General features: G+C 59.6%; 52 protein-coding genes, 1 tRNA gene and 4 pseudogenes (1 of these 57 only partly in view). 30 read left to right on the forward strand and 27 right to left on the reverse strand.

Annotated features, from left to right (window positions below; translation table 11 throughout):
• Nucleotides 1-184, forward strand: a 184-nt coding sequence (locus BS629_RS39470; RefSeq protein WP_205928008.1) for a hypothetical protein, incomplete at its 5' end; no start/stop codon positions are given.
• Nucleotides 185-464: 280 nt separating this feature from the next.
• Here the strand turns inward: BS629_RS39470 and BS629_RS02920 are convergent.
• Nucleotides 465-2,516, reverse strand: a complete 2,052-nt coding sequence (locus BS629_RS02920; protein ID WP_018244913.1) for a DCC1-like thiol-disulfide oxidoreductase family protein — start codon at nucleotides 2,514-2,516, stop codon at nucleotides 465-467.
• A gap of 123 nt (nucleotides 2,517-2,639) precedes the next feature.
• Between BS629_RS02920 and BS629_RS02925 the strand changes: the two genes are divergently transcribed.
• Entirely contained in the window at nucleotides 2,640-2,885 is a 246-nt protein-coding gene (locus BS629_RS02925; protein ID WP_018244914.1) for a hypothetical protein, read from the forward strand.
• A 227-nt stretch (nucleotides 2,886-3,112) separates the two neighbouring features.
• Here the strand turns inward: BS629_RS02925 and BS629_RS02930 are convergent, their stop codons facing one another.
• The 6 genes from BS629_RS02930 to BS629_RS02955 form a co-directional block, all read right to left on the reverse strand.
• A complete protein-coding gene (locus BS629_RS02930) occupies nucleotides 3,113-4,255 on the reverse strand; it encodes a class I SAM-dependent methyltransferase (RefSeq protein WP_245268246.1) in 1,143 nt (380 codons plus the stop codon).
• Between the two features lie 67 nt (nucleotides 4,256-4,322).
• Complete coding sequence (locus BS629_RS02935; RefSeq protein WP_018244916.1) at nucleotides 4,323-5,015, reverse strand: class I SAM-dependent methyltransferase; 693 nt, start codon at nucleotides 5,013-5,015, stop codon at nucleotides 4,323-4,325.
• A gap of 3 nt (nucleotides 5,016-5,018) precedes the next feature.
• On the reverse strand, nucleotides 5,019-6,338 hold the full coding sequence (locus BS629_RS02940) for an ABC transporter ATP-binding protein (protein WP_018244917.1): 1,320 nt from the start codon (nucleotides 6,336-6,338) through the stop codon (nucleotides 5,019-5,021).
• Nucleotides 6,328-7,134, reverse strand: a complete 807-nt coding sequence (locus BS629_RS02945) for an ABC transporter permease (protein WP_018244918.1) — start codon at nucleotides 7,132-7,134, stop codon at nucleotides 6,328-6,330. The genes BS629_RS02940 and BS629_RS02945 overlap by 11 nt, the downstream gene beginning before the upstream one ends.
• A gap of 217 nt (nucleotides 7,135-7,351) precedes the next feature.
• On the reverse strand, nucleotides 7,352-8,494 hold the full coding sequence (locus BS629_RS02950; RefSeq protein ID WP_018244919.1) for a glycosyltransferase: 1,143 nt from the start codon (nucleotides 8,492-8,494) through the stop codon (nucleotides 7,352-7,354).
• 251 nt (nucleotides 8,495-8,745) lie between these two features.
• Nucleotides 8,746-10,317, reverse strand: a complete 1,572-nt coding sequence (locus tag BS629_RS02955) for an ArnT family glycosyltransferase (protein ID WP_245268247.1) — start codon at nucleotides 10,315-10,317, stop codon at nucleotides 8,746-8,748.
• A 395-nt stretch (nucleotides 10,318-10,712) separates the two neighbouring features.
• On the opposite strand from BS629_RS02955, the pseudogene BS629_RS02960 reads away from it, so the two are divergent.
• Nucleotides 10,713-11,215: pseudogene (locus BS629_RS02960) on the forward strand (transposase); the annotation flags it as partial.
• On the opposite strand, the pseudogene BS629_RS02965 reads toward BS629_RS02960, so the two are convergent.
• A pseudogene (locus tag BS629_RS02965) lies at nucleotides 11,212-11,728 on the reverse strand (transposase); the annotation flags it as partial. The pseudogenes BS629_RS02960 and BS629_RS02965 sit on opposite strands and share 4 nt — an antisense overlap.
• A gap of 120 nt (nucleotides 11,729-11,848) precedes the next feature.
• On the opposite strand from BS629_RS02965, the gene BS629_RS02970 reads away from it, so the two are divergent.
• The 3 genes from BS629_RS02970 to BS629_RS39095 all read left to right on the forward strand — a co-directional run bounded on the left by BS629_RS02970 (nucleotide 11,849) and on the right by BS629_RS39095 (nucleotide 13,365).
• Nucleotides 11,849-12,607 (forward strand): hypothetical protein, encoded by a 759-nt coding sequence (locus BS629_RS02970; RefSeq protein ID WP_018244924.1) that lies wholly within the window; start codon nucleotides 11,849-11,851, stop codon nucleotides 12,605-12,607.
• 112 nt (nucleotides 12,608-12,719) lie between these two features.
• Nucleotides 12,720-12,986, forward strand: a complete 267-nt coding sequence (locus tag BS629_RS02975; protein ID WP_018244925.1) for a helix-turn-helix domain-containing protein — start codon at nucleotides 12,720-12,722, stop codon at nucleotides 12,984-12,986.
• Between the two features lie 109 nt (nucleotides 12,987-13,095).
• Nucleotides 13,096-13,365 (forward strand): hypothetical protein, encoded by a 270-nt coding sequence (locus BS629_RS39095; RefSeq protein ID WP_163925800.1) that lies wholly within the window; start codon nucleotides 13,096-13,098, stop codon nucleotides 13,363-13,365.
• Here BS629_RS39095 and BS629_RS02985 read toward each other — a convergent pair.
• Nucleotides 13,333-13,406: transfer RNA gene (locus BS629_RS02985), tRNA-Gln, on the reverse strand. The genes BS629_RS39095 and BS629_RS02985 overlap by 33 nt on opposite strands.
• A 243-nt stretch (nucleotides 13,407-13,649) precedes the next feature.
• Between BS629_RS02985 and BS629_RS02990 the strand changes: the two genes are divergently transcribed.
• The 4 genes and pseudogenes from BS629_RS02990 (at nucleotide 13,650) to BS629_RS03005 (ending at nucleotide 18,084) form a co-directional block, all read left to right on the forward strand.
• Nucleotides 13,650-15,215 (forward strand): Ppx/GppA phosphatase family protein, encoded by a 1,566-nt coding sequence (locus BS629_RS02990; RefSeq protein ID WP_018244927.1) that lies wholly within the window; start codon nucleotides 13,650-13,652, stop codon nucleotides 15,213-15,215.
• A gap of 9 nt (nucleotides 15,216-15,224) precedes the next feature.
• Complete coding sequence (locus BS629_RS02995; RefSeq protein WP_018244928.1) at nucleotides 15,225-15,932, forward strand: RlmE family RNA methyltransferase; 708 nt, start codon at nucleotides 15,225-15,227, stop codon at nucleotides 15,930-15,932.
• Nucleotides 15,933-16,341: 409 nt separating this feature from the next.
• Nucleotides 16,342-17,573 (forward strand): annotated as a pseudogene (locus BS629_RS03000) (O-antigen ligase family protein).
• Nucleotides 17,574-17,700: 127 nt separating this feature from the next.
• Nucleotides 17,701-18,084: a VOC family protein gene (locus tag BS629_RS03005; protein WP_018244930.1), complete on the forward strand. Its 384-nt coding sequence runs from the start codon at nucleotides 17,701-17,703 to the stop codon at nucleotides 18,082-18,084.
• 110 nt (nucleotides 18,085-18,194) lie between these two features.
• On the opposite strand, the gene BS629_RS03010 is transcribed toward BS629_RS03005, so the two are convergent.
• Nucleotides 18,195-19,619: an MFS transporter gene (locus BS629_RS03010; RefSeq protein WP_018244931.1), complete on the reverse strand. Its 1,425-nt coding sequence runs from the start codon at nucleotides 19,617-19,619 to the stop codon at nucleotides 18,195-18,197.
• 250 nt (nucleotides 19,620-19,869) lie between these two features.
• Between BS629_RS03010 and BS629_RS03015 the strand changes: the two genes are divergently transcribed.
• The 3 genes from BS629_RS03015 to BS629_RS03025 all read left to right on the forward strand — a co-directional run bounded on the left by BS629_RS03015 (nucleotide 19,870) and on the right by BS629_RS03025 (nucleotide 23,183).
• Nucleotides 19,870-20,862 carry an MBL fold metallo-hydrolase gene (locus BS629_RS03015; RefSeq protein ID WP_018244932.1) on the forward strand — a complete coding sequence of 331 codons (993 nt, stop codon included), beginning with the start codon at nucleotides 19,870-19,872 and terminating at the stop codon, nucleotides 20,860-20,862.
• A 279-nt stretch (nucleotides 20,863-21,141) separates the two neighbouring features.
• Nucleotides 21,142-22,626 carry an IMP dehydrogenase gene (gene guaB / locus BS629_RS03020; RefSeq protein ID WP_018244933.1) on the forward strand — a complete coding sequence of 495 codons (1,485 nt, stop codon included), beginning with the start codon at nucleotides 21,142-21,144 and terminating at the stop codon, nucleotides 22,624-22,626.
• A 2-nt stretch (nucleotides 22,627-22,628) separates the two neighbouring features.
• On the forward strand, nucleotides 22,629-23,183 hold the full coding sequence (locus BS629_RS03025) for a hypothetical protein (protein ID WP_018244934.1): 555 nt from the start codon (nucleotides 22,629-22,631) through the stop codon (nucleotides 23,181-23,183).
• 7 nt (nucleotides 23,184-23,190) lie between these two features.
• Here the strand turns inward: BS629_RS03025 and BS629_RS03030 are convergent, their stop codons facing one another.
• Nucleotides 23,191-24,108, reverse strand: a complete 918-nt coding sequence (locus tag BS629_RS03030) for a LysR family transcriptional regulator (protein ID WP_018244935.1) — start codon at nucleotides 24,106-24,108, stop codon at nucleotides 23,191-23,193.
• Nucleotides 24,109-24,200: 92 nt separating this feature from the next.
• Here BS629_RS03030 and BS629_RS03035 point away from each other — a divergent pair, with 92 nt between their 5' ends.
• From BS629_RS03035 to BS629_RS03045, 3 genes are all read left to right on the forward strand, one after another.
• Complete coding sequence (locus BS629_RS03035) at nucleotides 24,201-24,956, forward strand: SDR family oxidoreductase (RefSeq protein WP_018244936.1); 756 nt, start codon at nucleotides 24,201-24,203, stop codon at nucleotides 24,954-24,956.
• 113 nt (nucleotides 24,957-25,069) lie between these two features.
• Nucleotides 25,070-25,486: an MAPEG family protein gene (locus tag BS629_RS03040; RefSeq protein WP_018244937.1), complete on the forward strand. Its 417-nt coding sequence runs from the start codon at nucleotides 25,070-25,072 to the stop codon at nucleotides 25,484-25,486.
• 224 nt (nucleotides 25,487-25,710) lie between these two features.
• A complete protein-coding gene (locus tag BS629_RS03045; RefSeq protein ID WP_032981582.1) occupies nucleotides 25,711-26,352 on the forward strand; it encodes a TetR/AcrR family transcriptional regulator in 642 nt (213 codons plus the stop codon).
• 6 nt (nucleotides 26,353-26,358) lie between these two features.
• Here BS629_RS03045 and BS629_RS03050 read toward each other — a convergent pair whose 3' ends face one another.
• Nucleotides 26,359-27,315, reverse strand: a complete 957-nt coding sequence (locus tag BS629_RS03050; protein WP_032981583.1) for a LysR substrate-binding domain-containing protein — start codon at nucleotides 27,313-27,315, stop codon at nucleotides 26,359-26,361.
• A 214-nt stretch (nucleotides 27,316-27,529) separates the two neighbouring features.
• Here BS629_RS03050 and BS629_RS03055 point away from each other — a divergent pair, with 214 nt between their 5' ends.
• Complete coding sequence (locus tag BS629_RS03055) at nucleotides 27,530-27,829, forward strand: YjiS-like domain-containing protein (RefSeq protein ID WP_018244940.1); 300 nt, start codon at nucleotides 27,530-27,532, stop codon at nucleotides 27,827-27,829.
• A gap of 195 nt (nucleotides 27,830-28,024) precedes the next feature.
• Here BS629_RS03055 and BS629_RS03060 read toward each other — a convergent pair whose 3' ends face one another.
• The 5 genes from BS629_RS03060 to BS629_RS03080 all read right to left on the reverse strand — a co-directional run bounded on the left by BS629_RS03060 (nucleotide 28,025) and on the right by BS629_RS03080 (nucleotide 33,480).
• Nucleotides 28,025-28,891, reverse strand: a complete 867-nt coding sequence (locus BS629_RS03060; protein WP_077987937.1) for a DUF937 domain-containing protein — start codon at nucleotides 28,889-28,891, stop codon at nucleotides 28,025-28,027.
• Between the two features lie 242 nt (nucleotides 28,892-29,133).
• The gene (locus BS629_RS03065; RefSeq protein WP_018244942.1) at nucleotides 29,134-30,507 is read right to left on the reverse strand and encodes a glutamate--cysteine ligase; all 1,374 of its coding nucleotides are present in this window, start codon (nucleotides 30,505-30,507) and stop codon (nucleotides 29,134-29,136) included.
• Between the two features lie 147 nt (nucleotides 30,508-30,654).
• Nucleotides 30,655-31,392: a 16S rRNA (uracil(1498)-N(3))-methyltransferase gene (locus BS629_RS03070; protein ID WP_018244943.1), complete on the reverse strand. Its 738-nt coding sequence runs from the start codon at nucleotides 31,390-31,392 to the stop codon at nucleotides 30,655-30,657.
• A gap of 16 nt (nucleotides 31,393-31,408) precedes the next feature.
• Nucleotides 31,409-32,905: an inorganic phosphate transporter gene (locus tag BS629_RS03075; RefSeq protein WP_018244944.1), complete on the reverse strand. Its 1,497-nt coding sequence runs from the start codon at nucleotides 32,903-32,905 to the stop codon at nucleotides 31,409-31,411.
• Between the two features lie 62 nt (nucleotides 32,906-32,967).
• Nucleotides 32,968-33,480: an NUDIX hydrolase gene (locus BS629_RS03080; RefSeq protein ID WP_018244945.1), complete on the reverse strand. Its 513-nt coding sequence runs from the start codon at nucleotides 33,478-33,480 to the stop codon at nucleotides 32,968-32,970.
• A gap of 234 nt (nucleotides 33,481-33,714) precedes the next feature.
• Between BS629_RS03080 and BS629_RS03085 the strand changes: the two genes are divergently transcribed.
• Together BS629_RS03085 and BS629_RS03090 are read left to right on the forward strand one after the other, a co-directional pair.
• Entirely contained in the window at nucleotides 33,715-34,626 is a 912-nt protein-coding gene (locus BS629_RS03085) for a LysR substrate-binding domain-containing protein (protein ID WP_018244946.1), read from the forward strand.
• A 155-nt stretch (nucleotides 34,627-34,781) separates the two neighbouring features.
• Complete coding sequence (locus BS629_RS03090; RefSeq protein WP_026188631.1) at nucleotides 34,782-35,939, forward strand: adenosylhomocysteinase; 1,158 nt, start codon at nucleotides 34,782-34,784, stop codon at nucleotides 35,937-35,939.
• Between the two features lie 19 nt (nucleotides 35,940-35,958).
• On the opposite strand, the gene BS629_RS03095 is transcribed toward BS629_RS03090, so the two are convergent.
• The gene (locus tag BS629_RS03095) at nucleotides 35,959-36,954 is read right to left on the reverse strand and encodes a zinc-dependent alcohol dehydrogenase family protein (RefSeq protein ID WP_018244948.1); all 996 of its coding nucleotides are present in this window, start codon (nucleotides 36,952-36,954) and stop codon (nucleotides 35,959-35,961) included.
• Nucleotides 36,955-37,092: 138 nt separating this feature from the next.
• On the opposite strand from BS629_RS03095, the pseudogene BS629_RS03100 reads away from it, so the two are divergent.
• Nucleotides 37,093-37,942, forward strand: a pseudogene (locus BS629_RS03100) (LysR family transcriptional regulator).
• Between the two features lie 13 nt (nucleotides 37,943-37,955).
• Here the strand turns inward: BS629_RS03100 and BS629_RS03105 are convergent.
• The gene (locus BS629_RS03105; protein ID WP_018244949.1) at nucleotides 37,956-38,852 is read right to left on the reverse strand and encodes a LysR family transcriptional regulator; all 897 of its coding nucleotides are present in this window, start codon (nucleotides 38,850-38,852) and stop codon (nucleotides 37,956-37,958) included.
• 161 nt (nucleotides 38,853-39,013) lie between these two features.
• Here BS629_RS03105 and BS629_RS03110 point away from each other — a divergent pair, with 161 nt between their 5' ends.
• The 4 genes from BS629_RS03110 (at nucleotide 39,014) to BS629_RS03125 (ending at nucleotide 43,511) form a co-directional block, all read left to right on the forward strand.
• Complete coding sequence (locus BS629_RS03110) at nucleotides 39,014-40,453, forward strand: FAD-linked oxidase C-terminal domain-containing protein (RefSeq protein ID WP_018244950.1); 1,440 nt, start codon at nucleotides 39,014-39,016, stop codon at nucleotides 40,451-40,453.
• Nucleotides 40,450-41,649 (forward strand): glycolate oxidase subunit GlcE, encoded by a 1,200-nt coding sequence (glcE, locus tag BS629_RS03115; protein ID WP_018244951.1) that lies wholly within the window; start codon nucleotides 40,450-40,452, stop codon nucleotides 41,647-41,649. Before BS629_RS03110 ends, glcE begins: the two co-directional genes overlap by 4 nt.
• A 68-nt stretch (nucleotides 41,650-41,717) precedes the next feature.
• Nucleotides 41,718-43,028: a glycolate oxidase subunit GlcF gene (gene glcF / locus BS629_RS03120; protein WP_018244952.1), complete on the forward strand. Its 1,311-nt coding sequence runs from the start codon at nucleotides 41,718-41,720 to the stop codon at nucleotides 43,026-43,028.
• A gap of 42 nt (nucleotides 43,029-43,070) precedes the next feature.
• On the forward strand, nucleotides 43,071-43,511 hold the full coding sequence (locus tag BS629_RS03125; RefSeq protein ID WP_018244953.1) for a hypothetical protein: 441 nt from the start codon (nucleotides 43,071-43,073) through the stop codon (nucleotides 43,509-43,511).
• Nucleotides 43,512-43,530: 19 nt separating this feature from the next.
• Here the strand turns inward: BS629_RS03125 and BS629_RS03130 are convergent, their stop codons facing one another.
• The 3 genes from BS629_RS03130 to BS629_RS03140 form a co-directional block, all read right to left on the reverse strand.
• Nucleotides 43,531-44,205 carry an outer membrane protein gene (locus BS629_RS03130; RefSeq protein WP_018244954.1) on the reverse strand — a complete coding sequence of 225 codons (675 nt, stop codon included), beginning with the start codon at nucleotides 44,203-44,205 and terminating at the stop codon, nucleotides 43,531-43,533.
• Between the two features lie 123 nt (nucleotides 44,206-44,328).
• Complete coding sequence (locus BS629_RS03135; RefSeq protein ID WP_018244955.1) at nucleotides 44,329-45,021, reverse strand: L,D-transpeptidase; 693 nt, start codon at nucleotides 45,019-45,021, stop codon at nucleotides 44,329-44,331.
• Between the two features lie 240 nt (nucleotides 45,022-45,261).
• On the reverse strand, nucleotides 45,262-46,011 hold the full coding sequence (locus BS629_RS03140) for a L,D-transpeptidase (protein ID WP_018244956.1): 750 nt from the start codon (nucleotides 46,009-46,011) through the stop codon (nucleotides 45,262-45,264).
• A 249-nt stretch (nucleotides 46,012-46,260) separates the two neighbouring features.
• Between BS629_RS03140 and BS629_RS03145 the strand changes: the two genes are divergently transcribed.
• Nucleotides 46,261-46,890, forward strand: coding sequence for a DNA-3-methyladenine glycosylase I (locus BS629_RS03145; RefSeq protein ID WP_018244957.1), 630 nt, complete (start codon nucleotides 46,261-46,263; stop codon nucleotides 46,888-46,890).
• Nucleotides 46,887-47,390, forward strand: coding sequence for a hypothetical protein (locus BS629_RS03150; RefSeq protein WP_018244958.1), 504 nt, complete (start codon nucleotides 46,887-46,889; stop codon nucleotides 47,388-47,390). Before BS629_RS03145 ends, BS629_RS03150 begins: the two co-directional genes overlap by 4 nt.
• 29 nt (nucleotides 47,391-47,419) lie before the next feature.
• Here the strand turns inward: BS629_RS03150 and BS629_RS03155 are convergent, their stop codons facing one another.
• Nucleotides 47,420-48,124 (reverse strand): HAD family hydrolase, encoded by a 705-nt coding sequence (locus tag BS629_RS03155; protein WP_018244959.1) that lies wholly within the window; start codon nucleotides 48,122-48,124, stop codon nucleotides 47,420-47,422.
• A gap of 351 nt (nucleotides 48,125-48,475) precedes the next feature.
• On the opposite strand from BS629_RS03155, the gene BS629_RS03160 reads away from it, so the two are divergent.
• Nucleotides 48,476-49,525, forward strand: a complete 1,050-nt coding sequence (locus BS629_RS03160) for an aldo/keto reductase (protein ID WP_018244960.1) — start codon at nucleotides 48,476-48,478, stop codon at nucleotides 49,523-49,525.
• A gap of 65 nt (nucleotides 49,526-49,590) precedes the next feature.
• Here the strand turns inward: BS629_RS03160 and copM are convergent, their stop codons facing one another.
• From copM to BS629_RS03175, 3 genes are all read right to left on the reverse strand, one after another.
• Nucleotides 49,591-49,950 carry a CopM family metallochaperone gene (gene copM / locus BS629_RS03165; protein ID WP_018244961.1) on the reverse strand — a complete coding sequence of 120 codons (360 nt, stop codon included), beginning with the start codon at nucleotides 49,948-49,950 and terminating at the stop codon, nucleotides 49,591-49,593.
• A gap of 75 nt (nucleotides 49,951-50,025) precedes the next feature.
• On the reverse strand, nucleotides 50,026-50,394 hold the full coding sequence (locus BS629_RS03170; protein ID WP_018244962.1) for a hypothetical protein: 369 nt from the start codon (nucleotides 50,392-50,394) through the stop codon (nucleotides 50,026-50,028).
• A gap of 167 nt (nucleotides 50,395-50,561) precedes the next feature.
• Nucleotides 50,562-51,320: a hypothetical protein gene (locus BS629_RS03175; RefSeq protein WP_026188632.1), complete on the reverse strand. Its 759-nt coding sequence runs from the start codon at nucleotides 51,318-51,320 to the stop codon at nucleotides 50,562-50,564.
• Between the two features lie 130 nt (nucleotides 51,321-51,450).
• Here BS629_RS03175 and hisS point away from each other — a divergent pair, with 130 nt between their 5' ends.
• Genes hisS through hisG form a run of 3 tightly spaced genes read left to right on the forward strand, consistent with a single transcriptional unit; the run spans nucleotide 51,451 to nucleotide 54,830 of the window.
• Complete coding sequence (gene hisS / locus BS629_RS03180; protein WP_018244964.1) at nucleotides 51,451-52,974, forward strand: histidine--tRNA ligase; 1,524 nt, start codon at nucleotides 51,451-51,453, stop codon at nucleotides 52,972-52,974.
• Between the two features lie 42 nt (nucleotides 52,975-53,016).
• Entirely contained in the window at nucleotides 53,017-54,138 is a 1,122-nt protein-coding gene (locus BS629_RS03185) for an ATP phosphoribosyltransferase regulatory subunit (RefSeq protein ID WP_018244965.1), read from the forward strand.
• A complete protein-coding gene (hisG, locus tag BS629_RS03190; protein ID WP_018244966.1) occupies nucleotides 54,135-54,830 on the forward strand; it encodes an ATP phosphoribosyltransferase in 696 nt (231 codons plus the stop codon). Before BS629_RS03185 ends, hisG begins: the two co-directional genes overlap by 4 nt.
• An 82-nt stretch (nucleotides 54,831-54,912) precedes the next feature.
• Here the strand turns inward: hisG and BS629_RS03195 are convergent, their stop codons facing one another.
• A protein-coding gene (locus BS629_RS03195; RefSeq protein WP_018244967.1) for a DoxX family protein crosses the window boundary here: on the reverse strand, nucleotides 54,913-55,293 show its 3' portion. Its footprint extends 33 nt past the window's final position; the window shows 381 of its 414 coding nt (coding positions 34-414); the start codon falls outside the window, past its right edge; its stop codon occupies nucleotides 54,913-54,915.

Below are 55,293 nucleotides of genomic sequence, written 5' to 3' on the forward strand. Positions count from 1 at the left end.
AGCAACTGCTTCCATGGAACTGGACACCGCCGACCATCGACGCTCAAGCGGCGTGACCAGCGGCCTTCACCGTATGCTTACTTTGTATTTGGCTGGCGTCGTGATGCTAGTCACGGACAACGATCCTCCTCGCAAGATCGGGCTGGTCTGGCAGGGACCAGGACGATTGGCACACGTGCGATGATCGAGTTCGTCATCGGCGACGTCGTTATCCGGGCCGACAGTTTGTGAATCGTCTGTCCGCAATACAGCGGCCAACGCTACCGACGCCAGATGGGGTCAGCTTGTCGCTTACGAAGTACGCTAAGCTCGACGCGTTTATCGACGCGATCGAGAAGGAAACGCCTACCAGCAATGACGCTCGTCACACAGGTCATGCCGAAGGACACCGTCTATGTGCGGACTGGGGGGACGGGGCTAGCTCCGCTTTTGGTTGGCAGCTGGGCAGGGGGCCTCAGGCGGCCTCACTTGAGAGCGAAATTGATGTCGCAAACCACGCTGATAGGCTGTACTTCGTATATTCCGCTAATTAGCTTTGAAGCGTCAGGCAGGGTCTGGTGGTACTGCCTGTAGATATAGTTACCGCGATGTCCCCCCGCACTTTCGGCCAAGTAGTTGATAATTTCAGCATGGCTGTCGTACTGGCAGCCCGTTGTGTCTATCACGGACCTTCTAAAAGTAAGGGTACCGCCGAAATAGTTTCGATCAGAACGATGCGCGGCGAGCCTTTTTCCGTGCTCGTCGAGGACTGGGAGGAGAGAGGCCTTACCATCCGAATCAATCTTACTTAGCGTGAACCAATTCTCCGCGAGCCCTAAGTCATAGTGGTTGAACACGTTGATAGGTGTGATCCCATAGACGTGGGCGGCATCGCCGAACGGGGCCAAAACGGAGAGGGAAGATTGTATAAGCTTCGGAGCTGACAGAAAGATCCAAGGAGTTGGGATTGTCGTCACATAGCAAATTGTTAGAAACGCCACGTGAAGAAAAAATGGCGTTATGGGATCTCTGAAAGAAATCTTAGCTTCTACCGTCTGGCCTTCAGGAAGCAGGACATAGTCCTTCTTGGGAGTCGGAAGGTGGCAAACCCCAAATAGCTTCGTGCGGCGGTCGGCGATGAAACGATAGATGGCCCTACCACCCACGAAACTTGCTGCAAGTAAAATAGGGTAGAAGGGGATGAGCAACGCAACCTTCTTGGTCAGCAACAGATAAAAGTCATATCCCTTCGTAGCCACCATCTCGTTGCTGGCATCGATGCCGTATAGGTCCTTTTGAGCTTCACTCGGGTCGATACCATGCGCTGTGAGCCATTTAGTATTCTTCGAGAGCGGCCTTAGCTGCACCCGATTGAATATATCCGTCGCTTTAATGAAATTCACCGTCCGGTCGCAGAGGTTGCATCGGTCGTCGTAGGCGACATTCAAGGTCTTGGCTCCGGAGATGAAAGCCCGCTGCCAAAATAGACCTGCAAAGAACAGAAACTCGAATTCAGCCAGCATGCCTAGGCTCAAGACGAACTTGCTGAGACAGAAGAATAAAAATGCCCAGATGAGCGCGTAAGTCCTTGGCCATCCGCCCCACACAACGCATGCTACGACGAGAAGATACCAAGGCAACATCCCCCACAATGCGACACGGGCGAGCATTACGAACACACTGGAGTAAGTGAACAACTGAGTGAACTCATCGCCGAAAATCGACATGAAGTTGTTTGTCAGAAGTTGTGGCCCAGCATAACCCTGCATCCAAGCAGGCTCCCCAAGATGCATTCCAAGTGAATAGAGACAGACAGCACCATACCCCAGAAGCGCAAGGAACTTTGCCGCCTGCAAGGTGGCTGTGGGCGCGAGGCCGTTGCGGTAATAGCCAGCGGCAATGAGGCGTCCGAAGCGGTGCGGCCGGCGTCGCAACCTTCCATCAACCGAAAAATGAGCGCCGGCATTGGCGAATATCAGCAACAAGCCGAAGAGCGCAGCGATATCATTACCAAGCGTCGAAGTTCTAAGCGAGGTGTCGCCAACCTGCCATTGGAAGACAATCAGGACGACCAAGGCGAGCTGTGTGAACAGGCCAAAAGCCACCATCAAACCGCCAACGATGCTTACGAACGCCGGAACGAATACCCGATAGTCGCTCCAATCTGAAGGGGTGAGGTAGTACAGCAGCCAGTAGGCGCGATAAATCATGACGAGCCCGAAGCCCATCCGGAGAAGCGCGAATTTCGGCGCCTCGTTCACTGGATTTGATATAAATGCACCACGTCGTTCAAGAAAAGCGGAAAATGAATTTAGGCGTTCGTAGACCCGCTCAGCCGGTCCATATCTTACGGCAATAATTATGACCGCCAATGACCCGAAAAAGGCACTGAACCTTGTGATGTATCCTTCGGTTTCGAAAGCCGAGCACATCAACAGCGTGAACGCATAGAAAACACTAAGCAACACCAGCCTCCGGCCTGCGCTGGACAAGTGAAACGCTGATTTATCATTCGTAGAAACGTCGAATGTGCTCATAAATGGGGCTCCGGCTGTGCGGCGACGGTCTTTAGCTCGTGGAACTAGCAAAAATTAGGGAAGCGGAACAGGTCCAATTATCGAGACGCACTCCTTTTTAGGTGAACGCTAGACGTTCTTACCATGTTCTGGAAAGTTTTCCGGCTCGTGCCGTTCTCGGTCGAGGTCCATCCCTTCTGGGACGCCGTTTACAGTCGAGTAGAACAAGAGCAACGCAAGGAATTGATGCGCCACGACCTAGACAGCAGCTGGAGGCAGCTATTTCGCGACTATTCGGTGAAGAGGCCAGGACATTTCGCCGATGGTGTTGGTCGGCAGCGGGATGATCTCGTCGGGTGGTCCTTGCTTATCTCCGTCAGTGCTTTTTGAAGGCTAGCCTCTCCTGTAAGCGACCCGCGCTACGGACTCGACAGCATGAATGCTTTCCCTAACACTGTCTGCGTATTCACCCGCTGTGAGCGACGAGCCCGCCTTCAGTAAATGTGTCCGTGCGCCTCCCAGTCCCGGACGGCTCCCGACCTGTGTTGCCGACTCCGAAGTGTGCGGAACACCGCTTACCCAGAAATCAGCGAGCTGCCCGAATATTGTCAGTGGGCTCACTCTGGCGCCTTCGGTAGTCGCCCCTCTTTCTTTCCAGCAACTATAAAGTGCATAAGGAGCCCCATTCCGCTTTCAACCACGTCGGGATAGCTTGCGGCATAGAAAGATGGATCAAATAATGAGGATGGCGCCAATCCTGCCTGCTCACCGCGAAGGACATAATCCTTTAAGAGTTGCGATTTCCACAATCCCACTTTGCCGGATTGAGAACCGTAGAACTTCGAGTCGAACAGCCCGCTCTTCGCGATGACATTTAGGTGCTTGAGTTGGTTGGCCAAGCCGCGCTCTGTCCGCATCTTCACCACTTCGCTCTTGAGAGGACCAAATTCGGCGAGAACCGCGTCTAGATGGCCCCGAATCCGTTCCATCTCCTTCCTAGTTGCGGTCAGTTCGTCTTTCAGTTGCCAATAGACGTCATAGTGTTCGCTTAGAAGAATGGATGCCTGTCTCAGAGTTAAGGTGTTTTCGCTGTGAGCAGCGACAGCAATGAAATACATACTCTGGGGTGCTTCCCGGGTAACCCTCCTTACCTCTCCGTCATCCACCAACAGCTCCACGCCTGATGTGGATACTTCCGCCGGTAAAATGGCCGAAGCAACTAGCATGCGCTGACCGAATATTCGAACTGCACCGAACTGAGTTTTTAGGAGATCGATGAAGTCCTTACGGTTTAGTTCTTTCGTATGGAACGGGTTGTCGTAATCTTGCCTGGTCGAGTAAATATCTACGTTCGGCGAGGAGATGACCAAAAGCCCGTCCGGACGCAAGAGGCGGGAGAATTCAGCGATCGCACTCTCCTGATTTGAGACATGCTCGATTGTTTCAAACGATACAACCAAATCGGCGCTTCCATCCGGCAACGGGACCGCTGCAGCGTCGCCTTGCTTAAACGTCAGGTTCTCGCGCGTGTAACGACGCGATGCATGCGTGACAGCCTCGCCGGAAACATCGACACCAATGACCGACGCCGCCTGCTCAGCCAGCATGGCCGAACCAAAACCCTCTCCTGACGCAACGTCAATTACGTCCTTGCCTGCTGCTAGCTCCCGGCACCATGCATAACGGTGCATATGCTCCTGCCGGATTTCGCCGTTGAGTTCCGGGTGAAAGCGCTCACCGGTGAACTCCAGCGATTTCATTGCCTCTTCTTGCATTTCGTGCAATCCCTGTTCCGAAATCCCTAACTTGCTGCACGCAGTAGCTTCATCAGCGAATCGCTACAAACGATATCGCTGCGGGATACTCAACCGCAAAAATACGGAGCTGTGAAAATCCGGCCCGCATTATGTAAGTCCAAGCATCTGCCCCGAATTCCGTGTGGACGAGATAGTCGCTTGCGTTGAGAGCTGGATCGCCATGATAGGAGGGTTTAAGACCGTCGCGCGAACGCGACATTCGACCGACAATGATAGGGATGGTGAAGCAAAGGGCTCCGCCGGTTTTTAATACTCTGCCGCATTCCTGCAAGGCATGGACAGGATTTTTAACATGCTCCAGCGTGTCAGAATGGACGACCACATCGAAACTCTCGGCATCGAAGGGAAGTGCGTGCATATCTACACGGGGGTATTCGGCAAACACATGCCCCGGCAATTTCATAAGTAGGGAATGCAATGTTCCTGCTTCGTTAATTTCGAGAATAGAAGCCTTCGAACTAGCGGACGCGACAAAATCCGAGAGGGTTTTATCCGTCGAAAATACGTTTCGCAGCCCATCAGCGAGCGCTATCGACCGTAGGTTTGATCCGCATCTGATACATTGCTCGCCCTGCTGCCTGTCGATATAGCGCCGTTCTTCCTCACAAATCTGCCACTCGTCCGTCAGCCCATCCCACAGTACTTCACTAAATTTAAATTCCCTTGATCCGCAAACCGAGCAGCAGAATTGCCCTATGGCCATTTCCTAGTTCCCGTAAATTAAGTTAATTTCGGACATCGGCAGCCCTATCAAGCCGTGCGTTACGTGACTACTCTCGCAATGAAAAATCAGAGCCTCATCTACCCAGTGATGTTGGCGATGATCCGCCTGCGTCCCTTCTGCCAAGGCCGTCGCTATAGCGTAATCGCCACTTGGCAAATAAGGCATCTGGAACGCAAACCGAGCTCGAAATTCGCTACCGGCTGGAATATGCAGTGGCGAAGCCGCCTGCGTCAAAAACGTATTGTCACCGAATATGCTCTGACCTAGCCGGTCTCGAACGAGGAATCCAACAATTGGCCCATGGAGCGCATTATCGGCTCTACAGCTCACTTCGATAACTAGCTCCTCTCCACCTTCAATAACGGGAAGCAATTTACCTTCGTTATCCAGGATACGAACACCCGTGATTTTTCCGCCACCTGCGCCAAAAGACGGCGCTGCCGGATCAAATTCAAAAACATGTATCTCGTTGCGTTTGTCGGAGTTGCGGATCAAATCGCGGCGCGTATCCCTTTTAATGTCGGCCACGTCTCTCCGACGGCCTTCTATTGACAGCGTTTGCCCATCTGCTTCTTCCTGGAGCGATGCTTGGTACTGGAGGCTGACATCTCTAGCCGAGCCCTCGGCACGTATTCGACCCTTGTCCATCCAAATGGCGCGATCACACAGTGCAGTCACAGCGGAGGTGTCATGCGAAACAAATAGGATTGTACCATGTTCACGGAACTTCCTAATGTAGCGCATACATTTTTGCGCAAAGGCCGCGTCCCCGACGGCAAGGATTTCGTCGACGATGAGGATGTCGGCATCCACATGCGCTGCAACAGCAAACGCAAGTCTTGCATACATTCCAGACGAATAGGTCTTAACCGGCTGATCGACAAAATCGCTGATTCCGGAGAATTCAACAATCGACTCTTCCCGTTCTCTAATCTCTCGATCAGTAAGGCCGAGAATGAAGGCTGATAGACGAATGTTCTCTCTTCCCGTGAATTCGGGATTGAACCCTGCGCCAAGTTCAAGCAGCGGGGCCACACGACCATGAACACGCAGCGACCCTCCATTTGGTTGCAAGGTGCCCGCGATCATTTGCAACAGCGTCGATTTACCTGAGCCGTTTCTACCCACGATCGCGACTGTCTCACCTCTTCTAATTGAGAGATCTACGTTTTGGACGGCCCAGTACTCCTGGTAGTACTTGCGCCACCGGAGAAACATTTGCTTCAAGCGATCCTGCGGCTTGCTATAGATCAAGTATGCTTTGCTCAGCGATGTGGCTTCAATCACAATTTCAGATAACATCAGCAAAGGCCTTATGGGTTCGTTGGAACCATGCGGAGCCAAGCGCATAAATCAGCAAGGCCACCACCATATATGCGCCCCATTCCAACGGGCTTGGTGCTCTACCCCAGAAGATGACGTCTCGTGCCTGAATAACGACCGGCGTCACTGGGTTGAGATAAAGCAATTGTCTGTAATTCTCAGGTAGATTGTCGGGGGCGTAAAAAACCGGAGAAAGAAACATGAGTGCGGTCGTAATAGGGCCTGTAACGTGTTTCATGTCTCTCAGAAAGACACCGAGCGAAGCTAGGAAATAGGAAGCTCCCAGACAGAGTAGAACAAAGGGAAAAATGACCGCAGGTAAATATAGAACGCTTAAGTTCGGCAATCCGTACATCAATAAATAAAATATAAAAAATATTGTCAATGATACTCCCGCGTTAATCAGGGTTGAAAGCAATGCGACGACCGGCAATATCTGCAGAGGAAATGTCACTTTCTTAACATAAGACGGGTTCTCCAAAATAAGTGAAGGAGATCGGTTTATTGTTTCTGCGAGCACTCCGAAAAGGGTTAGGCCGATGAAAATTAGCATGGGAAAACTGAACTCTTGGGCCTGTCCAGTGGTGGGAGAGTGCCAACCCGCCTTCAGAATAGATCCAAAAACCAAACTGTATACTGCAAGCATTATGAGCGGCACGAGTGCCACCCAAATTATTCCCAACAATGATCCACGGAAGCGGGCTTCAGTTTCACGTTGTGCCAGCCTCCAAATGAGAGTTCTGTGGCGCCATATGACGCGCAACGTTTCAATCATTGGATCGGCCTTATACTTTCAATTGCGCGCACAAAACTGCACGATAATCTGCGCCCGCAAAAAACGGGCAATAGCGTTGAACCCAGGAGGTTAAGCTCATCCCAACCACACATCGCCAAGCCAAATGCATGCGGATGTCGACCTACGAGTTCACCTGTCGAAAAGCAGCCTGTTCTCAACTTAACCTTCGCCCTGCCCGGGTGCGATCCGCCGTGCGTCAACGCCAAGTGAAGACTCGAGTTACGGCGTAATTAAACACCGAACTCATCAGCGCCCCAGCAAGTCCGGCGATGGATGCCTGTTGGCGGAAATCATATATCGCGCTTGCTACAGAAATGTTCGCTATCCCTCCTAGAGAGCAGATTGCGCAGAAGCCAACAAGGCCGATCCACAAATTTCGACCTTTCAGTTTTTTGTCTGAATAAGTCAGTATGTTGTTAAGGAAAAAATTCCAGGTCATAGCTGCGAGCGTCGCGACAATCTGGCTTATAACGAATCCCTCGGCTAAGAACGCTGTGAATATTGCGAGCACAGTCATATGGACGACGACGCCGCTTGCACCAACCATGGCAAACAACAGGAAACTCGTAGGCAGTAAGCCGCCGGTCAGCTGAGAAAACCAAAGGCCCAAGAATTGCACGACTACGAGAGAGCTCATTTTGCTCTCACCCGCGTGACGCGAACGGAATATGTACGGCACTTCTGCGATTTCAAGCTCTCGTCCTTGGCGTCTCGAAATAACAACCATGTCAAGCAGGATCTTGAAACCCTCTTTGCTTAGCATGGGCGCGATGGCGTCGAAGAGATCTCTTCGCACCATAAAGAAGCCACTCATCGGGTCGGAGATCGTTTGTCCAGTTACCATCGAAGACAGACGCGTCGCAAGCTGGCTACCCTTTAGTCGAGTCCCAGACAATCCGTCCCCGGCCGACCCCGCCGCTGCGTAGCGCGAACCTATCGCTAAGTCTGCTCCCCCAATGATTTCCTGGAGCATTTGGGGAATGATGCGTTCGTCATGTTGATGATCCGCGTCTATCACCGCAACGTAGGGCGTAGATGCTGATGCTATTCCCTCTACACATGCGGACGAAAGCCCCCTGCGGCCAAAACGGCGCAAGCATCGTATATTACTATGCTTTCCTGCTAATTCCTTTGTAAAGTCAGCAGTCCCATCAGGGCTGTTATCATCAACCACAATCATTTCGAAGGGCGTATCGCGCAGCGCTAATGAAAGTTTTTTGTACAGAAGCTCGATATTATCTCGCTCGTTGAAGCTGGGCACAACTATCGACAGGACCGGAGCCAGCCACCCTTGATGAGGCTCATCGTTCGCAGCGAACTTTGGATCGTTGGAAAGCATTGAATACTCCATTTTGGACGCTCCCATATCCCAAAGGGTGCCCACCATTCAAGCGGAAGTAGCCAGGCACGCGACAGAGGCCATTATATGCTTTGGACCACCGCCATTTATCGAAGACGTGTTGCTCCTATGTCGCAAACAGCCCCTGCGCGCATTTCTATGACGGTCGAGTAGCTGCCACAGCCCGTCATACACAAATGCAAGATCTGCTCGATCCGCGCGAAGACGAAGGCTGCTACGATCGGCGTTCCTCAGCAAGGCCGCCTCCAAATTGTCACAACCCTTCCGCTTGGCATGCTTAAGGTTTGAGCCGCGACAAAGCCGGATTGTTTTGCCGCGGACTCAACCAGCACTGTATTGACGTAGGGGGGAAACTCGCCTTTTTCACCGGGCGACGATAGGAGCACACATGCAGGTGCGGCGGGTCCAGACGCAAACCAAGCGAGATATCCTTCAGCGCTTTCGCCCGTTATCAATGGCTCTATTTGAGATAAATTCAGGGGCGGTTGGCCCCGAAGGCTATTGGTCAAGCCGAGCGTGTTCACATTATACACCGCATTTCTGAAACCGAATGCGACAGCTCTCGTTGCCCCTATGAAGGGCTTGATCGCATCAAGCGTGTCCTGATTTATCTGATTCCACGCTTCCGCTGTCTCCGGGGGCAATGCTTTACCCGGTTCCGCCGTGTTTATTCCGAAGGCTGCCTCGTAGCCTTGCATCGTTCCACTCCCGTCCGAGTAGACGACTTTTCCGTAGAAAGGGAGCCAATGCGTCGTACGGGTAGATGTCTCGGAGTTCAAGTCGACCATCGGTATAAATGCATACATGGAGATGAAAGCCAAAGCGCTAGCTACTGCAATTCCATAGAAGCGATTGTCGTTGAGCCTGAAAATCGCCCATGTCGAAAGAAAAATCGTTGGCGGGAGGAGCGGTGCAATAAATGCCGTGCCTTTATTTTGCGAGGACGATAAAATTAGAAAGGAAAAGAATACAAAGATTGACACGGGAGTTATTGGAGAGCTGGCGTATTTTGAAAGCCATTCGTTCCGGTCCGCGCACAGCAGATTCTTCAAAAACAGAAAAATGGATATTGTGATGCCGACTGAAATTACGATGAAGTGTGGCGCGTAAACTTGATCAAGAAATATTTGGATCATGTAAATGACGCTGCCAACAAATGACAATTTGGGACCGAATTCCGCTGCTCTTGCTCCATATCCGAAGTTGAACAAATATTCGGCTACATACTTTCCGTTTAAAAGCAACCACGTAAGAGCTGTCGCGGAAGCGACTGCGCCAGCCACAAGTAGCCGTCCAATACGTGCAAGACGTTCATCTGGAGAAGCAGCCACGTATACAAACGCAGCTAAACCCAAGCATGGGATGAATGCGAGCGTCATCGTGCGTGCAAGCGGCATTAGGCCGACAAAAAAACCAAAAGCGATAATCCAGGGCCAACGCTTAGCCTGCTGAGATTTTATTAGGCAAAGCAATGCCACAGTTGTGCAGGCTGTTGCCGGGATCGCGAAGTGAAAGCTGCGTGAATAATTCACCAGAAGCGGTGTCGTGGCTACGACTAACGCGCTTATCTCCGCAACTCGTTGGATGCTGCTTTGTTTGGCGATATAGTATACCGCGACTACGGTTGCTAAGCATGCGAGCAGCGGTATGTATATGCCGAACGCGACGCGCGGACCTGTTACTATGAATAAAAGTGACGCAAGGGCTGAGGTTAAAGGTGAAGCCGCGTTGGGTGCTTCTACTGAAGAGAACCACAGTCGCAATCCACCGTGGACGTAAGCATAATAGTTCTTGACCGCCATCATAAGGTATGCTGACTCGTCGATGTCAAACAGTCCCTCATTTCTATAAACAAATATCCACCTCGAATTTATCGAAATGTAAATTATCAAAAAAAGCAAAAACAATGTCTTCGATAAGTTCTTTTGTATCGTCGAGGCAATCAACGTTAGTCCCTCTAATTCGCTTTGAGTTCGGGATTTTGGTAGTGCGTCGTTCTTAAATTTCCTGGGTTCATATGGCAATGCCGGGACACAGGGCTCAATAGATCGAAAGCAAAAAGACGATAAACGCAGATGGCGTCTCGACGGTTTAAATTGAGATTAGGCAGCCAAAGTGACCTGCCCCCGTCGAATTAGGCCATTCAGACCTGGAATTTTCCACTTATGATCCCTGTTGGGCAGAAGAGGAGAATTCGATGAAGGCCTCGAAGTTTTCGGAAGCGCAGATCGCCTTTGTTCTGAAGCAGGCGGAGGACGGGACGCCGATCGGTGAGGTATGCCGCAAGGCAGGAATTTCGGACGCGACCTTCTACAATTGGCGCAAAAAATATGCCGGTCTGATGCCGTCAGAGATGAAGCGGCTGCGGCAACTGGAGGAGGAGAACGCCAAGCTGAAGCGGGTTGTTGCCGCCCTGTCGCTGGACAAGGCGATGCTTCAGGACGTGCTGTCAAAAAAGCTCTGAAGCCTGCCCGCAAGCGCAAGCTTGTCGACACGATCAAGGCAGACTGGAAGGTTTCTATCCGGCGCGCATGTTCGGTGCTGAATGACCGGTCGCTTTATGTCTACAAGTCCAGGCGCGGCGAGCAGGCCGAACTGAAGCTGAAGATCAAAGACATCTGCCAGACGCGGGTGCGCTATGGCTATCGACGTGTGCACGTCCTGCTCAAGCGTGACGGGTGGCCCGTCAATCGGAAGCGAATCTGCGCAACGATGCGATCGATTTCGGCGACCGATCCGGCCCTGGCGTCGATGTTGGAACGCCGCAGCTTGGCCGATGCAGCGGATCGTCGGTGGCGTCGAGAACGAGCACGATCTCGACCCGCGGCTTAGCGTGGGCCTCCAGAAACAGCTCGACAAATAAGGCTTCCAACGCTAGCCCTATAACCGATCTTATGCCGCTTCGGCGTCAGGCTCTGCGACAGAAGCCGAAGAACCGGGTCATGGCGCAGCCTGTCATGGTCGTCGACGCCTCAGGCGATCGCCGCGATGCGCGGCCCGACCAGCGCGCGCACACTGTTGACCGTGCAAGCCGCAGCGCGGCGCAACAAAGCACGCCGCCATCCGCTCGAACAGGCCAATTACTTTGTCGACATGGCGAAGCAAAAGCGCGCCGGCATCCGAGGTGATCGCGCCGCCATCGAAACCAGCCACAACTTTGTGGGCGTCGAAGCCTTCAAATTCGAGCTGCGTGGAGATACAGTATGGTTGCATCGGAACCCGTCTTGCAGTCTGATCATCTTTGTTCCAAAAGCAGTTCTCCGATTCTTGGGGCCGATTCACTTCTTACTTTGAGATAATTCAGGCTAGGCATGAGCTGGAGTGATACTTCGAATGCCAAATTTGCTTGCGCAGATTCATAAAATCATCTACCGCCGCATCAGATATACCGTGACAAGGCCCAAGCCTCCGAAAACCAGTGTACCATTTGCCGGCCCTGTCGTGGTCGTCGGATCGGCACCCGTTTCCCACAAGCCCGTCGGCTTCGATGAAACATATCGCATCATTTCGGTGAACGCCTCGCAAATAGCTGTCCATGCCTGGGGCATCGATGCGCCCGACATCACCCTGATGGGCTTCAACGAGCTCCAGGGCGGCAATACGGCAGCCGTGGAGACAAGGCGCGTTCTCACCGGGCACCGCACCGGCGCTCTCTACGTTCTCACCTGGCGGCGGGGTCAGAAACGCCAGGCGCGCGTGAAAAACAATCTGAACTCGTTCAGCTATTGCTACCGGGATCTCCATGTCGTGGGCCGCTATCAGCGCATAGCGTTGATGCATAAAGCCAGCGGACTGGTGAACCTTGAGCTCGATGCCGAAACCAAGTGCTCGAACGGAATGATCGCAGTGTTGTTTGCATTATACAACGATGCCAGCGCGGTCATCATAACCGGCATCAATCCTCATTCGAACGGCCACATATACAACAGCGCCAATCTGACCCGCAAACATACCCGTTTCGACCGGGAAATCCTGATAAGGCTGCTCAGGCAAGGCTATCCCATCTACACAGCCGATCCGCAGGTCGCGGAAGAAGTCGGTCTGCCGCTCTGGCAGGGCGACAAAGAACCGAAGTTCAAGGCGGCGCAATAAGCAACCGACAATTCACAACAGCGATCTTCCCCGGCTGGTCAATCGAGATGACCGGTTCGAGATGGCCGGCAGGGATGACGCAACCATATTCTGAAGATCTTCGAGAACGGGGATGGCGCGCTTGAATGCCGGAGAAACGATACGATCGATCGCAGCCGCACTTGCGATCGCTCCCTCCTGTGTTTCGAAGTGGAAGAAGCGGCTTGCCGAGACCGGCGCTCTGACGCGGGGTCGCGTCGGCGGGCGCAAGCATCTGACCTGTCCGGCGAGCGGGCCGACAGGCTGCGCCAACGCTGCCAATCAGGCCCGTTCACGACGCGGGGCCTTGTGGCGGAACTGGCCGAGCGCGGCATCAAAACCTGAGCGACGCGCCGTTTGAGTGTTCGTGCGGGCCGAGGGTCTGGTTTTCAAAAAAGGGTTCTGCCGACCGAGCAGATGGCGAAGGGCAGCATGCCGTTGCAGCCGCTGAGAAGACCGATCGGCAGGAAATGTTTGGCATCGCCGGCGCCAAAGAGGCCGACGGTCCAGAGGCCGATAACAAGGGCGAAGAGCAGGCGGCCGCCCCCGACGTCGCCCCCAATCCCAGCAAAAAAAGAGCGCCGCCCGGTCTCAAAAATCGTGAGCATCACCTGTGGGCTACAGTTCTGGGCATCGGGTCGCCAATGATGCCAAAACGAGATCCGGCACGACCGGAAATCAAGGAAATAAGGGGTTTTGCTGAGAATTGGCTGGGGAACCTGGATTCGAACCAAGATTAACGGAGTCAGAGTCCGTCGTTCTACCATTGAACTATTCCCCAGCAGTTGCCGCCGAAGCATAGCTTGGCTGCTGTGCGGCGCTTATAACCAAAAGCGGGCGGATTGCAAATAGCCGTTTTGAAAAAATTCGGTGCTGCCGCCCACGAGGTGAAACCACCCGCAAACCCCCGTCCAAAAAAGAATTTGGCGATTTCGGCGGGCGCTGATATTCTTGCGGCAACGCAAAAATCGAATGAGCGCCTGCTGCATATCTCAAGACTTGCGCGGCGCGGTGGAAAAACAACGTGGAAGACCCCGAAGGCGGCGCAAAGCCGCAATTTGACGGGGCGTCGGCGGCAGGGCGCAAGGACGGCAAGAAGTCCAGGCGCCGCAAGGGCAAACGTGGCGGGCAATCCCGCAACGCGGCTCATCCCGCTTCGCATGAGCCTTCCGGCGGTGCCGGACAGCCAGCGCGCCCGATGGAAGATGCAGCCGGTAATCCGGCCCGCAAGCGCAAGCGTCGCCGTCGTGGCGGCCATGGTGCTGCGCAGGATAGTTCACTTCAACCTCATGTGATGGAACAGGCTGGAGCGGCAGATCATGCCGCCCGGTCCGATGGCGATTCGGCGCCGAGCCGCCGCAACCGCCGCAAGCATCGCGGCAAGCGCGGTCTTCAGGGCCGGCCGCTGACATCGGCAAAACCATCAGGTGTCTCGCAGCAGGAACGCCGCGCGGAAGAGACGGCGCTCGGTGCCGAACTGCGTGAAACATCGAATGGCGCCAGCGCCAACCGCCGGGGCCGCCAGGAAAGCCATATCTATCCCGCGCATCAGGGAGATCGCCAGGGCGGCGAGCATGCTTGGCCGGAGGAGCTCTATGCCGCTCTCGATCTCGGCACCAACAATTGCCGTCTCCTCATTGCCCAGCCGACCCGTCCGGGACAATTTCGCGTCGTCGACGCCTTTTCCCGCATCGTGCGCCTCGGCGAAGGCCTTGCTGCCAGCGGTCGCCTGTCCGACGAGGCGATGGAGAGGGCGATCGAGGCGTTGAGGATCTGCGCCTCCAAGCTCAGGAACCGGGAGATCCGCCGCATGCGGCTGATCGCTACCGAAGCCTGCCGCCAGGCCGTCAATGGCGAGGAATTCCTCAGCCGGGTCGTTGCCGAAACCGGCCTTGCGCTCGAGATCATCGATCGCGAGACCGAAGCGCGGCTTGCCGTGTCCGGCTGCTCCTCGTTGGTCGGTCGCGAGACGCGCTCCGTCGTGCTCTTTGATATCGGCGGCGGCTCGTCGGAGATCGCCGTCATCCGCATCGGCGACAATCGCTTCAGCCGCCTTGCCAATCACATCACCCACTGGACCTCGCTTCCCGTCGGCGTCGTGACGCTGTCGGAGCGCCATGGCGGGCACGACGTCACGCCCGAGGCTTTTGAAGGCATGGTGCGCGAAGTCGAAGGCATGCTCGGACACTTCGATTGCCCGGAGATCGAGGTCGCCCAGACCGGCGACTTCCACCTGATAGGCACATCGGGCACGGTGACGACGCTTGCCGGCGTCCATCTCGACCTGCCGCGTTATGACCGGCGGAAGGTCGATGGCATCTGGCTGTCCGATGACGAGGTCTCCGCGATGCAGGCAAAGCTTCTCTCCTGGGATTTCGCAAGCCGCGCCGCCAATCCCTGCATCGGGCCTGATCGGGCCGATCTGGTGCTTGCTGGCTGCGCCATTCTCGAGGCGATCCGCCGCCGCTGGCCGAGCCCGCGCATGCGCGTTGCCGATCGCGGCTTGAGGGAAGGCCTGCTCACAGACATGATGGCCGATGACGGCGTGTGGCGACGCAACCGCAACCGACGCGGCCAGCGCGCGAGATAGGAAAAAGGCATGACCAAGGCACCGATCGCGGGAAACCGCACCGGCCGCAAGCTCGGCCAGCGCGTCAAAAACAAGAAGATGAAGGCCTCCTCCCGCCAATGGCTGGAGCGCCACCTCAACGATCCCTATGTGCAGCGCGCCCAGCTCGAAGGCTATCGCGCCCGTGCCGCCTTTAAGCTGCTGGAGATCGACGAGAAACATCATATCCTGCGCGGCGCCAAGCGCATCATCGATCTCGGAGCTGCGCCGGGCAGCTGGTCGCAGATCGCAGCCAAGGTCACCGGCTCGACAGATGATGATATTCGTGTGGCCGCGATCGATTTCCTTGAGATGACCCAGCTGCCGGGGGTCAAGATCCTGCAGCTCGATTTCCTCGATCCCAGTGCGCCGGAAAAGCTGCTGGAGGCGGTCGGCGGCACGCCCGATCTCGTCATATCGGACATGGCGGCTCCCACCACCGGCCACCATCGCACCGACCATCTGCGCACCATGCATCTCTGCGAAGTCGCGGCACATTTCGCCGTCGAAGTGCTCCAGGAAGGCGGACATTTTCTCACCAAGACCTTCCAGGGCGGCACCGAGCGTGAGCTGCTTGCCATGCTGAAGCAGAACTTTCGCCAGGTCGTCCATGTCAAGCCGAACTCGTCGCGCGCCGAATCGGTCGAGATGTTCCTGCTGGCCAAGGGCTTCAAAGGGCGCAAGGCCGAAGTTGAATAGCAAGCTTGATCTTCGGCCACTCTTTTCCGATGATAGCGATCCTAATTAGATCCGGATGATCTCAAGTCGATCCAAGTCCTGTGGGGGCCTGCCCTAGCGGTGCATTCGGTCGTGTCCATACAGTTCCAGGCAAGAACAGCTGCTAACCGCGCTCGAACAACGGTGTCTCGCATGCAAGCCATGCCGATCAGAGATCAAATCAGCCTGCACCTCAGCCGTGTTTTTCTGCCGATCAACTTGATCCTCGCGTCGCATCGTGGACCTTTGTTTAGATAGGGCTATGGCGGCTCGGAATGCTGTTGCCTGAATGCCGCATTGAATAAGACCATGGATTTCGACCGTTATCACGGCTTGACAGCCGACTTCGCGATCCATAGCGAGTCAGCACCGATACGGTCAGGCCGGTAAAATGAAATATTTCAAACAACTCATGATAGAAGCGCTTTATCCCGGGACGGAGGCCGGAAGTGCGCTCGATCGAAACAACCGCATTACGGTCTTTGCCTTTGCAATCCTACCAGGACTTTCGCCGAATTTTAACTCCTTCATCCTCCTCGCGTCGATGCTGTGGGGCCTCTACTGTCTGGCGACAGGCCGCCTTGCATTGAACCTGTCGAGATCCGACCGGCTGGTTGCCATCGGTATGTCGATATACCCGTTGGTGATGATCGCCAGCATATTCATCAATCCGCCTTACTCCGAAGAACTGGACTGGATACTCCGGCTCCTGCCGTTCTTTTCGATCTGGCTGGTATTGCCGCGGATGCGCCAATCTCCCGATGGCCGTCTGGTGCCGCTCTTCATCCTCGGCGCAGGGATTGGCATGATCGCTACTTTTCTGCTCAGTCTCGTGCAGATCGCGTTTCTTATGGACCGGGCAGAGGGCGGGGCTACGAACGCTGCCCTGCTCGGGATCATAGGCGTTCTCTTCGGCGGCATTGCGCTCCTCAACCTTCAATCTCCCAAAAGCGTGGAGCAAAGGATTGCGATTTTGGGATATGCCGCCGGTCTCGGCTGCGTTCTGCTGTCGGGAACGCGCTCGGCTTGGCTGGTCATTCCCGTCCATGTCCTCATCTTTATCTGGTTTTTTCGCAAACGCGGCTTCCATCTGAGCTTGCGCAGCCTCGCCATTACCGGCTCCTTGCTGTTTGTGGGCCTTGTTGCCTTAGGTAGCGGCCCGGTTTTTCATCGCATTCAGGAGCTTCAGGAAAATCTGACATCGGTCGAACGCACCGACGGTGAGATCACCTCGCTCAGCGCGNCCCCTTGACTGGTTATGGCCCGCAAAACCGGATGACTTCGGTTTTGGCAGAGCTGCCCGATAGTATAAGGCCGCAGCTGTCCTTCACGCATGTCCACAACGGTTTTTTGACCGCGGGAATCGATGCCGGCGTTTTCGGCATCGCGGCGCTTTCGCTGATGCTGCTCACCCCGGTGATCGGCGCGTGGAGAAAAGAAGCCGGGCCGGGCCGCGATCTGGCGATTGCGCTCGCTCTTCTGCTCTTCAGCAGCTACGTCATAACCGGCAGCTTTGGCATCATGTTTAACCAGAAGGCTCTGGATCCGATCTTCGCCTATATGGTCGCCCTGATCTGCACGGATCGAGGCAGCACACTCTTTGCGCCCGTTGTTTCGAGCTGACGGTTGCACATGGGCGGCTGGCCAAGGGCTTCAAAGGGCGCAAGGCGGAAACCGGAACAGCAAGCTTGATCTTTGGGCCGATTATGTCGGATGATAGCCGGCTTGAGAATTGTGGGCTGCTGATCCAATGCTTCTCTACGTCACGCTCGGAACCAACGACCTTTATCGCGCAGGGCATTTTTATGACGCCGTGCTGCCGGTGCTCGGCTATCGCCGCCAGCGCTCTTCCGAAGAGGAAATCGGCTATGGCGCCGAGGGCGATACGCGCTGCCGCTTCTGGCTGGTGACGCCCTTCAATCGCCGCCGGGCGACCTCGGGCAATGGCGCCATGGTGGCACTTGCGGCCGAAACACGGGCCGATGTCGACGCCTTCCATGCTGCGGCGATCGCGGCAGGCGCCGTGGATGAGGGCGAGCCCGGCCTGCGCTCCTACCATGCCCATTTCTATGCCGCCTATGTCCGTGATCTCGACGGCAATAAGCTCTCTGCCGTCTGCGAAAACCCGCAGTAACGGCGGCCTAAAGAGCGTTGCAATCTTTCAGATTCGCTCCTCGCGCTTTAGGTCTTTGTTTCCACGCATGTCGGTACCGCAAAACGCTGCACACTTTTGCGCGACATGCTTTATTTCACCGCGTGCTGCTCGGCTTCAACAGTTGCTGCCGTCATCGTCTTCAAACGGTGGCCGGAAACGAGCGCACCGGCATTGCGGTCCATCCGGATGAAGGGAATGGTCGCAATGACCGTCAGTCCGGCGATGATGTAGAAGGCAAGGTGGAAATCGGCCACCTGCAGCGCTTCGCCGCTGATATAGATCGAGCTCTCCAGGATCGCGGCGGCGACCGCAACACCGAGCGCCAGGCTGACCTGTTGCATCACCGAGCTCATCGATGTCGCCTGGCTGGCTTCGGCATCATCGATATCGGCGAAGGCAAGCGCATTGACGCCGGTGAACATGAAGGAGCGGGAGAAGCCGCCGAGCAGCAGTACGCCGATGATGACGAGGTGCGGCGTCGACGGCGTGAACAGGCCGGTGATGACAGTCACCAGGGTCGTTACCCCGGCGGCGCCGAGAAGCGTGGTGCGGAAGCCGGCGGCGGCAAAGACGCGCTTTGCCATGAACTTGGTGGTGATCGCCCCGATCGCGCCAGCAAAGGTGATGAGACCGGATTGGAACGGCGTCAGCCCGAAGCCGAGCTGCAGCATCAGCGGCGTCAGGAAGGGCATGGCGCCGACGCAAATGCGAAACAGCGTGCCGCCCAAGGTGGAGGCGCGGAACGTCGGGTTCTTGAACAGGTTGAGGTTGAGGATCGGCGCCGGGTGCCGCTTGGCATGGCGCACATAGAGGACGCCGCAGCTGAAGCCGATCAAGGTGGCGGTGACGCCGATGATCGGGGGCAGGGCCGGCAGACTGACCACCGACAGGCCGAAGACGACGCCCGCAGCCGATAGCGAGGTCAGCACGAAACCGGTGAAATCGAGCCGCGGCGGCGCCGTCGCTTCCACCTCCGGCAGGAAGATCGTCGCAAGCCAGATACCGATGATGCCGACCGGCACGTTGATCAGGAAGATCCAGTGCCAGCTGAAATAGGTGGTGATGAAGCCGCCGAGCGGCGGTCCGGTGAGCGGGCCGACAAGGGCGGGGATGGTGAGCAGCGCCATGGCCGAGACCAGATCGCTGCGCTTCGTGGTGCGCACCAGCACGAGACGGCCGACCGGGGTCATCATCGCGCCGCCCATGCCCTGCAGGAAGCGGGCAAACACGAATTCGACGAGGTTGGACGAGATTGCGCAGAAGATCGAGCCGATGACGAAGACGGAGATGGCAAGCCGGAAGATCTTCTTGGCGCCGAACCTGTCGGCCATCCAGCCGCTGACGGGGATGAACACCGCCAGCGCCACCATGTAGGAGGTCAGTGCCAGCTTCAGCGTGATCGGCCCGACATGCAAATCGCTAGCGATCGCCGGCAGCGCCGTCGCAATGACGGTCGAGTCCATCTGTTCCATGAAAAGGGCGACGGCAAGGATCAGCGGGACGATGCGATTCATAGGCGGGAGCCTTGATGGGGCAGCGGATTGAAGCTGGAAAGGCCCGTGCTGTTTAGTCCCAGCTGTGGGTTATGCCAATCCCCAAATCCGGGTCGACGACACGTTTGCTTCACGTCTGCGTGAGACGGCTTGCGCATCAACGTCGCGTGTCAAGATTGAGATATGTCGACTCCGCCGGGCATGAAAACCCGGCGGAACTGACATCGGGGGCCGTGCGGCGACGCACCGCACGTCATAAGAGGATGGACATATGGCAATTTCATCGGGAATAAAGCGGCGCACCCTTTTTGCCGCGGGCCTTGGCCTGCTGGCAGCGCCGGCAATTTTTAAAGAGAGGGCCGAAGCGGCCGCAACTGGAGACAGCAATCATATGGATGGAACGCCTTTGCCCGAGGTCAATCAATTCAAGCTCGGTTCCTATAAGTTCACCGTCGTCCGCGATGGCACCAGCATTGTCGAAAAGCCCTATGAAACCTTCGGCACCAATCAGGACCCCGAAACCGTCAAGACGTTGCTGACCGCAAACTTCCTGCCGGCCGACAAGTTCATGAATGGCTATACGCCGGCCCTTATCGATACCGGTTCGGATGTCATCCTCGTCGATACCGGCTTCGGCGCCAGCGGCCGCGCACGTGGCGCCGGTCAACTGACCGAAGGCCTGAAGGCGGCGGGATATTCAACCGACGACGTCACCCTGGTGGCGCTCACCCATCTGCACGGCGATCATATTGGCGGTCTGATGGAAGACGGTGCGGCTGCCTTCAAGAATGCCCGCTATGTCGTCGGCCAGGCCGAATATGATTTCTGGTCGGACAAGGCACGTGAGGGCACGCCGGCCGAAGGCGGTCACAAGGCGGTGCTTGCCAATGTGGTGCCGCTCGCCGAAAAGACCACTTTCATTAAGGAAGGGGACAGTTTCGCGCCCGGCATAACGGCGATGCTGGCGGCCGGCCACTCACCGGGGCATATGGTGTTCCACGTCGAATCCGCGGGCAAGCGCCTTGTACTCACGGGTGATACGGCCAATCACTATATCCTGTCGCTGCTGCGGCCGGATTGGGAAGTGCGCTTCGACATGGACAAGACGCAGGCGGCGGCCACGCGCCGCAAGGTCTTCGAGATGATTGCGAGCGAGAAGATCGCCTTCCTTGGCTATCACATGCCGTTCCCGGCGGTCGGCTTCGTCGAAAGGCAGGATGGCGGTTATCGCTTCGTGCCGAAGACCTATCAGTTCAACATCTGATCCGAACCGGTTCAGCCTTTCACGGAAGCGCTGGACCGCTCTAACGTCTTGTTTTTATGCAATTCCGAACCGAAAAGCGCTTAGCGCTTTTCCTGCAATGCTCTTGGCGCATGGCACCCATGACGAGCCCGGCGGACATGCCGGGCTTTTTGCTATTTCCTTCCTGTCATAGACGTGTTACCAGCCCTCGCCAACTTCCAAGCAACCCATGCAGACCGCCGGGGCGGACGATTCGTTTCCGGACAGGGTCGCATTTTTATTAAATGAAGGAATTTGGCCATGGCACGCATCATTGAAACGGCAACCGGCGCAGACGCGCTTACCTTCGACGACGTGCTGCTGCAGCCGGGACATTCCGAGGTCATGCCGGGCCAGACGAATATCTCCACCCGCATCGCCCGGGATTTCGAACTCAACATCCCGATCATCTCATCAGCCATGGATACCGTCACCGAGAGCCGCCTGGCGATCGCCATGGCCCAGGCCGGCGGCCTTGGCGTCATTCATCGCAACCTGACGCCGATCGAGCAGGCCGAGCAGGTCCGGCAAGTGAAGAAATTCGAAAGCGGCATGGTCGTCAATCCGGTGACGATCGGCCCCGATGCGACGCTTGCCGATGCGCTCGGGCTCATGAAATCCTACAGCATTTCCGGCATCCCTGTCGTGGAGAAGTCCGGCCGCCTCGTCGGGATCCTGACCAACCGCGACGTCCGCTTCGCTACCGATCAGGAACAGAAGATCCATGAGCTGATGACCAAGGACAAACTGGTCACCGTCAAGGAAAACGTCGATCAGCAGGAGGCCAAGCGCCTGCTGCATTCGCATCGCATCGAGAAGCTGCTGGTGGTCGATACCGAAGGCCGTTGCGTCGGCCTCATCACCGTCAAGGATATCGAGAAGTCGCAGCTGAACCCGAACGCTTCCAAGGATGCTCAGGGCAGGCTTCGCGCTGCCGCCGCCATCAGCGTCGGCGATGATGGGTTCGAGCGCGCGGAGCGGCTGATCGAGGCCGGCGTCGACCTTCTGGTCGTCGATACCGCCCATGGCCACTCGCAGCGCGTCCTTGATGCCGTCACGCGCGTCAAGAAGCTTTCCAACTCGGTGCGGATCATGGCCGGCAACGTCGCCACCTATGACGGCACCAGGGCGCTGATCGATGCCGGCGCCGATGCCGTCAAGGTCGGTATCGGTCCGGGTTCGATCTGCACGACGCGCATCGTCGCAGGCGTCGGTGTGCCGCAGCTCGCCGCCATCATGTCGGCGGTGCAGGCCGCGAATGATCAGGACGTGCCGGTTATCGCCGATGGAGGCATCAAGTTCTCCGGCGATCTTGCCAAGGCGATTGCCGCCGGCGCTTCAGCCGTCATGATCGGCTCGCTGCTTGCCGGCACCGATGAGAGCCCGGGTGAGGTCTATCTCTATCAGGGACGCTCCTTCAAGGCCTATCGCGGCATGGGCTCCGTCGGGGCCATGGCCCGTGGTTCGGCCGACCGTTACTTCCAGGCCGAGGTGCGAGACACGCTGAAGCTCGTGCCTGAGGGCATCGAAGGTCAGGTGCCGTACAAGGGACCGGTTTCGGGTGTTATCCACCAGCTCGCCGGCGGCCTCAAAGCGGCCATGGGCTATGTCGGCGGCAAGGACCTCAAGGATTTCCAGGACCGCGCCACGTTCGTGCGCATCTCCGGTGCCGGTCTTCGCGAAAGCCACGCCCATGACGTGACGATCACGCGCGAGAGCCCGAACTATCCGGGCGCCGGCCTCTGATCATGAAGGCGGGCAGCCGGATTCCTCTCTGGATCGTCGCGCTGCTCGCAGCCCTCTGTCTTGCCGTGCTCGCCTGGACGACCTTCGGCTTCGTCGTTCCGTTCAAGCACGAAACCGGCCAGGCGGTGCTCGATACCTATTTCGCCGGTTACGACGAGTCGGCGGTCTTCCACATGCAGAAGCTGCTCGATGAGAACGAGACGGCGACCCGGTTGTTGCGCGCCATGTATTTCGGGCCGGAGCTGATCTTTCCGGCATTGCTAACAGCGCTGCTGTTCCTCGCCTTCCTCAAGCTCGGTTCCGGCGGCGCATGGTTCGGCCGATCGGCGCATCCGCTCGTCGGCAAGGCGGTCTACCTGCTGCCGTTCATCTACGGCATCGCCGATTACGGCGAGAACATCTCGAGCCTGATCGCCTTCGGCGATGGTACGCCCTCAGGCCTTGCAACACAGCTGCTGCCGTGGATGACGCGGCTGAAATTCGCAAGCCTTGCCATCTGCTTCATCCTCATCGCCCGGCTCGCCATCGCCCGCTGGCTCTCGCCGCGCCAAGACTAGGGTGCTATCAGCCTGTCCACCGCCACGTCGGATTTGATAGCCGCGCCACCATGAAATCCGAGAGCACCTCCACCTTCGCAGGCCGAGCCCGGGCAGAGGGCGTGACGAAATAGAGTGCTCCGCTCGGCAGCGTCCAGTCGGCGAGGATCGCTTTCAACCTGCCATCGGCGAGATATTCATGCGCCATGAATTCCGGCAGCTCTACAATCCCAAGGCCGTGCAACGCCATCGGAATCAAGGCTTGCGAATTGGTGGAGCGCAACGGACCGGCCGGCACGACAACTTCCTCTTCGCCTGCCTTATTGCGAAAGCGCCAGACGTCCTGGCGCGGCCGATAGGCGTACCCTAGGCAATGGTCGGCCTTAAGCTCGCGCGGATGTCGCGGCGTGCCGTATCTATCGAGGTACGCAGGTGCAGCGAGAATGAAAGGAGCGACCGCTGTCAGCCTCCGGGCGACCAATGAGGAATCCGGCAGAACGGCAATTCTCAGCGCAGCATCGAAACCGTCTCCCACCAGGTCGACGGTGGCGTCGCTCATATGCAGGTCGATAGAAATATCGGGATAGAGGTCGAAAAAGTCGGGCAGGATCGGCGCCAGCCAGCGTGTGCCGAAGGCCATCGGCACGGCAAGCCGGATGAGCCCCCGCGGTTGGCTGGACAGCTCGCGCGCTGCATTTTCCGCAGCCTCTGCCTCCGCATAGAGCCGCGAGGCACTGTCGACCAATCGCAAGCCGAAATCGGTCAGCGCCAGTTGCCGCGAGGTGCGGTTGAAGAGCCGTGCGCCAAGTCTCTCCTCCAGCCGGCTGACAGCCCGCGAAACGGTAGGCACCGACACACCGAGCGTCCTAGCGGCGCGGGCGAAAGAACGCTCTTCGGCGACCTTGGCGAACATTGCGAGGCCTTCGAAATCCGGAAATTTCGTCATTTCATTCCTGTAATAATAGCTTTCATTTCTTTCTATTTCGAAACGTTCGTCGCGTCCATATCTCAGCATTGGTCGAACAACAGGAGACGACAATGACACAGAGGTTGAGTGGAAAGATTGCAGTGATTACTGGCGCAACGTCGGGCATCGGTCTTGCGACTGCCAAGCGTTTCGCCGCCGAAGGCGCCCAGCTTTTCGTGACCGGCCGGCGCAGGGACGTGCTCGACGCGGCCGTTGCGGAGATAGGGGGTAAGGTTGTTGGCATCCAGGCGGACTCGGCAAAGCTGGCGGACCTTGACCGGCTCTATGACCGCGTGAAAGCCGAAGCCGGCCGGATAGATGTGTTGTTCGTCAATGCCGGCGGTGGTTCGATGCTGCCACTCGGCGAAATTACCGAAGAGCAGTATGACGACACGTTCGACAGAAATGTGAAAGGTGTTCTTTTCACCGTGCAAAAGGCCCTGCCGCTCCTCGGTCAGGGCTCATCGGTTATCTTGACGGGATCGACGGCGGGCTCGACGGGCACTCCGGCCTTCAGCGTCTACGCCGCCTCGAAGGCCGCGCTACGAAGCTTCGCTCGCAACTGGATCCTTGATCTCAAGGATCGCGGCATTCGTATCAATACGCTGAGCCCCGGTCCGACAAAGACAACCGGTCTCGTCGAACTCGCCGGCAAGGATGAGGTGCAACAGCAGGGCCTGCTCGATTATCTCGCAACGCAAGTGCCAATGGGGCGCGTCGGCCGCGCCGAAGAGATCGCCGCCGCCGCACTCTTTCTCGCTTCCGACGATTCGAGCTTCGTCACCGGTACCGAACTCTTCGCCGACGGCGGCGCCGCGCAGGTGTGATGAAATCCGGTGGCCCGCCAATTTTCTGATGGCGGGCCGCCGATGCTGGTATCCCGATCGTCTTTCGACTAATGCTCGCGTCGAAATCGGAAGCGGAAAGGAAACGGCCACACATGACCGGTTATCAAATCTTCTGGCCACTCCTCGCCCATGTGGCCCTGGTCTATGGTCTTTATGCGCTTCTTGGGTTTCGGCGCGCAAAAATGGTCCGCGTCGGCACCATCGCGAAATCGGATTATCGCGAAAATCGTGACGAGCCGGCCGAAAGCCTTGTCGTCAAGAACTGCCTCGCCAACCAGTTCGAACTGCCTGTGCTGTTCTACGCCTGCTGCATTCTTCTCTATGTCACCGAGGCCGACAATCTCGTCGCCCTCGGCCTCGCCTGGGCCTTCGTCGCCCTGCGCTACGCACACGCCGCCATCCATGTTACCAGCAACGACTTGCGTTATCGCAGCCCGATCTTCGCCGCCGGTTATTTGGCTCTGGCCGCCATGTGGGTCTGGCTCGGCGCATGGATGGTGATGAGCTGAGGCGGCGGGCGGGTTTGCCTATCAACGATCGTGCGGACGAGACCGCTTGGATCTGGTTGTGTGGCGATAAAACCGCAGCCTGAAATCGCGATTGCACACGCTTTTCCCGGCCGTTAAAATGCGAACGTTTCCATTTACGGCGGATGAAGACCTGCATGTCATATCGACCCGACGCGGTGATTTGGCACATGCCTTCCGCCGCGAACAAAAAGAATGGGAACGACATGGGCGCGGAAAGCATGGATCGGATAGGCCTGCGAAGGAAGCCGAAGCAGGAACGCAGCATCCAGAGGCTGGACCTCATTCTCGCCGCCGCCGCCAAGATCATCGCCGAAAAGGGCGTCAGCGCCATGCGGATGACGGAGCTCGCCGCCGCCGCCAAGGTGCCGATCGGTTCGGTTTACCAGTATTTCCCGGAGAAGGCGGCGATCGTCAAAGCCCTGTTCGACCAGCACGCCTCGGCGATCCAGGCGAAGATGGCGGCGATGTTCACCGGCGTACAGTCACTTGATCAGGCGCTGGATGTCGTCTGCGCCACCATCGACTGGTATTACGATTCCTACCACAACGATCCCGTCTATCTCGGCGTCTGGATGGGAACGGAGACCGATCAGGATCTGTTACAGCTGAATATCGAGCATAGCGGTCACGTCGCCGGCATCTTCCGTGACGCCGTGCGCCAGCTGGCTCCCGACCTTTGCGACGAAGAAATGTATGCGCGCACTTACCTGTTCAGCCACCTGATCGGCGCCGTCATCCGGCTTGCCGCGGTGAGCGAGGAGGGCCTAGCGCGGCGTATGCTCGATGAGTGGAAGCGCGTCATCCGCGCCTCCCTTTTCACCACGACCGTGTCGCGCGCCGCCTGAGAGCTCTTACCAGCTTGGGACCATATTGGCCGCCTTCAGCCGCGGATAAAGACGCGCCTGAGCAGATTTGACGTCCGCCTCGAGGCTGTCGTCAACGACAGTGGGCGTGATATTGTCGAGGCAGGCGGTGATATGCGCCGTGATCGCGTTCATCAGCGAGAGCGAAACGCCAGGTCGCTTCATGATGCCGATCTGCACCGGCGGCAGCGCCGGAAAGCCGTCCGCCTGGCTCAGCACCTTCATGCCCGTTCGCAGCGCCGATTCCGGCATCACCGAAACCGCCATGCCGGCAAGCACGGCGGCGGCAACGACGGTGCAGGACCAGCTCGTGAACAGGATCTGGTGCTCGCGTCCCACAGCATCGAGCGCTGAGCAGGCGAGCTGGCGCCACTGGCAGTCGCGCCGGCCGACGGCAAGCGGCACCGGCGCGTCGTCACGGATCGGATGGTTGGCCGAACCCACCCAGCAGAGCGGCTCGGTTCTCACCACATCGGACATGCGCTCGCGCGGATTGTGGGTGACGAGCGCGATGTCGAGCTCGCCCTTATGCATGCGTTCGGCAAGATCTACCGAGGGCTCACAGACGATATAGAGCTCGACATTCGGATGTGTCTTGGCGAAGCGGCCGATGATTTCGGGCATGTAGCGGTCGGCATAGTCGTCCGGCGTGCCGATCCGCAGCATCCCCTCCAGCCTGTTGTCGTCGAAGGCCGCGATCGCCTCGTTGTTGAGGCGGATGATGCGCCGGGCATAGTTGAGCAGCTTTTCGCCCTCGACCGTCAGCCGGTTGCCGCGCCCGTCCTTGACGAATAGCTGCTTGCCGATGCGTTCCTCGAGACGGCGCATCTGCATGGAGACGGCGGATTGGGTCTTGTAGACCCGGTCGGCGGCCTTGGTGAAGCTGCCGGAATCGACGATGGCTATGAAAGTCTGCAATTGGTCGAGATCAAGAGGCGCGGACATATTGTCACCCATAAAGATAGCTGATGATAATCATTAGAAACATTCGTTGGACTGATCAATAGGTCTTTGGCATCTTCGGGATGCAAATCAAGCAAAGTGAAGGACAGACACCTGCCTGTCCGAGCCCAATTCAGCGTTGCTCCTTCCCGTGCGACCTCGCGGGAGGGGTGGGTTGTTGCGCGCCTAAAAGAAAATCGAAAGAAAGGAGAGTCCCATGCGGATGACAGACAGAACAATAGAACTCGACTGCGGCAAGCTCACCCCGACGTTTTCCCAGCGTCTGGCAGCAGGCCTCACACCGTTGACCTCCTTCTTTCGCGTGTTCCGCAATCGCATGGAGATAAACGGTCTAAACGATCTGAACGACACTCAGCTGAGGGATATCGGTCTCACCCGGACTGACCTGACCTCTGCGTTCCTGGCGTCGACCTTCTTCGAGGACCCGTCGGAACATCTGACGCGCTCAGCGCGCAATCGCTGGCGCCTGTCGCTCTTTCGCTCCCACGAAGAGTAGGAGCGACGAGTTTCCCCGCAGGGTGATAGCCAATTAGCCCTGCCGCTTGACCCGGTGATCGGCTTTCCCAAGCCATCTCCGGGTTTTTTTATGCCCTGTTGCGTCCTTTGTGCATCTTTCCAGACGCGCAAAGGACGCTGCAATATTATGGATTTGCGCGAATTCCTTTCCGAAAATCGATTCCGACTTTCGGGGTTATTCGCTGGTCTCAGAGGAGGACTTCGGCCGATAGGTTTCGAAGATCGCTTCCAGGTTCCTCTGATAGTTCTTCTGCACCTCCAGCCCGCTGTCGAACATGGCGTTCAGCATTTCGGTGTAGCTGTCGGTATTGACCTTCGCCTCTTCCTTCGGCGCCTCCGGTGCCTTGGTCTTAGTCTGGGCCGCCGGCTGCTGGCCAAGCCCGCCCATCATCTCCTGGAAGGCCTTGGCGAAGGGATTGTCGAGGAAGGGGTTCGGCTGAGATGTCGCTTCCGGCTTCGGCACCGAAAACATCAACTGCATCGCCTGCGTGAAGGGATTGTCGAAGATGCCGGGCTCTGGGGCCGTCTTCGGCTTCGGCGCAGAGCCGGTGCTTTCCAGCCATTTCTGGATGGTCTCGTTCATCGCGGTGTTGACGAAGGGGTTGACCGGCGAGGCCATCTGGCCGGTCGTCTGCTTGAAGAGCCCGCCCATCAACGTATCGGCCAGCACTGGCAGCATGCGTTTGTAGATATCCTGGCCGATGCCGGTCATCTGTGCGGCCTGGGCGGCGACCGCGCGCGAAACCTCCTTCGAGCCGAAGAGTTGGGCAAGGATGTTGTTGCCGTCGGAAATACCCTCCGGCGTGAAAGCCCGGCTCATATCCTCGAAATATCGCGCGTAATTGCCGGAGGAGACCGCCTGCATCAGTCCGACGAAATCATAGGGATTGCTGGTGCTGCGTTTCAGCCCGGCGGAAAAGGCCGGCATCAGCGCCGCCATCGCCTTCGTCGCCTGTTCCTGCGCGAGGTTGAACTGCCGGGCGATCGCCTCCATCGCCGCGCCGTTCTGCGCCTGCATCATCATGTCGAAGAGTGGCAGCATGGAAGTTCCTTTCCCCGGGTCGTGACGCGTTGTAACGCCACTATAACCGGAAATGGCAATGCGCAAACTGCTTTTTGCCATAAGAACTTAGGGAGGAATTTATCGAGAGCATGCGACCAAGGCTCCAGCCGCCGGTCGGTGGAGCACCACGTTGCCGGCCTTCATTTCCGCCGCTCGGAGACAGTCGAAAATAGGGGCTGTCAGAGCAATTCCGGCAAAGCCGCAACCGCTTTGGGTCGGCCTCAGTACTGATAGTCCTCGAAGACCGGCTCCACGGAACCGTGCCAGCGGCCATGATAGAGCGAAAGCAGATCCTCGGCGAGCGTCGCCTTCTTGGCGAGCACCTCGTCGAGCGGCGCCAGGAAGATGCTCTCGTCCTGGCCTTCCCGGTTGAGCTTGCCGCGCGCCTTGAGACCGGCCCTTGATATGCCGACCACCTCGCGCGCCATGTCGAAGAGCGGATGTCCGCGAAATTGTGCCTTCAGCCCTTCGGCAGGAACGGCATTGCGCAGGGCGCCGATCTCAGCAAAGCTCCAATCCTTCGTCAGCTCGTCGGCGGCCTCGAGTGCCGCATCGTCGTATAGCAGGCCGACCCAGAAGGCCGGCAGCGCACAGATGCGTCGCCACGGGCCGCCGTCGGCGCCGCGCATTTCGAGGAAACGCTTCAGCCGCACGTCGGGGAAAAGTGTCGAAAGATGGTTCGTCCAGTCACCCATCGTCGGCGCCGGATCGGCAACCTCACCCTTCAATGCGCCGTTCATGAACTGGCGGAAGGTGACATGGGTACAGTCGTGATAGTGGCCGTCGCGGACGATGAAATACATCGGCGCGTCGAGCGCCCATTCGGCATAGTCGCGGAAGCCGAAGTCGTCGCGGAAGGTGAAGTCGAGAAGGCCGGCGCGCCGGTTGTCGACGTCGCGCCAGATATCGCCGCGCCAGGAGAGCAGCCCGTTCGGCTTGCCCTCGGTGAAGGGCGAGGACGCAAACAGAGCGGTCGCCAGCGACTGCAGCTTCATCGAGACGCGCATTTTCTGGCGCATGTCGGCTTCCGAGGAGAAGTCGAGGTTCACCTGGATCGTGCAGGTGCGGTACATCATGTCGAGACCCTGGGTGCCGACCTTCGGCATATAGCGGGTCATGATCTCGTAGCGTGATTTCGGCATCTGCGGGGTTTCCGCATAGGTCCATTTCGGACTGCCGCCGATGCCGAGGAAGCGGATACCCATCGGCTCGGCGATTTCGCGCAGCGTCGCCAGATGCTGGTTCGATTCCTTGCAGGTCTCGTGGATCGTCTCCAGCGGTGCGCCGGAGAGTTCGAACTGGCCGCCAGGCTCGATCGAGATCGCGCCCATGCCGTGCTGCTCGGCAAGGCCGATGATGTTGCCGCCGTCGGTGATCGGCTCCCAGCCGCTTTTTTTCTGCAGGCCGCTCAAAAGGGCCGAAATGCTGGCATCGCCGAAATAGGGAACCGGGCTGTTGTCGGCGCGGAAGAAGGCGAATTTCTCGTGTTCGGTGCCGATCCGGAAGCGCTCCCGCGGCTTGTTGCCCGCGGCGATATAATCGGTCAAATCCTGGACCGAAGAGAGCGGTGTCTGGTCGGTAGTGTCGCGGGCCATGCGGGATACCTGTATTCAAAAAGGCGCCCAGGGGGCCGGGCAGTTGGAAGGGTGATTAGGACCCAAGCCACCCATGTTGCAAGTGAAATTGTTTCAACGACGCATCAAAAAAATAACAGCGATTTCCATGTCAACCCGTTTTCGACCTTAGTTCCAGTCGCCGATCGCCGCCTGGACCACCGCCAAGGCCGCAACGGCCGCCGTATCGGCCCGCAGGATGCGCGGTCCGAGCGGAATGGCGGTGACGAAATCGAGGCTTCGAAGCCGCGCCCGTTCCTCTTCCGAAAAGCCGCCTTCCGGCCCGACGAGCAGAGCGAGATGTCTTTCCCTGATCGCTGACAGCACTGGCAGCGGGTTCTGCCCGGCATCGCCCTCGTCGCAATAGATGATGCGGCGCTCGCTTGGCCAGCGGGCGAGCAGGTCGAGAAGTCTCACCGGCTCGGCCACATCGGGAATGCCGAGAATGCCGCATTGCTCAGCCGCTTCGACGACATTGGCGCGCAGCTTGTCGAGACTGGTGATCTTGCCCTGGACGTGCTGGGTCATGACCGGCTGGAGCAGGCCCGCCCCCATTTCGACCGCCTTCTGCACGAGGTAATCCATGCGGCCGACCTTGAGCGGCGCAAAGAGATAATGCAGGTCGCAAGGCTGCGGCTGCGGCCGCGTCTCTTCGGTGGCCGTCAGCTGAATGCGTTTGCGCGTGGGGAAGGAGAGGCTAGCCTTCCACTCGCCGTCACGGCCGTTGAAGAGCAGGATCGCCCCACCTTCCTCCATCCTCAGCACATTGGCGAGATAGTTGAACTGATCGGCATTTGCCTCCACGATGGCACCGCTGGAAAGCGGCGCCTCGACGAAAAGCCGTTGCATACGGAAATTGGCGCGCATTCGAAAACTCGAGACCTCAGACGAAGAGCGCGAACATAACCCAATAAATCATTGCCGCAAGCGCTGCCGAAACCGGCACTGTAACGATCCAGGCGGCGACGATCGTCATGAAATGCGAGCGGCGCACGAGATAGCGCCGTCGCGTCTCGTGGATATTAGGCTCCTCCGGCTCGTCGATATCAAAGCTCTCGGCCTTGCGCCTGATATAGGCAATGCGGCGCTTCGAATGGCGGGTGTACCATTCGCGAAAGAACCCGACGCCGAAGACCGAGCCGACGGCGATATGTGTGGTGCTGACCGGCAGGCCGAGCCAGGAGGCGACGATGACGGTAAAGGCGGTCGACAGCGCGACACAATAGGCCCGCATCGGATTGAGCTTCGTGATCTCCTCGCCGACCAGGCGGATGAGGCGAGGCCCGAAGAGCAGCAGGCCGACGGAGATGCCGAAGGCGCCGATCAGCATCACCCAGAGCGGCGGATGCCCGATGCCGCCGCCGCCAATGCCGACCGAATGGACGATCGCCGACAGCGGCCCGACCGCGTTCGAAACGTCGTTTGCGCCATGCGCGAAGGACAGCAGCGCCGCAGAGCCGATGAGCGGCAGCCGAAACAGCGTCCGCAACGAGCTATTGCGGTTTTCGAGAGCCCGCGCTTGGGCGAGAACGAGTGGTCGGGCGGCAAGCCAGCTTACCAGCCCGATGCCGATCCCGATGAAGAGGACGGTCAGCGGCGGGAACCTGCCCGGGGGCGACAGCTGCAGCACCATGTAGGCCATGAAGCCGCCGGCCATCACCGCGACCAGCACCGGCACCCAGCGTTGCGCCGCCGCGACCTTGTCATCGCGATAGATAATGAGGGTCTTGACGAGATAAAGCAGCCCGGCTGCAATCAGCCCGCCGATCAGCGGCGAGGTGATCCAGCTCGAGGTGATTTCCAGCATCACCTGCCAGTTCACCGGCTCCGGCCCGACCGCTGAGATGCCGGCCCCGATCACCGCGCCGACGATCGCATGGGTAGTGGAAACCGGCGCATTCATCCAGGTTGCGAGGTTGATCCAGAGGGCCGCCGCCATCAGCGCCGCCATCATGATCCAGCCAAGCAGCACCGGCGACACCTGGACGGCGTCGACGATGTTTGCGGAAATCGTCTTGACGACCTCGCCGCCGGCGACCGTGGCGCCAAGAACTTCGAAAATCGCAGCGATGACCAGTGCCTGGCCCATCGTCATGGCACGCGCGCCGACGGCGGCACCAACGTTGTTGGTCACGTCATTGGCGCCGATGTTCATCGCCATGTAGCCGGCAAGGGCCGCCGCTGCCACGACGAGCATCGCTCCCGGCCGGTCGAACACATAGACGCCAGCAAAGAGCATGGCGAGACCGACGAAAATCAATCCGAGGCCAGGCGCCACCAGCCGTCGCAAAACATGCTTCGCCACGTCCTCGGCATGGGTGATCTTGTCGAGGTCCTTGTCGAGCGTACGTTTCGTGAGGACTGCGGGACGTGGCGGCATTCTTTTTCCTGAGGATGACTCTGCTTCTACCCTGCTTTCCTAGCAGTGCAAGATGGCAGGATTCATTCCGCCGGAATTTGCTTTGCCGCTCCGGCCGAAAGCCGGTCGGTCATCGTCCGCTTGAAGGCGAGCAAGAGGTGCCGGAGCTCCGGTTCACGCACACGCCCGGCCGCCTCGTCGAACGAGACCCATTCAATGCGGCGCTCGCCTTTTTCCTTGAAGTTCTTTGCCATGTCGGTGACTTCGAGCGCATAGACCTGCACCTTGCAGATCACCTGTACCCCGTCGCGCAGCACCTTCGAATAACTGTAGGCGCCAAGCGTTTCCGTTTCGACCACGCCGCGGACGCCGGCTTCCTCGAAGGCCTCCTGCATCGCGACCTCATGGGCGCATTTGCGCGTCATCGGCCAGCCCTTGGGAATGACCCAGCGGCCGGTGTCGCGGCTCGTCATCAACAGCACCTCGACCTCGCCGCTCTTCTTCTTTACCCGGTAGCAGAGCGCACCATATTGCTGTCGCGGCGGGCGCCGGAACATCAGTTGCACATCGGAAGCCAGTCGGGCGAAAAGAGTCAATGGTCGGGTCACCTTCACAGTCGTCGTTAGGAATCACTCATATACGTATATCACGGAAAGCTTACGCAATTCAAAAAGGCGCAGCACGACTCGAAACGCGATTTGATCGCCGTTCATAGGGGAAATCGAGGTGGGACAGGTTCGGAAAATCCGTCACACCCTGTCTCGAATGCGTCACATTGCACAGCTGTACAATATGGCGTGATCTTGCCTTTCGTTCAATGGCGAGATTTAGTGATCCACTATGATCTGGTGAATGTCGTCCTCATGCGTCTTCCATCGCTCAATGCCATCCGCGCCTTCGAGGCCGTCTGCCGTCATGGCAGTATTCTGAAGGCTGCCGAAGAGCTGAATGTGGTGCGCGGCGCCGTACGCCAGCAGATCGCCACGCTGGAGAACCACTTCGGCCGCAAGCTCTTCACACGTGACGGCCGCAGGCTCGTCCCGACCCTGCAGGCTCGGGCTTTTGCCGAAGCTTCGGCTGCGGCTTTCGACATCCTGCAGCGTGCTGCTTTTGAGCTCGAAGGGACCGCGGCGAACCGCATCCGTCTCGGCGTGCCCTCCGCCTTCGCAGTCTGGTGGCTGATGCCGCGTGTCGCAGCGATGCAGGCAAGTCTCGGCGACGCGGCGGTCGACATCGTGCCGATGACCATCGTCGAACCGTTGCAGATGCACCCAGAATTGGACGCTGTGATCATGGGCGGTGAATATCGTCCGGCCGCGGGCATCACCGCCCTGCGATTCATGGAGGACGAGTTCGGCCCGGTCGCCACGCCTTCGCTTGCCGCGACACTATCGCGCGACCCGGTGGCGATGGGCGCGCTGACGATGCTCGCCAGCCGCAGCGTTCCGAAGCTCTGGGACGAATGGTTTGCCGAAAGCGGCACGCCGCCGGTCGTCTTTTCCCGCGCCCAAGAATTCGAGGATCTGCTGCTGGCCCTGGCTGCCGCCCGCTCCGGGCTTGGCATCGCACTTGCCCCGCGTGCCTCGATCGAGGACGATCTCAAGCGCGGGCATCTGGTCGCGCCCTACGGCTTCATTTCCCGGCCATCGGGTTACAGCTTCTGCTGCCGCATGCCGGATGCGAAACGGCCAGCCTTCGCGGCCCTGTCCGGTTGGCTGCTTCGCTGCGGGACACCGGCCTGAAAGAGCAGATTTTCTGCCCCTTCGCCAGAATTACTTCCATATCGGCCGCCTCGTCGCTCCGCTAAAGCAATTCCAGCAAAAGTGTGCAGCGGTTTTGCGTCCGGAATTGCGCAAACCCCAGAAACCGCACGAACACGGAATTGGGAAGAGAGATGATTGAAAAGAGCGCAACCCGCATCGACTGGATCGGCAACAGCTGCAGGCTGCTCAAGGCGACGGCCGCCGAATTCGAGCGGACGCGTCCTTTCGAGGGCCTGTCGATCGGCACCGGCATTCATCTGGAGCCGAAGACGGTGGCGCTGTTGACGACGCTTCGCGCCGGCGGCGCGCGTCTTGTCTGCACCGGCAATCTCAACAGCACCCAGCCTTCGACAGTCGAGTTCCTGCGCTCGCAGGGCATCACGGTTTTCGCGACGCAGACGACGGATCCGGCCGCTCACCATCAGAACCTCGAAGCGGTCATTGCCGAAAAGCCGGATCTGCTGCTCGACAATGGCGGTGATCTCTTCGCCATCGCGGCGGAAAAACTCTACGCCAATCTCCGCGGCGGCACCGAGGAGACCACCTCGGGCCGTACGCGCCTGCTGCCGCTGCGCGCGCGGCTGAACATGCCGATCCTCGTCATCAACGACAGCCCGATCAAACAATTCGCCGAAAACAGGCATGCCGTCGGCCAGAGCCTGTTCGAAAGCTATCTGCGCTTCACCAACCGCTCCACCAACGGCAAACGCGTGACGGTGTTCGGCTACGGTGCTTGCGGCAAGGGCACGGCCACCTGTTTCCGCAATGCCTTTTCAACCGTCAGTGTCGTCGATATCAATCCGGTGACGACGCTCGAAGCCCATCTCGATGGTTTCGTCACGCCGCTGCGCAATGCAGCGATCCGCTCGGCCGATATCATCGTCACCGTCACAGGTTTTGCCGGCATCGTGACGGCAGCCGACCTGCCGCTCGTCAAGGACGGCGCGATCCTGATGAATGGCGGCCATTTCCCGCATGAGATCGATGTCGAAGCCTTCCGTCGCCATCCCGATGTCACCGGCACCGACCGCTACGAGGCCGATCATATCGAGACCTTCCATCTGAGCGACGGCCGCTCCTTCCATGTGCTGGGCGGCGGTCACATGACCAATCTCGCCGGTCCTCGGCCGCTCGGCAATACGGTCGAGTCGATGGATCTCGGCTTCACCCTTCAGGCCCGCTGTCTGGAACGTATCGCCAGGGGCGAAGCCGGTCCCCAATCCTGCCTCGTGCCTGTGCCCGCCGATATTGATGCGTTGGTAGCAAACGCCTATCTCGATCTGGCGCGCTAATTCTGCCGACGGATTGAGATCAGTCGATCTCGACGACGAGCTTCCCGTCTGCCTGCCGGTCTTCGATCAGCCGATGTGCCTCATCTGTATCGGCAAGGGTGAAGCGGCGCGGGTCGAGCTTCGGCATCACCTTGCGGGCTTCGACGAGCTTCGTCATCTCCCGCATGATCTCACCATGATGGGCGCGTCCTTCGCCGGTCAGAAGCGGCAGCAGCGTGAAGACGCCGGAATAGGTGGCGGCCTTGAAGGACAGCGGCGCCAGCGCATGGCTTCCCCAGCCAAGGCAGCTCACAACGTGGCCAAACTGGCTGACGGCTCGGAATGCCGTATCGAGCCCCTGGCCGCCGACCGTATCGTAGACCAGATCGAAACCCTTGCCGCCGGTGTGTCTTGCGACATAGGTTTCAACCGTTTCCGCGTCACGATCGATCGGCGTTGCGCCAAGGCCGGTGAGATAATCCGTTTTCGAAGCGCCGTCGACCACATAGACCGCGGCTCCGGCAGCCTTGGCGATCTGTGCGACGATATGGCCGACACCGCCGCCGCCAATCACAAGAACCTTCTGGCCGGCCTTGACCCCGGCGCGGTCGACCAACCCTTCCCAGGCGGTAATTGAGATCAGCGGCAGGGCGGCTGCCTCGCGCATCGACAGGTTTTGCGGCTTCAGCGCCAGCAGACCGGCGTCGACAGCTGCAAATTCGGCAAGCGATCCCTGAATGCCGCCGACCCCGCCGGTCATGCCGTAGACCGAGTCGCTGCGGCGGAAACCGCTGACGCCAGTTCCGATCTCTTCGACGACACCGGCCATATCGATGCCGACAATGGCGGGAAGCGGATGGCGGGCATGGGCCGCGTTGCCGGCCCGGATCTTGAGATCGAGCGGATTGACGCCGCTTGCCTTAATGCGCACCAGAACCTGGCCTTCGCCGGGCACCGGCTTTGCAATATCGGCGATGCGCAATGGCGAATTCGGCATTTGCGCCAGGAGCGCTTTCATCGTTGATTCTACAGGCATGGAACTCTCCTTCGTTCGCGGTGCGGCGTCTGCAGGGGCACCGCAATTGGCGTGGAAGAAAGATGGTTCATTGAAACGCGAATGAAAATGAAAGATAACGACTGAAGCCCATGCATTTTTGTTTGACGGATGCGAGCGATGGAATGGAGCGACCTCAAGCTGTTTCTGGCCATCGCCCGGTTCGGCACGCTGGGGGCAGCAGCCCGCAGCCTCGGGCTGACGCAGCCGACTGGGCAGGCGGCTGCGTGTCCTTGAAGCCTCTCTCGGCCAGACGCTTTTTCAGCGCACGGCCGATGGCTTCGTGCTGACCGACGAAGGCACAGCGGTGTTCGCCGGCGCTGAACGCATCGAGGAGGAGGCGCTCGCCATGGAGCGCGTCCTTGCCGGCGGCAGCCGTCAGCTCGATGGATTTCTCAGGCTATCCTCATCCGACTGGTTCGGCGCGCATGTGCTTTCGCCGGTGCTGGCGGAATTCTCACAAGTCCATCCGAAGGTAGAGATCGAATTGCTGACCGACAGCCGGCTTCTCAACCTGTCGCGACGCGAAGCCGACCTCGTCTTCCGCATCCGACCTTTCACGGAAGCGGAGATCATATCGCGCAAGCTCATCCATATCGAATACGGCCTTTACATCAGACGCGGCGCGCAGCACCCCGAAGCCGGCGACGGCACGGGCGCCCGCCTCATCACCATGGACGAGGCTTTTGGCGACATGCCGGATGTCGGCTGGCTGCAACGCCTGTTGCCGCGGGCCGACATCGTCATGCGCAGCAACAGCCGCGACGTGCAGGCGGCGCTCTGTGCCAATGGAGCCGGGCTCGCCGTCCTGCCGCGGCCGCTTGGCGATTCGCATGCCGCCATCGAACTGGTCGATCTCGGTGAACCGACGCCGGGCCGCGACACCTGGGTCGGCTATCACCGCGACATGAAGCGCCTGGCGCGGCTGCGCGCCCTGCTGGATCTCGTCATCGAGAGATTGGCGCGCTGAACCGGCGCTGCCATCAGCGCTCCCAATAGGGGACGGGACCGTAAAGCTCTGCCAGATAGTCGATGAACAGCCGCACCTTGGCCGGCAGGAACTGCCGGCTGGGATAGACGGCCGACAGCGCGACATTGTGCGAGCCCTCATAGGCCGGCAGCACCTGCACCAGCCGGCCTGCCTTGAGCTCTTCGCCGATATCCCAGGTGGAGCGCAACGCGATCCCGAGGCCGGCGATGACAGCCTCGCGGATCACCTCGCTGGAATTGGTGATCAGCATGCCTTCCGGCCTGAGACTCAGCGCCCCGTCCGGCCCGTTCAGCCGCCAGGTGTCGTTATTGTGGGCCGGTAGGCAGCGGTGGTGTTTCAGCTCTTCGATATGCTTCGGCTCGCCATGCGCTGCAAGGTAGTCCGGTGAAGCGCAGAGCAGCCGGCGTACCGGCGCCAGACGGCGGGCAACGAGGCTCGAATCGGTAAGTTCGGCGATGCGGATCGCCAGATCGAAGCCGCCGCCGACGATGTCGCTGAATTCGTCGGTCAGCACCAGGTTGATCGCAAGCTCCGGATGCGCCTCCATGAAATCTTTCAGATGCGGCGCGATATGCATGCGCCCGAAGGAGGTCGGGGCCGAGATCTTCAGCGTGCCGTGCATCTGCGCCGAGCGGCCTGAGATATAAAATTCTGCCTCCTCCAGCCCGGCGAGAATGCCGAGAACGCGGTCGTAGAAGCCCTGTCCGGCTTCCGTCAGCGAGATCTGCCGCGTCGTGCGCTGTAAAAGCCGGGTACCCAGCCGGTCTTCCAGCCGCTTGATCCGTTTGGAGACGACGGCTGGGGAAAAGCCGAGCGCACGCCCGGCGAGCGACATGCTGCCTGTCGAAACGACCTTGGCAAAGATTTCGAGATCACCCAGATTGGTCATAAGGTTTTGTGACTTTTTCCCCTTTTGGCATAAGTGCTTAGCATTTGCGCCACTTTCGGGAAAGTGCTAAGCCGGTCTATCGGCGGCAGGGAGGTTCGCGGCCGGTTTCCGCTGTCATCTTCCCGCTGCCATTCCCCCTCGTCAGGGCCAGGGAGAGCGCCATGTCCGACGCCATTTCGTTTCTCGCCCCGCGCGCCGACGTGCTGGCGCGCCGAGCCCAGATCGTTTCCGATCTGACCGATCTTCTGCCGCCGGAATGCCTGGTGCATGAGGCGCGCGAGCTGGTGCCGTTCGAGACCGACGCCTTCGTGTCCTACCGCCGCTTGCCGCTCGCCGTCGCCCTGCCGCGCACCACGGCCGAGGTTTCGGCCATCATGCGCTATTGCCATCGCTACGGCATTCCCGTCGTGCCGCGCGGCGCCGGCACCTCGCTCTCCGGCGGCGCCATCCCGCAGGAGGATGCCGTCGTGCTCGGCCTGTCGAAGATGAACAGCATCCTCGAAATCGATCTGCCGAACCGCGTTGCCGTTGTCCAGGCCGGCGTGACCAATCTCAATATCTCCGAATCCGTCTCCGCGGACGGCTTTTTCTATGCGCCTGATCCGAGTTCGCAGCTTGCCTGCACGATCGGCGGCAATATCGGCATGAATTCCGGCGGCGCTCACTGTCTGAAATATGGCGTCACCACCAACAATCTGCTCGGCGTCAGGATGGTGCTGGTCGACGGCACGGTGATCGAGCTTGGCGGCAAGGCGCTGGATGCGGCAGGCTACGATCTGCTCGGCCTCGTCTGCGGCCACGAGGGCCAACTCGGCATCGTCACCGAGGCGACGGTGCGGTTGATCGCCAAGCCGGAAGGCGCGCGCCCGGTGCTCTTCGGCTTCGAGAACTCGGAAGAGGCCGGCGCCTGCGTTGCCGATGTCATTGCCGCTGGCATTATCCCGGTGGCGATCGAATTCATGGACAAGCCGGCGATCGAGATCTGCGAAGCCTTCGCCCATGCCGGCTATCCCCTCGATGTCGGCGCGCTTTTGATCGTCGAGGTCGAGGGGTCGGAAGCGGAGATGGACGCCACGCTGAAGGACATCGTCGAGATCGCCCGTCGGCATGCTGTCAAGACCGTGCGCGAATGCCAGTCGGCGACCGAGGCGGCATTGATCTGGAAGGGCCGCAAATCCGCCTTTGGCGCCACCGGCCGCATCGCCGACTATATCTGCATGGACGGCACCGTGCCGCTCAGCCAGCTCTCCCACGTGCTGAAAAGAACCGCCGAGATCGTCGATCATTACGGCCTGCGTGTCGCCAATGTCTTCCATGCCGGCGACGGCAATATGCACCCGCTGATCCTCTTCAACGCCAACGATCCCGAAGATGCCGCCCGTGCCGAGGCGGCCGGCAACGATATTCTGAGGCTCTGCGTCGATGCCGGCGGCTGCCTTACCGGCGAACATGGCGTCGGCATCGAGAAGCGCGACCTGATGCGCCATCAATATTCGGAGACCGACCTCGCCCAACAGATGGCAGCGCGTGCCGCCTTCGATCCGGGCTGGCTCCTCAATCCGTCGAAGGTCTTCCCGCTCGAAGGGCGCCCCGCTGCATGATCGATCTGATGCCGACGAGCGAGGAAGAGGCAGCAGGGATCGTCCGCGCCCATGCGCAGAGCGGCCGGCCGCTCGTGATCTGCGGCGGTAATACCCGCTCGGGCTTCGGCAATGCCGTTGCTGCCGAGGACCGGCTGCGCTCGACCGGGCTTACCGGCATCGTCGCCTATAATCCCGGCGAAATGGTCATGACGGTCCGATCCGGCACGCCACTTGCCGAGGTCGAAGCGGCACTTCAGGACAGTGGCCAGATGCTCGCCTTCGAGCCGATGGATCATCGCCCTGTGATGGGCACATCCGGTGAGCCGACCATCGGCGGCGTCTTCGCCGCCAATGTCTCCGGTCCGCGCCGGCTGATCGCGGGTGCTGGCCGCGACAGCCTGCTCGGGGTGCGCTTCGTCAACGGCAGGGGTGAGATCATCAAGGCCGGCGGCCGGGTGATGAAGAATGTCACCGGCCTCGATCTCGCCAAGCTGGTCGCCGGCTCGCATGGCACGTTGGGTTTCCTCACCGAAGTCACCTTCCGTGTGCCGCCGCGCCCGAAGACGGAGCGGACGGTGGTGCTATCGGGTCTCAACGACGCCGAGGCGGCAAACGCCATGGCGGCGGCGATGGCGCTGCCGGTCGAAGTCTCGGGTGCGGCGCATCTGCCCTTGACGGTGACGTGGAAATTCCTCGCCGGCAAATTGCCCGAGGGCGAAGCGACGGTTCTGCGCATCGAAGGCCTGCCGGGCTCGGTCGACGTACGCATCGAAAAGCTTGCCGCGGCAATGTCGGCCTTCGCCACGGTCACGCGGCTGGAGCAGCCGGAAAGTCATAAACTCTGGCAGGAAATTCGTGACGTGCTGCCTTATGCCGACGGCACGGCGCGGCCGGTCTGGCGCGTCTCGGTCGCCCCCGGCACCGGCCATCAGTTGGTCGCCGCACTCCGCCTCGAAGCCGCCGTCGACGCCTTCTACGACTGGCAGGGTGGTCTTGTCTGGATGCGCATGGAGGCAGGCCCAGAAGCCGAACTGGTTCGTCGCTATATCAAGGCGCTCGGCGGCGGCCATGCGACGCTGATCCGTGCATCGGATGAGGCGAGGGCGGTCACATCAGCCTTCCACCCCGAGCTCGAGGCGGTGGTGATGCTGTCGCGGCGGGTAAAGGAAAAATTCGATCCGGCCGGCATATTCAATCCGGGGAAGATGGGGTGAGGGACAAGATGGATCCGTGTCTGCATATCTCCAGCAAAACCTCCAAGACCCATGGGGGATCCCGCTAGATGCAAACCAACTTCAACCTGACCCAGCTCCTCGATCCCGATGTCGCCGAATCCGAGCAGATCCTGCGCAAATGTGTCCATTGCGGTTTCTGCACCGCCACCTGTCCCACCTATGTGACGCTCGGCAATGAGCTCGACAGCCCGCGCGGCCGCATCTACCTGATCAAGGACATGCTGGAAAACGGCCGCCCCGCCGATACCGAGGTCGTCACCCATATCGACCGCTGTCTCTCCTGCCTTGCCTGCGTCACTACCTGTCCCTCCGGCGTCGATTACATGCATCTGGTCGATCACGCCCGCGCCCATATCGAAAAGACCTACAAACGGCCGTTCATGAACCGGCTGACGCGCGCCATCCTTGCCGCCGTGCTGCCCTATCCCGGCCGCTTCCGCCTGGCGCTCAATCTCGCCCGCCTCGGCCGGCCCTTCGCCGGCCTGATGCGGGGCGGCGCGCTGAAACCCTTCGCCGCCATGCTGTCACTTGCGCCGCGCCGCATCCCCGCCGCTTCGGACTTCGCAAAACCCGGCACGCATCGGCCCGAGACGGAACGGCGCGGCCGAGTGGCGATCCTTTCCGGCTGCGCCCAGCCGGTGCTTGATCCCGGCATCAACGCGGCGGCGATCCGGCTGTTGACGCGGCTCGGCGTCGAGGTCGTGGTGCCGGAAGGCGAGGTCTGTTGCGGCTCGCTGGTCCATCACATGGGTCGCGCCGAACAGGCGCTCGCCAGTGCGCGCGCCAATGTCGATATCTGGACGCGCGAGATCGACGGGCAGGGCCTCGATGCGATCATCATCACCGCCTCGGGCTGCGGCACGACGATCAAGGATTACGGCCACATGCTGCGCCTCGACCCCGCCTATGCTGCAAAGGCGGCCAGGGTCTCGGCGCTCGCCAAGGACGTCACCGAATATCTCGCAACCCTCGATCTGCCGGCGCATATGCCGAACGGCGTCACGGTCGCCTATCATTCCGCCTGTTCCATGCAGCACGGGCAACGGATCACGCTTGCGCCGAAGCAATTGCTGAAAGCGGCGGGCTTTACGGTGCGCGATCCCGCCGAAGGCCATCTTTGCTGCGGCTCTGCCGGCACCTACAACATCATGCAGCCGGAGATCTCGGCTACGCTGAAGGCACGCAAGGTCAAAAATATCGAGGCCACCAAGGCCGATGTCATCGCCACCGGCAATATCGGCTGCATCACCCAGATCGCCACCGGCACCGGCATGCCGATCCTGCATACGGTCGAACTGCTCGATTGGGCCTATGGTGGCGCTGTGCCGGAAAAATTAACAGGTTTGCCGTTAGGCTGAAGCTTGCGAAGGCCCGTCGGGCCGGTCTCGGGAGTTTAGACGATGTGGCGGGGAATGATTGTGCTTGCGGGACTGCTCGGTGTGGCAGGCACCGCCCATGCAAATAGCCGTTATTTCTGTTCCGCCGATGACAAGGAAGCACGCTTCACGCTCGAAAGCGGTTTCGAAAGCGATGCCGGCCACAAGCTGAACCATTTCCGCGGCGCGTTGATCGTCAAGGATGAGGTCCAATCGACAGTATTCGGAAAGCGTGTTTTCGAATCGCAGCACCTGACCAACCACTGGTCGCGCGACGGCGAACTGCTTATGGAAGTCTTTGACGGCGGCGGCGACGATACCGACGGAGCAACGCTGGATCTGGTGGTCGTCGCCGGTGAGCGCGGCAAGCCGTCGGCAAATTTCAGCGGCACCTATTCCCTGACGATCGAAGGCGGTGAAAAACCCTATGCCGTCGAGGGCAAGGTCAGCTGCGGCACGAAATAGCACCGCAGCCGAAATTTATTTACCAGTGGAACGATACGCCGACGTTGACGGCATTCGTGAAGATGTTGGTCTTCAGGTCCACGCCGCTGTCGATCGGAACGTCGATGCGCGAATAAGTGCCCTTGTATTCGACGAAGGTCGACCAGCGCTCGGTCACCTTGAAGTCGACGCCGGCCTGGGCCTGCAGCGTCACGCCGCCGAATTCATAAGCCCAGGTCTTACCCTCGGGGCGAATCACTTCAACATGCGGAATGTTCACGCCGATACCGGCGCCGAGATAGGGGGTCCAGCGGCGTGTCGGATCCTGGAAACGGTAGAGACCGTTCACCGTGATCAGGTTCAGGCCGTCGGTGAATTCGAAATGCGACCAGCCGGTCTTGGCCAGCGTATCGTCGTCGGCATAGACTTTGTCATGGGTATAATCGAGCGAAATACCCCAGTTCGGCTTGTTGAAGTTCTCGAGCCACCAGGTGACGCGGCCTCCGTAATAAGGCGGGCTGCCGAAGGACTTGCCTTCCCAGCCGGCGGTGAAGTGCGTGCCGTCGGAAAGATCGACGCCGCTATGCGGCGCGGTCTGGTAGCCGCCGTAGATGGAGAATTGCAGGTCTTCCGCCGAGGCGGAAACTGCCGAACAGATTGTGAAAAACGCGATGCCCGCAAGTACGGAAGCGGAGGAACGCAGCGCATATGTCATTGAATAGCCCCGATATTGCAAATGTGTCGACTCTTAGGCAGGTTTGCCAGCTTTCGGCCTGAAAGTCTAAGCAAAATAAAAGGCGCGTCAAAAAGCGCCTTTCGTTTTTTTTGAAAGTGTTGCTCAGCCGCCAAACATCGTGCGCAGCACGTCGATGCCCCGGTCCTCAAACGCCACATTGCCCTGCCGGTTGCCGGGGCCGATGACGATCACCTTGGTGCCGACAGGCGCGCGATCGTAGAGATGCGTCACATCCTCGTTCATCATCCGGATGCAGCCCGAAGACATGTTGAGGCCGATCGTCCAGGGCTGATTGGTGCCGTGAATACGGAAGATCGTGTCGCGGCCACCCTGGTAGAGATACATGGCGCGGGCGCCGAGCGGATTGTCCTCGCCGCCTTCCTGGAAAGCAGGGATCATGTGTCCCTTGGCGGCTTCGCGGCGGCGCATCTCTGCCGGCGGCGTCCAGGCGGGCCATTCAGCCTTGCGGCCGATCTTGACCACCCCCGACCAGCCGAAGCCGTCGCGGCCGACGCCGATGCCATAGCGGGTGGCGCGGTTGTTGCCCTCGACGAGGTAGAGATATTTGTTGTTGGTATCGATGATGACGGTGCCGGCGGCTTCCGTCGTTACCAGGCGCACTTTTTTGCGCTTGAACTGCGGCTTCACGTATTTCGGCATCTGCGCCACGCGCACGATCTGCGCCGGGCGTCGTGCATTGTCGGACGCGGAGCCCGCGGGTGCAGCAAAGGCAGACGTAGACATCAAGGACAGGACAAGTCCGGCAGCAGCCAGACCCGGCATTAGTTTGATCATGATCGATTCCCCTCAAGCAAATCCGCCCGAAGCTACATGAACTTCTGCCCGATTCAAGATCGGCGTGGCCGGATACAGCAATTTTGGAGAAGGGGAGCAGGCTGTTCTTGCGGCTCCTACTGCATAATTGATCCTCAAATCGGAATCGACTTAAGGAAAAATTATGCAGCAATTTAAAGGGTCACAGCGCCCTTTGCGGCTCTCGAAAAGACGCGCGGCGCTGTAAGTATTGCGCCGCCGTTACATGACGATGACGCGGGTTCCCACACTGACGCGATCGTAGAGGTCGATGACGTCTTCGTTGCGCAGGCGAATGCAGCCGGAGGAGACGGCGCTGCCGATCGACCAGGGCGCGTTGGTGCCGTGGATGCGGTAAAGCGTCGAGCCGAGATACATGGCGCGCGCGCCGAGCGGGTTTTCCGCCCCGCCGTCCATGCGCGCCGGCAGGTAATGACCCTTGGCGGCCTCGCGGCTAATCATCTCGGAAGGCGGCGTCCAGTCCGGCCATTCGGTCTTGCGGGTGATCTTGTGGGCGCCCGCCCATTCGAAGCCCGGCTTGCCGACGCCGACGCCATAGCGGCGCGCCTTGCCGCCTTGCATCACCAGATAGAGGAAGCGGTTGTTGGTATCGATGACGATCGTGCCCGGCTTTTCCTGCGTGTCGTAGTCGACCATCTGCGGCAGGTATTGCGGTTCGATCGGATGGCGGATCGACGGGATGCCGGGATTGATCGCCGAAACGGTCTGCGGTGCGGCCTGCGGCGCCTGGCGCAGCACGCGACGCTGGAAAAGGCCGCGCTGTTGCTGGCGGACGATCGGCCGCTGATAGACGACGGGACGAACGGTGCCGCCGCCCAGCTGGTTGATCCAGGGCGCAGTCAGATCGGGGCTGAGCACGACGGGCGGGCGAGTGGCATAACGGTCGTCTGCAAGGGCGGCCGTGGAGAAAATGCCGAAGAGGGCTGCGGCAAGAACAAGCTGTTTCATCATCGGACGAACTCTCTACAAATGACCGAAAATGCGCTGGCGGGACATGTCCGCCCGGGCGGAGATGTTCCGCCCGGCAAAGACGCTGCCACCCAATCCGACAGCGAATGGTAAAGATCGATTCATGAAAAGCCGACCGTTGGGATAAACTTTTCGTCAGGGTTACCGTTCGGTTTGGAAAGACGGTTTGCAAATGGTAAAGCCGGAATCAAAGACCGGAGAACGAAGCGGACCCCCGCAGAATGAAGGACCATGAGCGCGACAGGCATCATCATCGGCGAGGACGGCAGGAGCCGCTGCTACTGGCACGCCAATCTGCCCGATTATCTCCGGTATCATGACGAGGAATGGGGCCGCCCTGTCACCGATGACATCCGCCTCTTCGAGAAGATCTGCCTCGAAGGTTTCCAGTCCGGCCTTTCCTGGCTGACGATCCTGCGCAAGCGGGAGAATTTCCGCGCCGCCTTCGCAGGTTTCGATTTCCACAAGGTCGCCCTCTTCGGCGAAGGGGATGTCGCTCGCTGCCTTGCCGATGCCGGCATCATCCGCCATCGCGGCAAGATCGTCTCGACCATCAACAATGCCAAGCGTGCGATCGAGCTTAGGGACGAATTCGGCTCGCTCGCCCATTATTTCTGGCGCTACGAACCCGGCCACAACGAGCGGCCGGCAGTGGTCGACCGTGATCACATCGTCGCCAATCCGACGACGCCGACATCCGTGGTCATTTCGAAGGATCTGAAGAAACGCGGCTGGACCTTTGTCGGCCCGACCACAGTTTATGCTTTCATGCAGGCGATGGGTCTCGTCAACGATCATCTGGAAGGTTGCTTCTGCCGGCCCGAGGTCGAGGCGATGCGCACCGCTCTGGTCCGCCCATGAAAGATCTATCCGTGAGAACAATTATCGCCGCCGCTGCCCTTTTCCTCCTGACGGTCTCCGCCATGGCGCAGACGCCGCAGCTCGATCCCGGCGAGAAGCTGGAGAAGCTGCAGTTCCCGGCCGTCACCATGCAGTTGAAGGGCTGGACGAAGTTCGGCAATAGCCATGTCTATACGCTGCCGGTGCGCGCCGGCCAGCATATGAAGATCAGTTTTTCCAGTAAGAGCAAATTTGCCTTCCTGGCGATTTTCGACCTGTCGAAACCGGATGACGAGGCCTTCTTCGGCACCGACGAGGACGGCATGAGCTTCGAGACAACGGTCAAGGAGAACGCCACCTGGCTGCTGCGCCCCTATTATTCCAAGGTCTCGCCGCGCCGTGGCCTCGGCGCTCCCTTCAGCATCCTGATCGAGCCGTTGGCGGCTGCCCCGCAGCAGCCGAAACCGGCCGCCGAGCCGGAGCGCCCGTCGCTGTTTCCAAAGGCGCCAGCCAAGCAGTGAGCCAAGAGCTACAAGCGCAGCTTGGCAGCTTATGAGAGCCGGTCGATCAGGTCGCGCAATTCGCCGAGGTGGTCGATCTTGCGGAAACGCGGCGCCTCTTTCGGCTCGTCCACATGTTCCAGCACCCAGGTCAGTTCGTGCGGCACGAAAACGCCGTAGCTGCCGGCGGCAATTGCCGGCACGATGTCCGATTTCAGCGAATTGCCGACCATCATCGCCCGCTCCGGCCCGTCGCCGACCTTGGCGAAGATGCGGCGATAGGTGACGGCCGTCTTGTCGGAGACGATCTCGATGGCGTCGAAGAAGTCGCCGAGCCCGGATTGCGCAAGCTTGCGCTCCTGATCGAAGAGATCGCCCTTGGTGATCATCACGAGCAGGTATTTGCCGGCAAGCGCTTCCAGCGTGTCGCGCACATGCGGCATGGTTTCGACGGGATGAGAGAGGAGCTCGCGGCCGGTATCGAGGATCTTGGCGATCACGCCGGCCGGAATCTTGCCCTCGGTGATTTCGATCGCCGTCTCGATCATCGACAGCGTGAAACCCTTTATGCCGAAGCCGTAGTGGCGAAGGTTCCGTTTCTCCGCTTCCAGCAGCCGTTCGGAAATCTTCGGTCCTTCGGCGAAATCGGCAAGAAGCCCGGTGAAATGCGCTTCCGTCAGTCGGTAATATTGTTCGTTCTGCCAGAGTGTATCATCGGCATCGAAGCCGATCGTGGTCAGTGGTCGCGTCGCCATATGCGCACCCTAGAGCATGATGCCGAAAAGTGTGAGCGGTTTTCGGACGACATTAATGCTCTCACAATTTAACTGAGAACAGGATTCAGATTTTAGGCCGACCCGGCCTAAAATCATCCTGTTCTTAAAATATGGCCGGCAATCTATCGGATGCCTGTGTCGAGACAAGGGCATCCGCCTTTACAGCGCCGCGCGTCGGCGTTGAAAAGCGCCGCCGCCGCACTACATGAAAATCGCCTCACCTTGCAGCCAGCCACGGCTGTGCCTGTCATATGCAGGCCAATAATCAAAAAATGAAGTTCAGCAGTTCGCAAGCCCCTCTTGCGGCAGACACAAAGGAATTTTTCGACCATGCGTTACAATCAACTCGGAAATACGGGACTTTTCGTCTCGGAAATCTGCCTGGGCACGATGACCTTCGGCGAAGCCAAACAAGGCAGTATGTGGGGCGCCATCGCCGACGTCGACCAGAATGCCGCCGACCGGATCGTCGAGCGCTCGCTTGCATCAGGCGTCAATTTCATCGACACGGCCGACGTCTATTCATCCGGCGAGTCCGAAAGGCTGCTCGGCCAGGCGCTGAAGAACCTCGACATCCCCCGCAAGGACGTCGTCATCGCCACCAAGGTCTACGGCGTCATGGGCGACAAGCCGAACGACCGCGGTGCCTCGCGCGGCCACATCATGGATTCCGTCGAGGCGAGCCTCAAGCGCCTGCAGACGGATCATATCGACCTCTATCAGATCCACGCGACCGATACGGTGACGCCGATCGAGGAGACGCTGCGCGCTCTTGACGATCTCGTTTCCCGCGGTCTCGTGCGCTATATCGGCGTCTCCAACTGGCAGGCCTGGCGCATTTCCAAGGCGCTCGGCCTCTCCGAACGCCGCGGCTTTGCCCGCTTTGAAACCGTGCAGGCCTATTACTCCATCGCCGGCCGCGATCTCGAGCGTGACATCGTGCCGATGATGCAGGAGGAAAAGCTCGGCCTGATGGTCTGGTCGCCGCTCGCCGGCGGTCTGCTCTCCGGCAAGTATGGTCCAGGCGCGCCCGGCAACGGCGAAGGCCGCCGCGCCAGTTTCGATTTCCCGCCCGTCGACAAGGACAAGGCCTGGGCCTGCGTCGCCATCATGCGCGAAGTCGCCGAAAAGCACGGCGTCAGCGTCGCCACTGTGGCGCTCGCCTATATCCTCGCCAAGCCCTTCGTCACCACAGTCATCATCGGCGCCAAGCGTGTCGACCAGCTCGACCAGAACCTTGCCGCCGTCAAGCTGAAGCTCGATGAAGACGATATGAAAAAGCTCGACGAGGTGAGCGCGCTTGCTCCGGAATATCCGGGCTGGATGCTGGCGCGACAGGGCGCCGGCCGCCGCCCGGCCGATTTCGAGCCGAAAGACTGACCTCGCCAACATAAGTCCTGGGGAACGCCGGACATTTCCGGCGTTCCCCTTTTCATAACGATCGATTATTTGCCGTGGGCTTTGAGCCAGGCGTTCATCTCGGCGATCTCGGCTTCCTGCGCCTTGATGACGGCTTCGGCGAGCTTGCGGATATCGGGATCTTTTCCATATTGCAGCTCGATCCGGGCCATATCGATCGCGCCCTGATGGTGCGGGATCATGCCGCGCACGAAATCCGCATCAGCATCGCCGCTGTACTCGATCATCATATCCTTGTGCATCTTGGCGTTGGCCTCGCTGAAGGCGTGGCTTGCCGCATCGTGGTTGCCCATCGGCTTGCTCATATCCATCGGTTTGTCTTCGGCAAGGACAGGAGCGGCAATGATGGCGAGCATTGCGGTGAGGGCGATGATTTTCAAAGACATGAGAGTTCCTTCCTCTGTCTGACAATAGGTTTGCCGGGCAGCTGGGCCACCCGATTGGCATGGATTGCTGTGGTGTCAGGACAGTCGGGGAGGCGGCGACTGCGGTGTCGGTTTGTTGTCATCGAGGGCGCGGGCAAGCGCCGGGGCGGGATAGCCGAAGATGGACTTCCCGCTGGCCATGACCATCACCGCCGGTGGCAGCAGCAGACAGGCGGCGCAAAGCGGCATATGCGCGGAATTACCGGTGGCGCAAGGGTCTTTCAACGGATCGGCCTTATCAGCCGCCCCCGGCATATTCATGCGTGATATCTCATGGTGCATACCGCCGGTTTCGACGGCGACCGGTGCGTTCATCGACGCACATGTCGGACAGCCCGCCCATGCAGACATGGCGCTGTAGACCAGCCAGCCGAGAAACATCGTGATGAGGGCGAGCATGCGCATGCTGTTTTATAGGCGAAGGCCGGATGCAAGCCAAGCCGACCGGCGATCACATCCTGATCACTACAGCGCCGCGCGTCTTTTCCGACGCGCAAAGGACGCTGTAACACTTTCAATCCTCGCATCGTGCTTTCCGAAAATCGATTCCGATTTTCGGAAAGCACGATGCGCTAGGCGGCAATGACCTTGTGCTCGACCCGGTAATCCTTGCTCTCTTCGCCGAGCGGCGCCACCGGCCATGTCCAGCTAGCTTTTGCCGGTGGCGGCAAAACGCCATGCAGCAGGTCGGCCTCCTCATGCGTCTTGCCGTTGCGATCGATGACGGCATAGGCGATATCGGTCACCAGGCAACTGCGGCAGGAAAGCCCGGAAAGCCCGGCCAGATGTGCCGCGATCAGCCTTTCCACCGTGTCCTCAGGCATTCGCCCGGCGTCAGTTTCATGGCGCCGTTTCACGCCGCGACCGATCTGTGACAAGAGGTTGGCGGAAACCACCAGATCGAGATAGGGCACAGCGCGCAGGAAGCCGAGCGGTTCGGGCTCGCGGCCGGCGGCAAGTTCATCGTAGCCGGAGAGATCGCGCTCGATCAGCCGGACATTGCGATAGCCCTTGGCCGACAGCCACAGGCGCACCGAGGCGAGATGAACGAGATCGACCAGCACGACGGTGTCGAAATCTCGCGCCAGCACCCCGATCGGTACATCGCGCAACAGGCCGGAACCGAGCACGACGGCGGTCCGCTTCTGCCTGAGATCGGCGGTCGCCGCCAGGATCGCCTTCCGGCTCATCTCCTCATGTTCGGCCCAATCCCCGGCGCAGCGCCCGGCGCGCGACCAAAGATTGACGGAATAGCGGATGAACTTTCGATGCGGCTTGCCGGTCAGCGGCAAGGTCGCGGCATAGAGAAGCGCCTCAGTGATCATGAGCATATCCGCATTTCTGATGGATGCCTCTTCGTTCAATCGATTCTCGCAGCCACATCAAGACCCTTCGCCCTTGCCGCTCCCCGCCCAATCCGCTAGGAAACCGCCACTGTCACAGTCAGTGGAATTCCCGGAAATGAACGACAAGCAGAAGAAACCACAAAAGCTCAAGGCCCGCCTGCCGCGCGGCTTCGTCGACCGGACGGCCGGCGATATCCGCGCCGTCAACGAGATGACGGCAAAGATCAGGGAAGTCTATGAGCATTATGGTTTCGATCCGCTCGAAACGCCGCTGTTCGAATATACCGATGCGCTCGGCAAGTTCCTGCCTGACAGCGACCGGCCGAACGAGGGCGTCTTTTCGCTGCAGGACGATGACGAACAATGGATGTCGCTGCGTTACGACCTGACGGCGCCGCTCGCCCGTCATGTCGCCGAGAATTTCAACGAGATCCAGTTGCCCTACCGCACCTATCGCGCCGGTTACGTCTTCCGCAACGAGAAGCCAGGCCCCGGCCGCTTCCGTCAGTTCATGCAGTTCGATGCCGATACCGTCGGCGCGCCCGGCGTCCAGGCCGATGCCGAAATGTGCATGATGATGGCCGATACGCTGGAAGCCCTCGGCATCAAACGTGGCGACTATGTCATCCGCGTCAACAACCGCAAGGTCCTGGATGGCGTGCTCGAGGCGATCGGTCTCGGCGGCGACGACAAGGCCGGCCAGCGGCTGAACGTGCTGCGCGCCATCGACAAGCTCGACAAGTTCGGCCCGGAGGGCGTGGCATTGCTGCTCGGCCCCGGCCGCAAGGATGAATCCGGCGACTTCACCAAGGGCGCCGGGCTTAACCAGGAGCAGATCGACAAGGTGCTGTTCTTCGTCGGCATCAAGGACTATGCCGAAAGTGCCGCCCGCCTCGCCGAGCTCGTTGCCGGAACCTCCAGGGGTGGCGAAGGCGTCGAGGAGCTGAATTTCATCGGGGCTCTCGTCGCGAGCGCCGGCTATGGCCCTGACCGCATCAAGATCGACCCCTCCGTCGTCCGCGGCCTCGAATATTATACCGGCCCGGTCTATGAGGCCGAACTGAGCTTCGACGTCACCAATGAAAAGGGCGAAAAGGTCGTCTTCGGTTCGGTCGGCGGCGGCGGTCGTTATGATGGCCTCGTCTCGCGCTTCATGGGTCAGCCGGTTCCGGCGACCGGCTTTTCGATCGGCGTCTCCAGGCTGATGACGGCGCTGAAGAACCTCGGCAAGCTCGGCGCCAGTGAGGTCATCGAGCCGGTGCTGGTGACCGTCATGGACGGCGATGTCGAGGCGATGGGGCGCTATCAGAAGATGACGCAGGAACTGCGCGCCGCCGGCATTCGCGCCGAGATGTTCCAGGGCAACTGGAAGAAGTTCGGCAACCAGCTGAAATATGCCGATCGCCGCGGCTGCCCTGTCGCCATCATCCAGGGCGGCGACGAGCGCGCCGAAGGCGTCGTGCAGATCAAGGATCTGATCGAAGGCAAGCGGCTCTCCGGCGAGATCGAAGACAATGCCAGCTGGCGCGAAGCGCGCGTGGCGCAGGAGACGGCGCCGGAAGCCGACCTCGTCGCCAAGGTGAAGGAGATCCTTGCTGCGCAGGCCGAGGATCGAAAGAGGGCGGGCGGCAATGTCTGAGGCATTTCCGACACGCTCTTTGCCTATCGTTCGGAGGCCCGCATGCCTCTGATCAACCTCCCCGAATTCTCCAACGACCTGCTTGCCGAATTTGTCGCGCGCAATGCCGAGCGCATCGATACGCCTGTCATTCAGCCGGCCGAACCTTTCCTTGATATCGCCGGCGAGGATCTGCGCCGCCGCATCTTCATGACCGAGAGCGAAACCGGCGCCAGCCTCTGCCTGCGTCCCGAATTCACCATCCCCGTCTGTCTGCGCCACATCGAGACGGCGACCGGCACGCCGAAGCGTTATGCCTATCTCGGCGAGGTTTTCCGCCAGCGCCGCGACGGCGCCAACGAATTCTATCAGGCCGGCATCGAGGATCTTGGCGATATCGACCTGTCAAACGCCGACGCCCGCGCCATCGGCGATGCCACCGGCATTCTCGCCCGCCTGCTGCCGGGCCGCCGCCTGGCGGTGACGCTGGGCGACCAGGCGGTGTTCGAGGCGGTCGTCCAGGCGCTCGGCCTGCCGCTCGGCTGGCAGAAGCGGCTGATCCACGCCTTCGGCAATATGACCCAGCTGGAAGCGCTGCTTGCCAGCCTCGTCAGCCCGCAATTCGTCACCGGGCTGGACGACGATATTGCCAGGCTTGTCGCATCGGGCGACGAGCAGGCGCTGGTCGCCCATCTCGAGCGGGAGATGCAGAAGACTGGCTATTCGACGAATGCCGGCCGTTCGGCCCTGGAGATTGCCCGACGGCTCAAGGAAAAGCTTATCCTGTCCGAAACGCGCCTCGACGACGCGGCCTTCCACGTGCTGGAAGAGTTCCTGTCGCTTGACGTGCCGCTCGTCAATGCGTCCGCGGCCCTTGCCGGTTTCGCCGATGCTGCCGGGCTGAAACTCGGCAACGCCCTCGCGCGCTTCAATGGCCGGGTCGCAGCACTTTCCAATGCCGGCGTCGATCTTTCCTGTCTCGACTATCGCGCCGCCTTCGGACGGCCGCTCGATTATTACACCGGCCTCGTCTTCGAGGTGACGGTGGAAGGCTCGACCGCGGTGCTCGCCGGCGGCGGCCGCTTCGATCGGCTCCTGACTTTCCTCGGCGCAACGGACCGCATTCCGGCCGTCGGCTTCTCCTTCTGGCTCGACCGTATCGAAACCGAAAGGGCAGCCGCATGACCATCACCATCGCGCTTCCCTCCAAGGGCCGGATGAAGGAGGACGCTTCGGCGATCTTCGAACGTGCCGGCATGACGATCTCGGCGGTTGGCAACGATCGCTCCTACCGCGGCCGCGTCGAAGGCTGGGATGATGTGGAGATCGCCTTCCTCTCGGCTTCCGAAATCTCCCGTGAAATCGGCAACGGCACCGTCGATTTCGGTGTCACCGGCGAGGATCTGATGCGGGAAGGTTTTGCCGAGGTCGATAAGCGCGTCGAATTCTGCGCCCGGCTCGGCTTCGGCCATGCCGATGTCGTCGTTGCCGTGCCGGAGATCTGGCTCGATGTCGACACCATGGCCGATCTCGTCGATGTCGCCGCCGATTTCCGCGCCCGCCACTCCAGGCGCCTTGCCATCGCCACCAAATACTGGCGGCTGACCCAGCAGTTCTTTTCGAGCCAGCACGGCATCCAGCTTTATCGCATCGTCGAAAGCCTGGGCGCCACCGAGGGGGCCCCCGCGTCCGGCTCGGCCGATATCATCGTCGATATCACCTCCACCGGCTCGACGCTGCGCGCCAACCATCTGAAGGTGCTCCAGGACGGCGTCATCCTGCATTCGCAGGCCTGCCTAGTACGCGCCCGCAAGGAAAGCCATGCCGGCGAACCGGCTGTGCAGGCAATCATCGAGGCAGTGCGCGACGCCCTCTAGCTAGTGCCATTCGAAAAGCATGCAAAAACCCGCCGTCGGATGACGGCGGGTTTTCGCATTTATGGGAGGATGTCTGCTGGTATCAGGCGGCTGCGTAGGAGCCGCGGCGTGCGTCGATCGAATAGGCGCCGGCACCGACGGTGGCGAGTAGTATGTACGCGCCGGCCAGCGTGATATTCTTCATGACCATGATCTGGTTGAGAATGTTCACGAGTTCCGTACCACTCGCGTAGGGCAGGTGGAAGGCAATGCCCGTGAAGACACAGAAGGCGGCGAGCAGCCAGCCGGCAATGCGGACCTGGAAGCCTGTGAGAACCGCAAGCCCGGCCAGCAGTTCGAAAAGGCCTGCGACATAGGCCAGCAGGGTTGCTGCCGGTAGGCCGGCACCAGCGATCATGCCCGCAGTACCGGCAGGATCGGTGAGCTTCATGAAGCCGGAAAGAATGAACATGAAAGACAGAAG

It is taken from the genome of Rhizobium leguminosarum bv. viciae USDA 2370 (genome assembly GCF_002008365.1).
GTDB classification, from domain to species: Bacteria; Pseudomonadota; Alphaproteobacteria; order Rhizobiales; family Rhizobiaceae; genus Rhizobium; species Rhizobium leguminosarum.

What these genes read in the sequence shown, in the direction of transcription:
- BS629_RS02920 (WP_018244913.1), bottom strand. Translation starts at nt 2,516, where the DNA reads ATGAGCACATTCGACGTTTCTACGAATGATAAATCAGCGTTTCACTTG.
- BS629_RS02925 (WP_018244914.1), top strand. Translation starts at nt 2,640, where the DNA reads ATGTTCTGGAAAGTTTTCCGGCTCGTGCCGTTCTCGGTCGAGGTCCAT.
- BS629_RS02930 (WP_245268246.1), bottom strand. Translation starts at nt 4,255, where the DNA reads ATGAAATCGCTGGAGTTCACCGGTGAGCGCTTTCACCCGGAACTCAAC.
- BS629_RS02935 (WP_018244916.1), bottom strand. Translation starts at nt 5,015, where the DNA reads ATGGCCATAGGGCAATTCTGCTGCTCGGTTTGCGGATCAAGGGAATTT.
- BS629_RS02940 (WP_018244917.1), bottom strand. Translation starts at nt 6,338, where the DNA reads ATGTTATCTGAAATTGTGATTGAAGCCACATCGCTGAGCAAAGCATAC.
- BS629_RS02945 (WP_018244918.1), bottom strand. Translation starts at nt 7,134, where the DNA reads ATGATTGAAACGTTGCGCGTCATATGGCGCCACAGAACTCTCATTTGG.
- BS629_RS02950 (WP_018244919.1), bottom strand. Translation starts at nt 8,494, where the DNA reads ATGCTTTCCAACGATCCAAAGTTCGCTGCGAACGATGAGCCTCATCAA.
- BS629_RS02955 (WP_245268247.1), bottom strand. Translation starts at nt 10,317, where the DNA reads ATGGCGGTCAAGAACTATTATGCTTACGTCCACGGTGGATTGCGACTG.
- BS629_RS02970 (WP_018244924.1), top strand. Translation starts at nt 11,849, where the DNA reads ATGCCAAATTTGCTTGCGCAGATTCATAAAATCATCTACCGCCGCATC.
- BS629_RS02975 (WP_018244925.1), top strand. Translation starts at nt 12,720, where the DNA reads ATGGCGCGCTTGAATGCCGGAGAAACGATACGATCGATCGCAGCCGCA.
- BS629_RS39095 (WP_163925800.1), top strand. Translation starts at nt 13,096, where the DNA reads ATGTTTGGCATCGCCGGCGCCAAAGAGGCCGACGGTCCAGAGGCCGAT.
- BS629_RS02995 (WP_018244928.1), top strand. Translation starts at nt 15,225, where the DNA reads ATGACCAAGGCACCGATCGCGGGAAACCGCACCGGCCGCAAGCTCGGC.
- BS629_RS03005 (WP_018244930.1), top strand. Translation starts at nt 17,701, where the DNA reads ATGCTTCTCTACGTCACGCTCGGAACCAACGACCTTTATCGCGCAGGG.
- BS629_RS03010 (WP_018244931.1), bottom strand. Translation starts at nt 19,619, where the DNA reads ATGAATCGCATCGTCCCGCTGATCCTTGCCGTCGCCCTTTTCATGGAA.
- BS629_RS03015 (WP_018244932.1), top strand. Translation starts at nt 19,870, where the DNA reads ATGGCAATTTCATCGGGAATAAAGCGGCGCACCCTTTTTGCCGCGGGC.
- guaB (WP_018244933.1), top strand. Translation starts at nt 21,142, where the DNA reads ATGGCACGCATCATTGAAACGGCAACCGGCGCAGACGCGCTTACCTTC.
- BS629_RS03025 (WP_018244934.1), top strand. Translation starts at nt 22,629, where the DNA reads ATGAAGGCGGGCAGCCGGATTCCTCTCTGGATCGTCGCGCTGCTCGCA.
- BS629_RS03030 (WP_018244935.1), bottom strand. Translation starts at nt 24,108, where the DNA reads ATGACGAAATTTCCGGATTTCGAAGGCCTCGCAATGTTCGCCAAGGTC.
- BS629_RS03035 (WP_018244936.1), top strand. Translation starts at nt 24,201, where the DNA reads ATGACACAGAGGTTGAGTGGAAAGATTGCAGTGATTACTGGCGCAACG.
- BS629_RS03040 (WP_018244937.1), top strand. Translation starts at nt 25,070, where the DNA reads ATGACCGGTTATCAAATCTTCTGGCCACTCCTCGCCCATGTGGCCCTG.
- BS629_RS03045 (WP_032981582.1), top strand. Translation starts at nt 25,711, where the DNA reads ATGGGCGCGGAAAGCATGGATCGGATAGGCCTGCGAAGGAAGCCGAAG.
- BS629_RS03050 (WP_032981583.1), bottom strand. Translation starts at nt 27,315, where the DNA reads ATGTCCGCGCCTCTTGATCTCGACCAATTGCAGACTTTCATAGCCATC.
- BS629_RS03055 (WP_018244940.1), top strand. Translation starts at nt 27,530, where the DNA reads ATGCGGATGACAGACAGAACAATAGAACTCGACTGCGGCAAGCTCACC.
- BS629_RS03060 (WP_077987937.1), bottom strand. Translation starts at nt 28,891, where the DNA reads ATGCTGCCACTCTTCGACATGATGATGCAGGCGCAGAACGGCGCGGCG.
- BS629_RS03065 (WP_018244942.1), bottom strand. Translation starts at nt 30,507, where the DNA reads ATGGCCCGCGACACTACCGACCAGACACCGCTCTCTTCGGTCCAGGAT.
- BS629_RS03070 (WP_018244943.1), bottom strand. Translation starts at nt 31,392, where the DNA reads ATGCGCGCCAATTTCCGTATGCAACGGCTTTTCGTCGAGGCGCCGCTT.
- BS629_RS03075 (WP_018244944.1), bottom strand. Translation starts at nt 32,905, where the DNA reads ATGCCGCCACGTCCCGCAGTCCTCACGAAACGTACGCTCGACAAGGAC.
- BS629_RS03095 (WP_018244948.1), bottom strand. Translation starts at nt 36,954, where the DNA reads ATGCCTGTAGAATCAACGATGAAAGCGCTCCTGGCGCAAATGCCGAAT.
- BS629_RS03105 (WP_018244949.1), bottom strand. Translation starts at nt 38,852, where the DNA reads ATGACCAATCTGGGTGATCTCGAAATCTTTGCCAAGGTCGTTTCGACA.
- BS629_RS03110 (WP_018244950.1), top strand. Translation starts at nt 39,014, where the DNA reads ATGTCCGACGCCATTTCGTTTCTCGCCCCGCGCGCCGACGTGCTGGCG.
- glcE (WP_018244951.1), top strand. Translation starts at nt 40,450, where the DNA reads ATGATCGATCTGATGCCGACGAGCGAGGAAGAGGCAGCAGGGATCGTC.
- glcF (WP_018244952.1), top strand. Translation starts at nt 41,718, where the DNA reads ATGCAAACCAACTTCAACCTGACCCAGCTCCTCGATCCCGATGTCGCC.
- BS629_RS03125 (WP_018244953.1), top strand. Translation starts at nt 43,071, where the DNA reads ATGTGGCGGGGAATGATTGTGCTTGCGGGACTGCTCGGTGTGGCAGGC.
- BS629_RS03130 (WP_018244954.1), bottom strand. Translation starts at nt 44,205, where the DNA reads ATGACATATGCGCTGCGTTCCTCCGCTTCCGTACTTGCGGGCATCGCG.
- BS629_RS03135 (WP_018244955.1), bottom strand. Translation starts at nt 45,021, where the DNA reads ATGATCAAACTAATGCCGGGTCTGGCTGCTGCCGGACTTGTCCTGTCC.
- BS629_RS03140 (WP_018244956.1), bottom strand. Translation starts at nt 46,011, where the DNA reads ATGATGAAACAGCTTGTTCTTGCCGCAGCCCTCTTCGGCATTTTCTCC.
- BS629_RS03145 (WP_018244957.1), top strand. Translation starts at nt 46,261, where the DNA reads ATGAGCGCGACAGGCATCATCATCGGCGAGGACGGCAGGAGCCGCTGC.
- BS629_RS03150 (WP_018244958.1), top strand. Translation starts at nt 46,887, where the DNA reads ATGAAAGATCTATCCGTGAGAACAATTATCGCCGCCGCTGCCCTTTTC.
- BS629_RS03155 (WP_018244959.1), bottom strand. Translation starts at nt 48,124, where the DNA reads ATGGCGACGCGACCACTGACCACGATCGGCTTCGATGCCGATGATACA.
- BS629_RS03160 (WP_018244960.1), top strand. Translation starts at nt 48,476, where the DNA reads ATGCGTTACAATCAACTCGGAAATACGGGACTTTTCGTCTCGGAAATC.
- copM (WP_018244961.1), bottom strand. Translation starts at nt 49,950, where the DNA reads ATGTCTTTGAAAATCATCGCCCTCACCGCAATGCTCGCCATCATTGCC.
- BS629_RS03170 (WP_018244962.1), bottom strand. Translation starts at nt 50,394, where the DNA reads ATGCGCATGCTCGCCCTCATCACGATGTTTCTCGGCTGGCTGGTCTAC.
- BS629_RS03175 (WP_026188632.1), bottom strand. Translation starts at nt 51,320, where the DNA reads ATGCTCATGATCACTGAGGCGCTTCTCTATGCCGCGACCTTGCCGCTG.
- hisS (WP_018244964.1), top strand. Translation starts at nt 51,451, where the DNA reads ATGAACGACAAGCAGAAGAAACCACAAAAGCTCAAGGCCCGCCTGCCG.
- BS629_RS03185 (WP_018244965.1), top strand. Translation starts at nt 53,017, where the DNA reads ATGCCTCTGATCAACCTCCCCGAATTCTCCAACGACCTGCTTGCCGAA.
- hisG (WP_018244966.1), top strand. Translation starts at nt 54,135, where the DNA reads ATGACCATCACCATCGCGCTTCCCTCCAAGGGCCGGATGAAGGAGGAC.